The sequence below is a fragment of the Pantoea sp. EKM103V genome (assembly GCF_011800365.1).
Taxonomy (GTDB): domain Bacteria; phylum Pseudomonadota; class Gammaproteobacteria; order Enterobacterales; family Enterobacteriaceae; genus Pantoea; species Pantoea anthophila.
This window is the reverse complement of sequence record NZ_JAALFQ010000001.1, coordinates 383,460-440,119: the sequence shown is the minus strand read 5'-3', so window position 1 is coordinate 440,119 and position 56,660 is coordinate 383,460. Positions and strand designations below refer to the sequence as shown.

The window sequence follows — 56,660 nt, the reverse complement described above, 5'->3', positions numbered from 1 at the left end:
GTGGTCTCAAAACCGTTCGGATAGCCCGCCTCTTTCAGCAGCGCTCTGGCTTTAGCCGGGTCGTAGCTTATCGCCGGATAGCTCTGCGCAAAGTCGATGGAGGGCGGCACAACGCCGGTCGCTGGCGTCGCATATCCGGAGAACGCCACTTTCGCCAGCGCCTGACGGTTGATGGCGTATTCCAGCGCCTCGCGCACTTTCGGGTTATCGAACGGCTTCTGAGTAACGTTGAGGCTGATGTAGCGCTGCATGATGGATGGCGTGGTCACCACATCCAGCTTGCTGTTCTGCTCCAGCAGCTTCGCCTGCTCATAAGGCACCGGGAAAGCGAAGTTCGCCTCACCGGTCTGCAGCATCGCCGCACGGGTGTTGTTATCCACCACCGGACGCCAGGTGATGCTGTCCAGTTTCGGATAGCCCGGCTTCCAGTAGCCATCCCACTTCTTCACCTTCACAAAGTCAGTCTGATTCCAGGTTTCAAACAGAAACGGACCGGTCCCGACCGGATGGAAACCGATCTCTTTGCCATATTTTTTCAGCGCAGTGGGCGAAATCATCGCCGCCGCCGGGTGCGCCAGGATGTTGATAAAGGCGGAGAACGGCTCCTTCAGCGTCACTTTAACCGTGGTCGGATCCACCACTTCGGTGCTGGCGATATGTTTAAACAGGTTGTAGCGCTTGAGGTGATTATCGGGATTGCTGGCGCGATCGAGGTTGACCTTCACAGCTTCGGCATTGAAGTCCGTGCCGTCCTGGAATTTGATGCCGGAACGCAGCTTAATGGTGTAGGTCAGTCCGTCCGGGCTGGCCTGATAGCTTTCCGCCAGCACGTTGGTCAGCTTCATCGCTTTATCAAAGCCGAACAGGCCCTGATAGAAAGATTTGGCGACCGCCTGCGACAGCGTGTCGTTGGCATCATAGGGGTCGAGCGTCGTGAAATTGGACGCGACGGCAATCACCGCATCCTGTGCTGCCCAGGCGGGCAGTGCCATTGCGCTGCTTAACACGCCAGCCGCCAGTAACCCTTTACGCATCGTCATCTGCATCTTGTTCTCCTGTAATCCCTGTCGGGTTGGTCGCCGGGGCGACATCGTCACTGTTCAGGTCGCACTGATAACGTGGCGCGCGACGAAATGGCCCGGAGCCACCTCCATCAGCGGCGCCACTTCAGGCTCATCCCCTAAGGCATGGATCGGGCTGGGGATCTCATCGACCAGTAAGGCTCGTTCACGACGGCGGTGAGCCGGATCGGCTACCGGCACCGCCGCCATAAGTTTGCGGGTATAGGGATGCTGCGGCTGCTCAAAGACCGCCTGACGCGGCCCTATCTCGACAATCTGACCGAGATACATCACCGCCACGCGGTGGCTGATCCGCTCGACCACCGCCATATCGTGAGAAATAAAGAGAAAGGCGATGCCAAACTCGCGCTGCAGGTCGAGCATCAGATTGATAATCTGCGCCTGAACTGACACATCCAGCGCAGAGACTGACTCGTCGGCGATCACCACTTTAGGGTTCAGCGCCAGCGCACGGGCGATGCAGATTCGCTGACGCTGTCCGCCGGAAAATTCATGCGGATAGCGCTGAGCATGCTCCGGCAGCAGACCCACTTTATCCAGCAGCCAGGCGACGCGCTGCTCCGCCTCGCGTCGCGGCATCACCTTATGTACCAACAGCGGCTCCATGATTGAAAAACCCACCGTCAGGCGTGGATCGAGTGAGGCATAAGGGTCCTGAAAGATAAACTGAATGTCGCGTCGCAGATGGGCCAGCGCGGCACCGGAAAGCGTATCTATCCGCTGTCCGTCGAAGGTCAGCGTACCGCCCTGGCTCGCCACCAGCCTGAGCAGTGAACGTCCGGTGGTGGATTTACCGCAGCCTGATTCGCCCACCAGCGCCAGTGTCTCACCGGCATAGAGGTCAAAACTGACTTTTTCGACGGCGTGAACCCGGCTTTTAACCCGATTCAGCAGCCCGCCGCGAATATCGAAGCGGGTCACCAGATCGCGCACCTGTAAAATCGGGGGCTGCCGACGGCGTACCGTATCCTGCGGCACGTCTTGGGCCGCGTCGCTGTGCAGCAGGGGAAATTTCGCGGGCAACGGCTGGCCCTGCATGGCGCCGAGCTTTGGCACGGCGGCCAGTAGCGCCTGGGTGTAGGGCTGTTCCGGTGCGCTGAACAGCCGGTCGACCGGGGCTTTTTCCACCACCTCGCCGCGGTACATCACCTGAACCCGGTCAGCCATTTCAGCCACCACGCCCATATCGTGAGTGATAAAAATCACCCCCATCTGCATCTCTTTCTGCAGCACGCGGATAAGCTGCAGAATCTGCGCCTGAATCGTCACATCGAGCGCCGTGGTTGGCTCATCGGCAATCAGCAGGGCGGGTTTGCAGCAGAGTGCCATTGCAATCATCACCCGCTGGCGCATCCCGCCTGACAGCTGATGTGGAAACCGGGAGAGGACATTTTGCGCATCAGGGATCCGCACCAGGTCCAGCATCCGGCGCGCTTCCGCCAGCGCGGCGGCATGACTCTGTCCCTGATGCAGACGAATCGATTCGGCGATCTGCTCGCCAACGGAGAAGACGGGATTCAGCGAGGTCATCGGCTCCTGAAAGATCATCGCCATATCGGCGCCGCGCACCCGGCGCATCTGCTGCTTTGAGGCACGCATCAGATCCAGCACCTCCCCATTGCGACGGCGCAGCAGCGCTTCGCCACTGACCTGGCCTCCCGCCTGCTCGATGAGCCGCATCAGCGCCAGAGATGTGACCGATTTGCCTGAACCTGACTCGCCCACCAGCGCCAGCGTCTCGCCGCGAAACAGATCGAGTGACAAATGGCGCACCGCGCGGGTCAGGGTCGCCTCATGCTGAAATTCTACGCTGAGATCGCGCACCGCCAGCACCTGCTCAGGGGCCAGGGTCGGATGCGTTTGCCTGTCGCTCATCTCTGCTCCTTAACTTTCGCGGTAGATAGCGACTTCCGCTGGCTCGCCCACCCGGGCGACGCCGCGGTACATTCCCTCGCTGTTAAACGGCAGGGCCACATTGCCCGCACGATCGACAGCAATCAGGCCGCCGCTGCCGCCCAGCTCCAGCACGCTGTCATGAATGACATTGACGCTGGCCTGTTGCAGCGTACGACCGGCATAGCGCATCTGTGCCGCCACGTCATAAGCGGCCAGCGTGCGCATAAATACTTCACCGGTGCCGGTACAGGAGACCGCCACGCTGTCGTTGCTGGCATAGCAGCCCGCACCCGGCAGCGGCGAGTCGCCTACCCGTCCGGCCTGTTTATTGGTCATGCCGCCCGTTGAGGTCGCCGCGGCCAGATTGCCCTCCAGGTCCAGCGCCACCGCGCCCACCGTGCCAAACTTGCGGTCAGGGTCGAGCGGGTCGTCGTGGTGAGCCGCGCCATCATGGTCCAGCACCGCCGAATCGCTATTCAGCGCGCGCTGCAACTGTTCCCACCGTTCCGGCGTCGAGAAGTAGTCGGGGCTCACCAGCGCCAGCCCGTTCGCCACCGCGAACTGTTCAGCCCCTTCACCAATGAACAGCACATGCTCGCTTTTTTCCAGCACGGCTCGCGCCGCCAGAACCGGGTTGCGCACCCGCGTCACGCCGGCGACGGCGCCCGCCTCCAGCGTGCGCCCATCCATGATGCAGGCATCGAGTTCATGCGTGCCCTGATGGGTAAATACCGCGCCCTTACCGGCATTAAACAGCGGACACTCTTCAAGCAGCCGCACCGCCTCCGTTACCGCATCGAGTGCGCTGCCACCCTGCGCCAGGATCTGCTGGCCCTGAGTGACAATCTCCTGCAGCGCCTGACGATATGCCTGTTCTTTTTCAGCGCTCATCGCTGAGCGCGTAATGGCACCCGCGCCGCCGTGAATGGCAATCACTGCTTTAACCATAACGCTCTGCCCTGTTGCATCCGCATGAAAAACACTGATTTAAAATGGTTTTCATCCATTTTTGATGATTTTTGACTATAGAAAGCCTGCTAAGGGTTGTAAAGCGGAAACTGTTCCTGTGGTTATAACCTTTTCTTACCACCCTATATCATTTTGGCCCTTGTCGCGGGCAAGCCCGGGGTGACACCGATGTGACTCAGCGGCCAATTGCAACCATAATAGGCAGCATCTGAATTCACCAGGCTGGACCCTTATGGAAAGTTTTACTGCAGGTTTGATCTCCCTTGAGGAGGCGCAACAAAAAATGCTCGCGCAGCTGACGCCCATCGCCGACGCTGAGAACGTGTCGCTGGCCGCGGCGGCTGGCCGCATCACGGCAAAAGCGGTGACCTCCCCTATCGCCGTACCGCCCTTTGATAACTCCGCGATGGATGGTTACGCCGTCAGGCTGGCAGATATCAGCCGCGGTGAGCCGCTGCCGGTGGCCGGTAAAGCCTTCGCTGGCGCACCCTTCAGTGGTGAGTGGCCGCAGGGCAGCGTGATCCGCATCATGACCGGTGCGCCGGTTCCCGCAGGCTGCGACGCGGTGGTGATGCAGGAGCAGACGGAAACGCGTGAGGGGGCCGTTGTGATCACCGCACCGGTGCGTCCCGGCCAGAATATCCGCCTGACCGGCGACGATATTCAGCCCGGTCATGTCGTGCTGGAAGCGGGCACGCGGCTGGGCGCGGCGGAACTGCCGCTGCTGGCTTCGCTGGGGATCGCGCAGGTCAGCGTAGTGCGAAAAGTGCGGGTGGCGATCTTCTCCACCGGTGATGAACTGCAGCCGGTGGGGGAACCGCTGGCCGAAGGCGCAATTTACGATACTAACCGTTTCGCCGTGTCGCTGATGCTGAATAAGCTCGGCTGTGACGTCATCGACCTGGGGATTATCAAAGACGATCCGGCGGCCCTGCGGGCGGCTTTCGCAGAGGCGGATCGGCAGGCGGATGTGGTGATCAGCACCGGCGGTGTCTCAGTCGGGGAAGCGGACTTTACCAAAACGATGCTGGAAGAGCTGGGGGCAATCAGCTTCTGGAAGCTGGCGATCAAACCCGGCAAACCCTTTGCTTTTGGCCGCCTCAGCCACAGCTGGTTCTGCGGTTTACCGGGTAACCCGGTCTCGGCTGCTGTCACCTTTTATCAGCTGGTTCAGCCACTGCTGGCGAAACTTACCGGCCTGCAGAAATCGGCTCTGCCGCCGCGTCAGAAAGTGCGCTGCGCCTCTGCGCTCAAAAAATCACCGGGCCGGCTCGACTTCCAGCGTGGCATCCTGCGCCAGAACGCGCAGGGTGAGCTGGAGGTGCAGACCACCGGCATGCAGGGTTCCCACGTCTTCAGCTCTTTTGCGCAGGCAAACTGCTTCATAGTGCTGGAGCGGGAGCGCGGCAATGTGGAGCCTGGCGAATGGGTTGAGGTGGAACCCTTCAACGCCCTGCTGGAGGCGTAAATGCTGCCTGAATTAAGCGATGAGGAGATGCTGCGCTACAACCGGCAGATTGTCCTGCGCGGTTTCGATTTTGACGGTCAGGAGCGACTTAAAGCCAGCCATGCGCTGATCGTCGGGCTGGGCGGACTTGGCTGTGCCGCCGCGCCCTGGCTGGCGTCAGCCGGGATCGGCAGCCTGACGCTGCTTGACTTCGACACGGTGTCGCACTCTAACCTGCAACGGCAGATACTGCATCATGACGCCGATATTGGCTGTGCCAAAGTCGAATCGGCGGCACAAAGCCTGGCGGCCATCAATCCTCACTGTCAGCTGCATCCGGTCAACGGCCAGCTGGATGACACGGCGCTGCTGGCGCTGATAGCCCGCCAGCAGGTGGTACTGGACTGCACCGACAATGTTGCGGTGCGGGAGCAGCTCAACCGGCTCTGTCGCCAGCAGGGCGTCCCGCTGGTCTCCGGGGCGGCAATTCGTATGGAAGGCCAGATCAGCGTATTCAACTGGCAGCCCGGCACGCCCTGCTATCGCTGTATCAGCCGCCTGTTTGGCGAACAGACCCTGAGTTGTGTCGAAGCAGGCGTCATGGCCCCGCTGGTTGGGGTGATTGGTGCAATGCAGGCGATGGAAGCGATTAAGGTCCTGACGGCCTTTGGCACACCGGCCACCAGCCGGTTGCTGATGTACGATGCCATGAGTGCAGAATTCCGCAGCATGAAAGTGGCGCAGGATGCGCACTGTGAAGTGTGTGGCGATGGGGCATAGGCTCCCTGAAGGTGGCTTCAGCCGCAGAGTGATTACGTTGCGGCCCATTCCGGGCCAAAAAAAGGGGGTGGCCTGCGCCACCCCCTTCTATCAGACGATTCCCTGACTGCGCAGGTAGTCTTCATAGTTGCCGGTGAAGTCCACCACCTTATCTGCTTTCAGCTCAATCACGCGGGTTGCCAGCGAGCTGACAAATTCACGGTCGTGCGACACAAACACCAGTGTGCCTTCATACATCTCCAGCGCCATATTGAGCGATTCAATCGACTCCATATCCAGGTGGTTAGTCGGCTCATCCATAATCAGGATGTTCGGTTTCTGCATCATCAGCTTGCCGAACAGCATGCGCCCTTTCTCACCACCGGAAAGCACCTTCGCCGGTTTCTTAATATCATCCTGTGAAAACAGCAGGCGACCCAGAATACCGCGAATCGTCTGCTCATCATCACCGGGCTGTTTCCACTGACTCATCCAGTCAAATACGGTCAGATCATTAGCAAAATCTTCGGCGTGATCCTGCGCGTAATAACCAATGCGCGCATTCTCTGACCATTTAACGCTGCCATTATCGGGCTCAAGTTGCCCTACCAGCGTCTTCAGCAGCGTCGATTTACCAATACCGTTGGCGCCGATGATCGCCAGCTTTTCGCCCACTTCCATCAGCAGATTTAAATTTTTAAACAGCGGACCGTTATCAAACCCTTTGGTTAATCCTTCCACTTCCAGGGCATTTCGGAACAGCTTCTTATCCTGCTCAAAACGGATAAACGGGTTCTGACGACTGGACGCTTTCACTTCTTCCAGTTTAATTTTATCCATCTGTTTTGCGCGCGATGTCGCCTGACGCGATTTAGAGGCGTTGGCGCTGAAACGGCTGACGAACGACTGCAGGTCAGCAATCTGCGCTTTTTTCTTGGCGTTGTCAGATAACAGACGTTCACGCGCCTGGGTTGCGGCGGTCATATATTCGTCATAGTTACCGGAATAGACACGCAGCTCGCCATAATCCAAATCCGCCATGTGGGTGCAGACCATATTAAGGAAGTGACGGTCATGCGAAATGATAATCATGGTGCTGTCACGTTCATTCAGCACCTGCTCCAGCCAGCGAATGGTATCGATGTCCAGGTTGTTGGTTGGTTCATCGAGTAACAGAATATCGGGATTGGAAAACAGCGCCTGCGCCAGCAGCACGCGCAATTTAAAGCCCGGCGCAATTTCGCTCATCGGGCCATAATGCTGTTCAACCGGAATACCGACACCGAGTAATAACTCACCGGCACGGGATTCGGCGCTATAGCCATCCATCTCACCGTAAAGCGCCTCAAGGTCACCGACCTTATACCCCTCTTCTTCGCTCATTTCTGGCAAAGAATAAATACGGTCGCGCTCCTGCTTAACTTCCCATAATTCATGGTGACCCATGATCACGGTGTCCAGCACGCTGAATTGTTCAAAGGCGAACTGATCCTGACGCAGCTTACCGATACGCTCGTTGGGATCGTAAGAGACGTTGCCGGCTGAAGGCACCAGATCGCCACCCAAAATCTTCATGAAGGTGGATTTTCCGCTGCCGTTCGCACCGATTAAACCGTAACGATTACCGCCGCCAAATTTAACGGAGATATTCTCGAACAGTGGCTTACTGCCAAACTGCATGGTGATATTGCTGCTAACTAACACGGCATTGACCTTTGTGAAGAGAGTGGATGAAAAAACGGCGGCTATTATGCCAGATGTGACGCAGCGCACGCCAGCGTCGGGGATGGATTGCTGGCCGGGTGATTGATATCCCGACAGAAATAAAAAAGCCGGCAGGCCATCATGGCCCCCGGCTCCCACTTACAAGGATTGTGTCGATCAATCGATCAGGAAGCTGTCCAGGCTTTTACCGGAATCCAGCGCTTTTTTAATCGCTGCCGGGGTACGGCCCTGGCCAGTCCAGGATTTCTGCTCACCGTTTTCATCGGTGTAAGTATATTTAGCCGGACGCGGCGCACGCTTGGTGCGTTTTTTTCCGCTTTCCAGGGCACCTAATAATTCATTAGGATCGATGCCGTCAGCCAGCAGCATTTCGCGATATTTAGAGAGCTTTTCTTCTTTTTCGCGATTCTGCGTCTCTTCTGCTTCTGCTTCTTCGCGGCGCTCAGTCACAACAACAGTTAATTTTTCCAGGATCTCTTCAAGATCGGTCAGTGGCAGTTCACGAGCCTGGGCACGTAATGTGCGAATATTGTTCAGTACCTTAAATGCGTCACTCATCACAATGTCCTTGATTAAGGGGGGTTAATAAAACTGTAGCGGCAAGATTACCTAATTCAAATAAAAAAATAAATTATTTTTACGCCCCAGATAATTCTTAAGTATTAATTATGCCGAAATATGGCTTTTAAAATCGGACCCGCCTGAGGTTTATTAACGATGAATTAACAACAAACCGGGCCTGTGTCCCTGTATTGAAAACGATTTCAGCCGGACGTTACCGCCTGCAGAGGCATATTCGCATCTGCGAAAGCGTGCAGGCTCAGGCCCGCTATTTCTGGTTTGTCGCCAATGCTCTGGCGATAAAAAAAGGCCGGAAAGGCTACCTCTGTCACAATAGTTTACAGTTCATGATTAAAAATTGCCCTTCTCATCGGGCAATAACGTTAAAGAATTATCGCCCTATTCGATTTTATTATGACAGTCGAGACGTTCCCGGCATGTTTTACCGCTGCGTTTTTCAGCAGCGTCAGATTATTCGCAGAGAAGAGCGTTGAACAACAGCGGTCGCGTTCTGCAGACGCTGGCGAATAGTCATGCGCGTTCTGAGTGGCATTAAAAAAGCATCCTGAAATAAACGCAGAAAGGTGATGCAGCTCAAAATCTTAAATTGAACTGATGCCAGCCACATAAATAATAACGCCCTGACCGCTGCGCAGATAATAGCCCTGCTGTCAGGCCTGTTTTATTTTCGGCCATTTTATCCTGACGAATTCCGGCAACGATTGCCGCTGATTCAATGAGTTAGATTATCGGTAAACGGAAGATGGCGGGCTGACCGCGCAGTGGAGAGGGATAAGCAGGCGGTCACGGCAGCAGCGCCGCGACCGCCTGAGAACTAATTGGCCTGGGTGGCCGGACCGAAGACGGAGTAGTGCGGCATCTCAACAGTCTGATATGTTTCCCAGCCGCCGCCCAGTGCTTTATAGAGCGCCACCAGATCGAGTGCGCTCTGCATCCGTGCCTGGGTTGCCTGCTCCTGTGCCTGCGCAAGCTGGCGCTGTGCATCCAGCACCTCCAGGAAGGTGGAGAGCCCCTGACGGTAGCTGTCGCTGGCGAGATCAAAGGCACGCTGAAGAGCACCGGTTGTCTCATCCAGCGCGGTGACGCGCTGCTGATCGGCGCGATAGCTGACCAGCGCATTCTCCACATCCTGCAGCGCCGTCAGCACCGTCTGGCGATAATCCAGTGCGGCACTCGCCTGCTGTGCCCGCGCCAGCTTCACGCTCGACACCAGCTGTCCGCCCTGGAAAATCGGAATCGATAAAGAGGGGCCAAAGCTGTAGAAATGGCTGCTCCAGTTATCCAGGTAGCTGACGTCCGTGTTACGCACGCCCAGCTGGCCGGTCAGCGACAGGCTCGGGAAAAGCTGCGCGACAGAGACGCCAATTTCCGCGGTCTGCGCATGCAGTGTCGCTTCAGCCTGACGAATATCAGGACGACGGCGCGCCAGCGTTGAAGGGATACCCACCTGCACAAACTGAGGCAGCGGCGGCAACGGTTTCGGCGTACTGAGTTCCGCATCCAGCGCGCCCGGCGTTTTGCCAAGCAGCACCGCCAAGCCGTTCATCGCCTGCCGCGCCTGCGACTGATACTGCGGCAGTTGCGCCTGCAGCGTGCTCAGCTGGGCCCGGGCATTCTCCACGTCGGTCAGCGGCGCCAGACCATTACGCTGCTGGCTCTGCGTCAGCTCGGTTGTCTGCTGCGCCACACTGATCTGCTGCTCCAGCGTCTGGATGGTGCTCTGCGCCCCGCGCAGCTGCAGCCAGGCGCGCGCCACTTCCGCTTCCAGTGAGACCAGCGCATCATTGCGCTGCTCAATCGCCGCCTGCTGCTGGGCAGTGGCGGCCTCAACCTGACGGCGCACTTTGCCCCACAGATCCAGCTCCCAGCTCGCATCGAAGCTGCCCTGGTAGAGATTGACCGGCTGGGTCAGGCCGTTGAGCTGACTGGCTACGTTACTGTCGAGCTGATCGGTGGCCCCATTCGCTTTCAGCAAGCCTTCCAGACCGAGCTGCTGACGCGTCACTTTGGCCGAACCGCTCAGGCTGGGTAACAGGCTACCCTGCGCCTGTGTCAGCTGTTCGCGTGCCCCGGCAATACGCAGTACCGTCTGCTGCAGGCTCAGGTTGCCCGCTATCGCCCGCTCAATCAGGCTGTCGAGCTGCGGATCGTTAAAGCTTCGCCACCAGCGGGAATTAATCGCGGCGCTTTGGGGTACGGACGCCTCCTGAGACGCCATGGCGTTAAAGCTGCCCGGAACGGCCGGTTTCGGCGCCTGATAGTCAGGCCCGACGGCGCAACCCGCCAGGGCGAGAGCCAGCAGTAAACTCACGGGTTTCAGGCGATGAGAGTAAAAAACCTTCATGTTAGTGTGCTCCTGCACTGCCTTCGCTCTTAATCGGCGACAGCAGCCAACAAAATGGAATCAAAATCAGGGCGACAATACTCAGGCCTGAGAAGACATCGATATAAGCGAGAATGCGCGCCTGCGCGATCATCTCCTGATAAAGCTGACCGGTTGCCAGCGTAACGGGATCGCCAACCGCCGAAGTAAAGTCGCGTATCGCCTGCGCCCAGTGCTGCAGCGTGATGTTGAATTGCTCGTTCAGCGGCGTCATGTTGTGCACCATGTGCGCCGAGCGAACCTGCTCGCGCTCGGTAATAGCCGCGGTCGAGAGCGAAATCCCGATCGATCCGGCCACGTTGCGGAACATGGTAAACAGCGCCGAGGCGTCCGCATTAAGTCGCTGCGGAATGGTGACAAACGCGATGGTGGTCAGCGGAACAAACAGGAAGCCCAGCCCGATCGACTGCGCGCTGCGCATCATCACCAGCGTGGCAAAATCGACATTCGGTGCCAGGGTGGCGGAGTAGAAAAACGCTACCGCCAGACAGCTGAAGCCAAAGGCAATGATGTAACGCGTCTGAACAATCGGCATCAGCTTCAGCACCAGCGGGATCGTCAGCACGATCAGCACCGCACCGGGCGACAGCACCAGACCTGACCAGGTGGCGGTGTAACCCAGGTCCTGCTGAGCCAGCTGAGGCAGCACGACAGAGCTGCCATAGAGGATCATCGCCATGCCCGCCATCAGTAAGCCAGCCACCCAGAAGTTGCGATCCTTCATCACCAGGATATCGACCACCGGTTTGCGGGCATACATCAGCCAGTAGACGGCCCCGACGATGCCGACCAGCGCCAGAATGGCGAACAGCACGATAAAGTGAGAGGCGAACCAGTCCTCATCTTCCCCGCGATCCAGCATCACCTGCAGGCAACCCAGCCCCAGGGTAATCAGGCTGATACCGATGTAATCGATCTTAAGTTTACCTTTGGCCCATTTGCGCTCCCACGGTGGATCTTCCAGCAGCTGATAGATTGCCAGCACGGTCAGCACCCCGACCGGGATGTTGATAAAGAACACCCAGCGCCAGCTGTAGTTATCCGTAATCCAGCCACCCAGCGTCGGGCCAATCACCGGCGCAACGATGATGGCGATAGAGGAGAGACCAAAGGCTTTGCCGCGATCTTCCGCTTTAAAGTAGTCGAGCAGCACAGACTGCTGAACCGGCTGTAAGCCGCCGCCGAAAAAGCCCTGCAGGACGCGGAACAGAATGATCTGCCACAGTTCGGTGGCAATACCGCACAGGAACGAACAGATGGTAAACATCACGATGCAGATCAGGAAAAACTGTTTACGGCCAAACAGTCGGCTGAAGAATGCAGAGATAGGCAGCACGATGCCGTTCGCCACCAGATAGGAGGTCAGCACCCAGGTTGACTCATCGTAACTGGAGGAGAGCGAACCGGCGATATGCGGCAGCGCCACGTTGACGATGGTGGTGTCGAGGATCTCCATAAACACCGCCAGCGTCACCGTGATCGCCACTAACCACGGATTGCTGGCAGGTTTCCAGCTCTGCGCCGTACTCATTCCACCGTCACCTTGGGTTCAACAGAGAGACCCAGTGGCAATGGATGGTTGGGATCGAGCCCTTTATCAATCACGATTTTAACCGGCACGCGCTGCACGATTTTCACGTAGTTGCCGGTGGCGTTTTCTGACGGGAAGGTCGAAAAGCGTGAACCGGAGCCCATCTGAATGCTGTCGACATGCCCTTCCAGCTTCATATCCGGCCAGGCATCGACGCTGATTTCAACTTTATCGCCCGGATTCATGCGCTCAAGCTGAGACTCTTTAAAGTTGGCGGTGATCCAGATGTCCGGTGAGACCAGCGAGAACAGCGAAGAACCAGCCTGCACCAGAGTACCCAGCTGAACATTGCGCTTGGTGATGAAGCCATCATAGGGCGCACGAACCTGGGTATAGGAGAGGTTAAGGTCAGCCGTGCTGAGCTGCGCTTTTGCCTGCCTAACCTGCTGCTGACGCGCTTCAACATTGGTTTCCTGCTGACGAATCTGCAGGGCAACCTGTGACGCGACTTCAACCTGCGCTTTAGCGCTCTGTAACTGCGCCTGCGCCGAGCGTAACTGCGCCGAGGCGCTGTCGATATTGCGCTGACTGGTGGCACGCGGATCGACGCCGCGCTGGCGACGATAATCGGCCTGGGCGTTCAGCAGGTTGGCTTCCGCTTTCGCCTGGTCCGCCAGCGCCTGATCGCGCTGAGCCGGATACTGAACCCGGGACAGGGCCAGCTGCGCCTGCGCCTGATGAAGCTGCGCGACAGCTAAGCCGAGCTGCGCCTGCGCCTGTTCACGCTGGGCACGGTTGTCGCTGGGGTCGATTTCCACCAGCAGATCGCCCTTCTTCACCCGCTGGTTATCGTTTACCAGCAGCTTCACCACATAACCGGACGCTTTCGGCGCAATGGTCACCGCATCGCCTTCGGTAAAGGCGTCGTCGGTGGTTTCAATATTGCGGGTCGTAAACCAGAACCAGAATCCAACGATCAGCATGATCACTACCACGACCGCCAGAATAATCAGCGGCTTTTTACCGGGGCGTTTGCGTTCTGGCTGCTGGTCGTTGTCCTTGTTTTCATCTGACTGACGGTTTTTATCCGTCGCGTTATCGGCATCCTGCTGGTGTTGATCGTGTTGGTTGTTCTCGCTCATAGTTCCCATCACTGGCTAAGGCCCTGATTCCGGGCATAAAGGTCTAGTTAACCTTATATCGGAACCTGACAAAATCCAGCGCAACTTTACGAAACTTGAGAAATGGCGCACGTCCTGCCACCTGATGAGGGTGGCAGGCGGGGTGGGACTAATTGAGCAGCCGCAGCAGCAGCCAGCCGCTGGCCATCGACCAGGCGAGCAGAGGGAGTGAAAACAGGTGGAAACGCCACCAGACGGCCCGATCTTTTGCCATACGCAGCGCAATCAGGTTGGCCAGGGAACCCGGTAGCAGGCCGAATCCACCGATGTTCACCGCCCAGGCGAGCACATCCGTGGGTGGTACCTTTTGCAGCAGCAGAATCGTTGCCGGCACATTACTGATGACCTGTGACAGCCCGATAGCCAGCAGATAGAGCTGTCCATGACCGAAGTGGGAAACCGCATCAAAGTGCGCCTGCATCACCGGCAGACGGGTCAGCAGGAAGACATCAATGAACATGGCGATAAACACCGCCAGCAGGCTCCAGTCAATGCGCAGCAGCACCGGGCGCGCCATGACCAGGAAAGTGGCGAGAATCAGCAGCAGCACCCAGCCGGTGATTTCCAGCTCCAGGCCAGCGATAAACAGCAGGTAGAGCACCACACTGACAATAAACAGCGGTTTCTGCCACTCAGGCTGTTCAGGATTATCATGCTTATCAATCGACCGCTTTGGAAAGCTGAACCAGGTCAGGACCATCAGGCTCAGCAGCAGCCATGCCGCCAGCGGCAGCATCTGCACAATAAACGCGACAACGCTGAGCTTGCCGTGACTCCATAACAGAATATTCTGCGGGTTGCCGACCGGCGTCAGCAGCGATCCGGCATTCACCGCCAGCGCTTCAAAGATGATTAGACGCGAGATGGGCAGATGAGAGAATTTGCGCAGAGTCAGGGTCAGCGGCACCAGAATAAACAGCGCCACATCATTGGTCAGAAAGGTCGAGAGCAGCGCAGCGGCCAGCACCATAAACAGCGCCAGCGCACGTTCATGCCGGAAACGCGCAATCAGCCGTCCCCCCAGCACATCAAAATAGCCGCTGGTTTCCAGCCCTTTGGTCAGGATCAGCAAACCGGTCAGCGTGATGATGGTGTGCCAGTCTACGGCACCTGGCAGATCGCCCCAGCGGAAATCCGCCAGAAAAGCCAGAACCACACCCAACACGATTAATAAATGCAAAATAGAGTCGTGCAAAAAAGATCGAAGCAGTTGAGGCATGATGAGGGTACGCCTTAGCGTTAACGGGTTTCGGAGAACTTCTTAAACACAGCCAGAGTTTCATCACTGACGTGATGCTCAATCCCTTCTGAATCACGTCGGGCAGTTTCAGGACTGATGCCTAACGCCAGCAGAAAACTTTCAACAATATGATGACGGGCACGACTCTCTTCGGCCAGCTTCTCCCCTTCGCTGGTCAGAAAGACCCCGCGATAAGGGACCTGCTCGACCAGTCCGGCACTGCCCAGTCGTTTCAGCATTTTTGCCACGGTCGGTTGTGACACACCCAGGCGGGCTGCCATATCGACCTGACGTGCTTCGCCAAATTCACCAATTAAATCAGAGATTAGCTCAACGTAGTCATCAATTAACTCCCGACGATGCGCTTCACGCACCTGCCGAAAACCTTCGACATGCTCTTCAATATCTTTCAGTGGTCCTTTTGGCGCAGAAACCACGCTTTTAGCACGACGACTCATTCAGCTTCCTCATTATTATTTCCCGTACGGGCACTGCTGTACGGATTTAGCTGCGCTTATTGTAAACCAGCCGCAAAGAAGCTCAAATTTTTCCTCGTTAGCCTTGGCTAAAGGATATAGCCAGTGCTATATTTGTTGATAATGTAAGCAGCACACAGAGGATCCTTTGCGATCCTGGGTGGATCCGGTGATGGCGTATCTCACCCCAGGCTGCTGACGACCGCGTCGACAATGATTGGGAGGTGATTCTATGAGCACCCTGAAATGTTGCTTAGATTGCAGCAAATGCTTCCAGGCTGAGAAGAGAACAACCACGGAGATGAAATCCTGGCTGTGCCTGCTGACGCGTTCCCCCTTCACGCTGCGTCTGATGTTGATTGAGAAACTGCTGGGCCACAAACCTGCCGATCGTCGCTGTCAGAAGCTTATCTGGCGCGGCTGACCCCTTTTCAGCGCCTCTCAGCCCGGGAGGCGCTCTCCCCTTCTGCTTATTTTCTTTTCTCTTATTTCGCCTGACACTTTGCGCGCTCAGCGGGCATCACGCTGCCGGCTATGAGGGCACAGAGATTGTCAGCTGGGGAAGAGAAAGGCGGGAGCCTGCATGGCAGGGAGAACATCGGCACAATAAAAAACGGCCCCATGAGGGGCCGTTTTTTGGCGGGTCAGCTAAGCTAAACTTAGAAGCTGTAACCTACGCCAGCGATCCAGGTACCCACGTCCACATTGCGGATGCGGCTCTGCTCGTAGCCAACGTCCAGCGCGACGTCCTGAATTGGGTTAAACTGCAGACCAGCACCGTAAGAGAAACCTACGTCGCTTGAATCAGTTTTAGCGCGTGAAGAAGTATCGTTCTGCTGGAATTTACCGTAGCCGATACCTACAACACCGTAGATGCTCGCCCAGTCGTTCAGACGGTAAGCAGGACCACCGGTCACACCGTAGTACTGGCCTTTGTTGTAAACGCCAGCTTCAGTGCGGTCTTTTTCGGTGTAGGTGAATGAACCGATCCAACCCAGTGGGTTAGAACCGTCTTCATAGCGGTATTTCAGGTTGAAGCCGTTAGCTTTGTTAGCCACGCCCTGATAGTCGCTCTGCGCGTAACCACCAGTTACGGTGCTCTGTGCCATTGCTGAACCTGCAGATACTGCCAGTACACAGGCTAATGCTGAAAGACATGCAATTTTTTTCATAACCACCTCAAATGTGAAAATACTTCTCTCCTGACAACGCTGAAAATATAACAAAAAATAGCGAGAAACTCTGCCCGGATTTTGTTGTCTAACAGAAAGTTTGGTGTAACAGGACGTTAATGCGACATCCTATGTCATTCATTTTTCTTATAAAATCCGTCATTTTGCTGCAACAATCATTTTGTGCTGAATCCCCTCTTTAAGTTAAATCCTAAAAAATCCTGACATTTCTTTACCAAAATGGCACTGAATTCGGGCAAAAACTGCGCAACCCGCTCGCATTTAAAACGCAAATTCGTGATTTTTTAGCCGCTCTTTCCTTTACACTGGTCGACTGATTTCGTTGATGACCAGGAAAAGTGAACAGGATGTCTGCCTCTCCCGCTGCTAAAAACCTTACCCCGATTTTATTGCCGGTCGCCGTACTGCTGATTGCGATGCTGTCGCTTCAGGGCGGTGCATCCCTGGCGAAGTCACTGTTTCCTGCCGTTGGGGCGACCGGGATCACCGCCCTGCGCCTGGGATTTGGCACACTGATACTCTGCATAATTTTCAAACCCTGGCGTTTACGCTTCAGCCGCGAGCAGCGTCTTCCCCTTCTGATGTATGGTCTGGCGCTGGGCACAATGAATTTCACGTTCTATCTGGCCATCCGTACGGTGCCGCTGGGTGTGGCGGTGGGTCTGGAGTTTACCGGCCCGCTGGCGCTGGCGCTGTTTGGTTCACGCCGGCCGCTCGATTTTGTCTGGGTGGTGCTGGCCGTGATTGGCCTGTGGTTCCTGCTGCCGTTTGGCACAGGCATGACCGCCATTGACCCCGTGGGGGCCGCGCTGGCTGTCGCTGCCGGAGCCTGCTGGGCGATCTATATCCTGGCCGGACAACGGGCAGGCGCGGAGCATGGCCCTGCTACCGTGGCAATCGGCTCGCTGATCGCCTCGGTTATTTTTGTGCCACTGGGACTGACCTTTGCCGAGAGTGGCATCTGGAACTGGGCGGTTATGCCCATCGCGCTACTGGTCGCCCTGCTCTCCAGCGCTATCCCCTACTCGCTGGAGATGGTCGCACTGACCCGCTTACCGGCGCGCATCTTCGGCACGCTGATGAGTCTCGAGCCGGCGATGGCTGCCTTTTCAGGGATGCTCTTTCTGGGGGAAACGCTGAGTGCACTCCAGTGGCTGGCGCTGCTGGCTATCATCATCGCGTCGGCAGGATCAACGCTGACGATGCGGCCGAAAAAGAGCCAGCTGAACAACGTGGAATTATCCGGCGACACTCAGAAATAAGCGCGTCCTGCCCGCTGTTATAGCGGGCTAAATAACAATCATGCTCAACATGAGAATTATTCTTAACCGATTCATTCCGCTGCACTTTCTATTTTGAAACAGTCACTTACCTGTTATTTACAAAATACTTTAACTTACTGATTCATAATAAAATTTTCTTTATTTTATATTTTAACATAGTAGTAACCTTCCTGAACCCGAGCGGCACCAGACAAAGAGAGACACTATTTCATCCATTGATAAAGTCGTTTCTGCAAAGTTAAAAAGCGCTGCTATACTTATCCGGTACTTGATTAGGACAACCATCAAAGAGAGGACTGAAACGATGAGTACCGCTAAATTGGTTAAAACTAAATCTTCTGATCTGATTTACACCCGCAATGACGTAGCCGAAGACGAAAAGAAAGCCACCATCGAGGTGCTGAATCGTCTGGTCGTCGAGTTTATTGACCTGTCATTGATCACTAAGCAGGCGCACTGGAACATGCGCGGTGCTAACTTTATCGGTGTACATGAGATGCTGGATGGTTTCCGCACCGCGATTACCGATCATCAGGATACGATTGCTGAACGTGTTGTGCAGCTGGGCGGCGTGGCACTGGGCACCGCACAGGTCGTGAACGACAAAACCCCACTGAAAAGCTATCCGCTGAACATCCACAGCGTGCAGGATCATCTGAAGGCACTGGCCGATCGTTACGCCATCGTTGCTAACGATACCCGTAAAGCGATTACCGAAGTGAAAGATGAAGATACTGCTGACATCTTCACCGCGGCCTCTCGCGACCTGGACAAGTTCCTGTGGTTCATCGAAGCCAACATTGAATAAGACTTAATGCAGTGACTGTGCAGTCAATCAGGCGGGGAAACCCGCCTTTTTTACGTCTGTATAACCCCGTTTTATGACCCTGTTAACAGTTCTTCTCTTCTTCGCTTCAAAGCTTCAACAACTGAGGCACACTACCGCTTGCACCAAAATCGCCACCTGCACCACAATAGAGCACCAAAAAGGTGCAAATGCAGAATAACCTGCAAAATCGCTTCAGCTGTGATATTTAACTCACTGATTTCGCGTATCTTGCAAAGTTGGCATAATTTTTTCATATGACAAGCCGAAAACGCAGGTCCTGCCGCCTGAGTGTAAAAAGGAAAAAATGATGAAGTCACTGTTAAAAGTTTCTGTGGCCGCGCTGGCGCTGGCCTTCTCTCTCTCCTCCACCGCAGCAGAAAAGAAGCTGGTCGTCGCGACCGATACCGCCTTTGTTCCGTTTGAATTCAAACAGGGTGACAAATATGTCGGCTTTGATGTGGATCTGTGGGATGCGATTGCCAAAGAACTGAAGCTCGATTACACCCTGAAGCCGATGGATTTCAGCGGCATCATCCCTGCCCTGCAGACACGTAATGTCGATCTGGCGCTGGCGGGTATTACCATTACTGAAGAACGTAAAAAGGCGATCGAGTTTTCTGATGGCTACTACAAAAGCGGTCTGCAGGTGATGGTGCGTAACAACGAAAACAACATCAAAGGCATCAGCGATCTGAATGGCAAAGTGGTCGCCGTCAAAAGCGGCACCGGCTCTGTAGAGTATGCGAAAGCCAACATCAAATCGAAAGATCTGCGTCAGTTCCCGAACATCGACAGCGCCTACATGGAGCTGGGCACCAACCGTGCTGACGCCGTGCTGCACGACACGCCAAACATCCTTTACTTCATTCACACCGCCGGTAAAGGCCGCTTTAAAGCGGTGGGCGATTCAATCGAAGCGCAGCAGTATGGTATTGCCTTCCCGAAAGGCAGCGACGATTTACGTGAGAAAGTCAACGGCGCGCTGAAGACCCTGAAAGAGAACGGCACCTACAATCAGCTTTATAAAAAATGGTTCGGCACTGAACCAAAATAATAATTTGTCCGTGAATTAATTTGAGCAGGGAAACTTTTCCCTGCTTTTTTCCATCGCAACATATCTGGAGTGACACCATGGAGTTTGACTGGAGCGTCATCTGGCCCGCCATGCCAGCGCTGCTCGAAGGCGCTAAACTGACCTTAATTATCTCAATCATCGGCCTGTGTGGCGGTCTGCTTATCGGTCTGGTGGCCGGTTTTGCCCGTGCTTATGGCGGCTGGATCACCAATAACATCGCACTGGTGTTTATCGAAATCATCCGCGGCACGCCTATCGTGGTGCAGGTGATGTTCATCTACTTTGCCCTGCCAATGGCGTTTCCCGACCTGCGAATCGATCCCTTCAGTGCGGCGGTCGTAACCATCATGATTAACTCCGGCGCTTACATTGCCGAGATCACCCGTGGTGCCGTGCTGTCTATCAACAAAGGCTTCCGCGAAGCGGGTCTGGCGCTGGGACTGTCGGGCCGTGAAACGCTGCGCTACGTGATTATGCCGCTGGCGCTGCGCCGTATGCTGCCGCCGCTGGGTAACCAGTGGATTGTCAGCATTAAAGATACGTCGCTGTTTATTGTTATCGGTGTGGCTGAACTGACGCGTCAGGGTCAGGAGATTATTGCCGGTAACTTCCGCGCTCTGGAAATCTGGAGCGCCGTCGCGATCATCTATCTGGTGATTACGCTGGTGCTGAGCTTTGTGCTGCGCCGCATTGAGAAAAGGGTGAAAATCCTGTGATTGAATTTAAAGATGTCTCCAAGCATTTTGGTCAGACCCAGGTGCTGCACAACATTGACCTGAAAATTAACCAGGGCGAAGTGGTGGTCATTATCGGTCCTTCCGGTTCCGGTAAATCGACCCTGCTGCGCTGCATTAACAAGCTGGAAGAGATCACCAGCGGCGAGCTGATTGTGGATGGTCTGCGCGTCAACGATCCGAAAGTCGATGACCGCCTGATTCGTCAGGAAGCGGGCATGGTGTTTCAGCAGTTTCATCTGTTCCCGCAGATGAGCGCGCTGGACAACGTGGCGTTCGGTCCGATCCGGGTGCGCGGTGCCAGCAAAGAGTCGGCACGCCAGCTGGCGCGCGAGCTGCTGGGCAAAGTGGGCCTCGCCGAGCGTGCGCATCACTTCCCGTCTGAGCTTTCCGGCGGTCAGCAGCAGCGTGTCGCGATTGCCCGTGCGCTGGCGGTGAAGCCGAAGATGATGCTGTTTGATGAGCCGACCTCCGCGCTTGACCCGGAGCTGCGTCACGAAGTGCTGAAGGTGATGCAGGACCTGGCGGAAGAAGGCATGACGATGGTGATTGTGACCCACGAAGTCGGCTTCGCTCAGAAGGTGGCCTCGCGTCTGATCTTTATCGACAAAGGCCGGATTGCGGAAGATGGCGATCCCGACAGCCTGATCAGCAATCCCCCGAGTGAGCGTCTGCGCGAATTTCTGCAGCACGTCTCCTGATAAAAACGGGCCGCTTAGCGGCCCGTTTTTATTGTTGGCAAAGTCTGCCCTGCCCAGCTGTGAGACCGACCCTGCGAAGGGAACACGGGCAGATCGGAAAGTCGCTTAAACCATCCCTGGTCGCTCGGCCCGCGCCGTCCATGGCGCGGGACGCTTTACTCCTCTGCCCGTGTTCCCTGCGCTATTAGCTAATGTGTTGCTGCAAGAGCAACCCCGATTGGGTTTGTCAGCAGTCTGAAACGGCCGCATCGCAGCACGTCTTTTTTCTCAGCAGATAGATTCCTGCTACCTGCGTAATGAGATGCCTCAGTTCCCCAGGCGACTCAGCAGCTTGCTGCGCTGGGCAGCAGGCATAAAACTCCACGCCAGGAAGCGGCTCTGCTTCTGACCCTGCGCCATGTTGACCACCCGCACCTCAGCCACGTCGAGCGCCTGCAGCTGTTTTTCCAGCGCGGGCAGATTCTCTTTGCGCGATACCAGTGAGGTAAACCAGCCAATCTGACGACCGAAGGCCACGCTCTCGGCGATCATCCTGCCGATAAAGGCTTTTTCACCACCGGAATACCACAGCTCATTATGCTGACCGCCAAAGTTGAGCGGCGCCTCTTTATCGAGTCCGAGATTGCGTGATTTACGTTGCGATCCCGCCGCGGCCTCCTCCGCCGACGCGTGGAAAGGCGGGTTGCACATGACAGCACTGAAAAATTCGTTTTTGCTGATCACGCCCGCCAGCACCGCGTCGCTGTTTTTCTGACGACGCAGACGGATCTGGCGCGTCAGGCGCGGATTCGCGGCCAGGATGCGGTTGGCCGCTTTGAGTGCAACCTCGTTGATTTCAGTGCCGGTAAAGCGCCAGCCATATTCCGCCGCGCCAATCAGGGGATAGATACAGTTTGCGCCGCAGCCCACATCCAGGATGTCCGCCGCAGGGATTACGCCGTTGTTATCCAGCGCCAGCAAATCCGCAAGGTAGTGCAGATAGTCGGCTCGTCCCGGCACCGGCGGACAGAGTGAGCCGGGGGCCAGCTGCCAGTCGATATCATAAAACAGTTTGATCAGCGCCTGATTCAGCAGCATCACCGCCTCGGGGTCCGCAAAATCCACCGACTGCACACCATACCCGTTGGGCCGGACTTTGGCCGCCAGCGGCGGATGCGCGGCGGTTAACGCGGCAAAATCGTACTCGCCCTGATGGCGATTGCGGGCGTGGAAAGGCGAGGTGCTGGCTGACTTTTTCATACGTTCTCTCAGTTATTCAGGCGCGCGTACAATACGCTGTAGGCGAGCGAAAATAAACCCGCACCATCCGCTTACCGCTTTCCGATTCGACAGGCCATGCTGTCGCGCTAAGATTAATCATTATTCCCCGTTGGAGAGGTTATGAGCCAGAAACGCTATTCTTATCAACCCCGTGCCGGTCACGGTCTGCCGCACGATCCGCTGAATGCCATTATCGGCCCGCGCCCGATCGGCTGGATTAGCTCAGTCAGCGCCAGCGGCCAGCGCAATCTGGCACCCTACAGCTTCTTTAACTGCTTCAGCTATCATCCGCCGATTATTGGTTTTGCCAGCAGCGGCTGGAAAGACAGCGTCCGCAATATTGCTGAGACCAGAGAGTTTGTATGGAACCTGGCGACCCGCCCGCTGGCGGAAGCGATGAATGAAAGCTCAGCGTCGCTGCCTGCCGATCAGGATGAGTTCACCTTCGCCGGTTTAACGCCGCAGGCTGGTTCCCAGGTCAGCGCCAGTCTGGTGGCAGAGAGCCCGGTCAACTTTGAGTGTCGCTTAACACAGCTGATACAGCTGCAGGATGCCGATGACAACCCGCTCGACAGCTGGCTGGTCATGGGCGAAGCGGTGGCGATCCACATCAGTGAAACGCTGCTGGAAGAGGGCATATATCAGACGGCCAAAGCGGAGCCGATTCTGCGCGCCGGGGGACCCAGCGCCTATTACGGCATCAGTGAAGCCCAGCGCTTCGACCTGGTCCGTCCGGACGCCCGCCGGTCATAACCCGCCTATCCCTCAAGCGCATCGCACCGGTGCGCTCTGATCTGTTCTGCCGCGCGGGCGATATCAGGCGCCAGCCAGCGATCCTGCTGCCAGCACGCCACCACCTGCCGTAACTGCTGCCACGCACGCCGCGTTCCTGCGGCCAGCTGGGATTCACCGTGAAACTCCAGCGCCTGCGCCGCCAGCAGATACTCAATCGCGAGGATGTGCCCGACATTGCTGACCAGCTTCAGCAGCTTCAGTGCCGCACCGGTGCCGAGGCTCAGATGATCCTCCTGTAATCCCGACGTGACAAAGTTGTCGAGCACCGCCGGCTGAGCGAGCTGGCGGTTCTCCGCGCAGAGCGACGCCGCCACATATTGCGCAATCATCATGCCGGAGTTGACGCCCGGCTCGGCCACCAGAAACGGCGGCAGACCGCTGACCAGCGGATTCACCAGCCGATCAAGCCGTCGCTCCGCGATGCTGCCCAGCTCCGCCAGCGCAATTGCCAGCAGGTCGCAGGCCATCGCCACCGACTCGCCGTGCGGGTTCGACTGCGACACGACGCGCCAGGCGTCGGGGGTGCCCAGAATCAGCGGATTGTCGGTAGAGGCGTTGAGTTCGGTCTCCACCTGACGGACCGCATGGGTGAACTGGTCGCGACAGGCACCGTGAACCTGCGGCATCGATCGCAGGCTCATCGCATCCTGTGTCCGGATACCGAGGCTCGCTTTCAGCAGCGGGCTGTCACTTAACAACTGGCGCAGACGTTCGCCGCTGCGCTGAATCCCTGGACTGGCTTTCAGCGCCAGCACCTCAGGATCAAACGCCACCAGCTGGCCACGCAGCGCTTCAAAGCTCATCGCGCCCGTGACATCCGCCCAGTCCAGCAGACGCGCCGCATCATCCAGCGCCAGGCAGGCTAAGCCGGTCATGCACGGCGTGCCGTTTACCAGACTCAGCCCCTCTTTCGCGCCAGGCCGGTAGGGCGTCAGCCCTGCCTCCGCCAGCGCCTGCTCTGCCGGGACGACGCTGCCCTGCCACTCCACCTCACCGATGCCGATCAGCGTCAGCCCGATATGCGCCATGTGGGTCAGATAACCGACCGACCCCTGTGACGGCACCTGCGGGGTAATCCCCAGGTTGAGCAGCGCCAGCAGCTGCTGCACCAGCGCCACCGAGACGCCTGATTTACCGTGGCTGTAGTTGGCGATCGCGGCACACAGGATGGCGCGCACCTCGGCTCTGGCCAGTGTCGGGCCGACGCCACAGGCGTGGCTCAGCAGGGTATTGCGCGACAGCTGGCTCAGTTCATCCTCAGAGAGGGTGATGTTGCACAGCGCACCCAGCCCGGTATTGATGCCATAAGCCACCTGCCCCGTCGCCACGATGGTGCCGACGATCTCGCGGCTCTGCGCAATCCGCTGCCAGGCGCTGTCGCTGAGGGTCAGAGGGGCATCGTGCCGGGCGACCTGCACCAGCGACGGCCAGGTCAGCGGGGCATCGCCCCACACCTGCGGAGGATTCAGCGTGCTGCTCATAACACCGGCTCCACCTGATGATGACGGGAGATGAACTGCCTGAAGCGCGCCGAGCCGCCGTCGCCAAACATCGCCTCCGGCGTGCCCTGACAATCAATCGTGCCCTGATGCATAAACACCACCCGGTTAGAGACGTGGCGGGCAAAGCCCATCTCATGCGTCACCACCAGCATGGTGCGCCCCTCCTCCGCCAGGCTGCGCATCACCTTCAGCACCTCACCGACCAGTTCGGGGTCGAGTGCCGAGGTCGGCTCGTCAAACAGCATCACCTCCGGGTCCATCGCCAGCGCGCGGGCAATCGCCACGCGCTGCTGCTGACCGCCGGAAAGCTGAGCGGGATAGAAATCTTTGCGGTTGAGTAAGCCGACCCGGTCCAGCAGCTGTTCCGCCTGGGCGATGCAGGCTTTTTTGTCGCGCTTCAGTACATAGTGCGGCCCTTCAATCACATTCTGCAGCACCGTCAGATGCGACCAGAGGTTAAAACTCTGGAACACCATGCCAAGCCGGGAACGCAGCCGTTCAATCTGGCGGGGATTAGCGGCCAGCTGATGCCCGCGGGCATGGCGCTTCATCTCAATGGTCTCACCACCGACGCTGACCACGCCCGAATCGGGCGTCTCCAGCAGATTAATGCAGCGCAGCAGCGTACTTTTGCCCGAGCCGCTGGCACCGAGAATCGAGATGACATCACCTTTGTGCGCCTGCAGTGAGATGCCTTTCAGCACCTCCATGGCACCAAAAGATTTGTGGATATCGCTGGCCGACAGCGTGACGGGTGACAAATCAGACATATTACTCTCCTCCGGGGATCGGCTTAGCGGACGGTAACGGCTTTTTTTCCGGTTTGTGCACCGGCGTCAGACGCCGCTCCAGCAGGGCATAGAGTTGCACAATGATGAAATTAAGGATCAGGTAGATCGCCGCCGCACAGAGAAAGACCTCCATGGTGCGGTAGGTGCGCTGGATGATCTGCTGCGCCACCCCGGTGACATCCCACACCGTCACCAGACTGGCGAGCGCGGTCGATTTCACCAGCAGAATCGCTTCGGTAGAGTAGGCAGGCAGCGCGTAACGCAGCATGACCGGCGCGATGATGCGCCGCAGCAGCAGCCCGCGTGACATCCCACACGCCAGCCCCGCCTCAACCTGGCCTGGCGGCACCGCCAGCAGCGCCCCGCGCAGGATCTCTGCGGTGTAGGCGGCGGTGCAGAGCGACAGCGCGAGCACCGCACAGGTGAACGGCTCACGCAGAAATGGCCAGAGGAGGCTGTGGCGGATCACGCCAAACTGCCCCAGACCGTAGTAGATTAGGAACAGCTGGATCATCAGCGGCGAACCGCGAAACACCAGAATGTAGCCGCGGGCAAAGCCGCTGAGCAGCCGCCAGCGGCTCATGCGCAGCGCCAGAATCCCTGTCGCCAGCACGCCACCACACAGAAAGGCGCTGATAAACAGACCGAGCGTCACCGGCAGCGCGGCGCTGAGTTTCAGGAAGGTGTCTGTGAGAAACGCAAAATCGATCATCAATCCCCCTAATGCTGTGCAGCGGTGCGACTTTGCCAGGCGCGCCCCAGACGGGATTCAGCGCGCAGGAAGGCACGGTTGGACAGCAGCGTCAGCAGCAGATAGCAGCCTCCGCCCACCAGATAAAAGGCGAAGTAGTCACGGGTCGAACCGGCGGCAATCTGGCTCGCCCGCATCAGCTCGACGATGCCGGTGACCGACACCAGCGCCGAATCTTTCAGGCTCATCTGCCAGACGTTTGATAAACCCGGCAGCGCATAGCGCGCCACCTGCGGCAGCAGGATGCGTTGCCGGATGCGCCAGCGGGGCATGCCAATCGCGACCGCCGCTTCGATCTCCCCTTTCGCCAGCGCCAGCCGTGCGGCGCGATAGACTTCCGCCTGATAAGAGCCGGAGATAAGCCCGATGGCCAGCGCCCCGATCAGAAACGGCGGCGCTTCGATAAATCCGTCGGCACCAAACAGCTGGCCGATCTGCGTGATCAGCCCCGATCCCCCGAAGTAGAACAGGTTGATCACCAGCAGCTCAGGAATGCCGCGAAAGATCACCGAGTATCCCTCCCCCAGCCAGCGAACCGGCCGGTGGGGAGATAACTTCGCGGCGGCAACGCCCGATCCGACCACCGCCCCCACCACCAGCGCGGCAAACGACAGCAGCAGCGTGGTCAGCGCGGCACTCAGAATCAGCCGTCCCCAGCCGTCCGGGCCAAAACTCAGCAGACTTATCATCAGTTACCTCACTCAGGGTGTGACATCCGTTTTGAACCACTTCTCGCTCAGCTTTTTCACTGTGCCATCGGCCAGTGCGGCTTTGATCGCCTCATCCAGCCGGGCTTTCAGATCGTTATCCGCCATGCGCACGCCCAGCGCCTCTCCCTCACCCCAGATCGGGCCGCCCAGCTGCGGGCCGCTGAAGCTGAGATTGCGGTTCTCGGGCCGCGCCAGCATCGACTGCGCGAAGGTCACGTCGTCAAACACCGCATCAATCCGCCCCGCCTGCAGGTCGAGGATGGCGTCGGCCGAGCTGGTGTATTCACGAACATCCGCCACCTCTTTGAAATATTTGTCGATAAAGGGGGTGTAAACCGTGCCGGAGGCGATACCGATCGTTTTGCCCTTCAGCGCCGCTTTCAGACCTGCAATGGCCGGCTCCACGGTTTTTGCGTCGTCGGTCAGCTTGATAATCTGGCTGTCGGCAGGCAGCAGGCTCCCTTTCAGGGTGATGAAGGTGGCAGGCGTCGAGGCGTAAGGCAGGGTGAAGCTGACCACTTTCTTTCGTTCCGGGGTAATCACGATCGCATCCATGATCACGTCATATTTTCCGGCATTAAGCCCGGCGATCATGCCATCCCAGTTCTGCACCACCAGCCTGCACTGAATCGCCATACGCTGGCAGAGATTCGCCATCAGTTCCGGTTCAAAGCCGCCGAGCTTGCCGCCTGGCAGCGTCAGGTTCCAGGGTTCATAACTGCCTTCGGTGGCAATGGTGATCGACTTCCACTCTTTCGCCTGGGCGCTGACGCCACAGAGCAGCAGAGAGGAAACCAGGGTCGTGAGACATAAACGACGAAGAGTCAGTGGGTGCGTCATACGGTTCTCCTGAAAGTAGCGGCCTGGTGATCGCCCTGACGAGATTTAACATAAATTTCACAGGATGATATGTCATGTATATACAAGCTAACGCAGCGCAGTTCATTCCCGGCTTTACTGTTTTGTGAGCCAGACAGAATTTATGGTGTGATGGAGACGCAGCAGTAGTTGTACATACAACCAAGCAAAGGTTATGCCAGCTCTGCAAAAGGGAAAAAGGCGGCCGGGAGCGCCGTGCAGTCAGGCGGCCTGCACCCGCCTGCACCGGTTCAGCGCGGCGATGCACCGGGGTGGCGCATCGCCGTGGTGGGATTATCGGGGTTTGCCCTCCGCCAGCATGGCGTGGATCAGTGCTTTCAGCGTTTTTTGCAACTGCGCGGCGCGCGCCTGCTGCCAGGCGTAAGGCGGGGTTTCATCCATGTAGTTCAGCTGCGCCAGCTCCAGCTGGACAGCCTGAGTCTGCTGCTGCGGCTGACCATAGGCGCGGGTAATGTAACCGCCTTTAAAACGTCCGTTAATCACCCAGCTGTAGTCGTGCTGCGCGGCGCAGACTGCCTCCAGCGCCGCGCTCATCGCCGGGCTGCAGCTGGCGCCGTCATTGGTGCCAAGGTTGATATCGGGCAGGCGGCCTTCAAACAGGCGGCGAATTTCACTGGCGATGGAGTGTGCATCAAACAGCAGCGCATAGCCGTGCTCTGCTTTAAGCCGCGCCAGCTCCTGCTGGATCTGCTGGTGGTAAGGCTGCCAGATCTGGTCAATGTAGCCCTGACGCTGAGCCGCATCGGGCGTTTTGCCTGGCAGGAAAGTCGGGGTGCCGTCGAACAGGGTTTCCGGGAACAGACCGGTGGTGGCGGTGGTGTAGAGTGGCTGATTATCGGGCGGGCGATTCAGATCGACCACGAACCGCGAGTAACGCCCGATTAATACACTGGCCCCGAGGTCGCGCACGAAATCATAGAGCAGCGGGATATGCCAGTCGGTGTCCGGTAATCCGCGCGCGGCGTCGCTCAGTCCGGCGTCTACCTCGGGCGTCAGTTCAGTGCCGGCATGGGGAATACTGACCAGCAGCGGCAGGCTGCCCCGGGTAAATATGAAGGGATTCATTGGGGTTCTCCACGATAGATAACGGTACAGGGCAGCTCACCGCCCAGCCAGTAAACCAGTTCCGCCGGACGGGCCAGCGGCCAGTGAACGAAGTTTGCCACTTTTCCCGCCTCCAGCGAGCCGTGGCTGTCAGCCAGCCCCAGCGCTTTTGCGCCCCACAGGGTCACGCCCGCCAGCGCCTCTTCCGGGGTCATGCCGAACAGGGTGCAGCCCATATTGAGCATCAGACGCAGCGACAGTGCCGGTGAGGTGCCGGGATTGGCATCGCTGGCCAGCGCCATCGGCACCCCGTACTGCCGGAAGAGATCCACCGGGGGACGCCGGGTTTCCCGCAGCAGATAGAAAGCGCCCGGCAGCAGCACCGCCACGGTGCCGTGTGCCGCCATCGCTTTCGCATCCTCCTCGGTGGCGTATTCAAGGTGGTCGGCAGAAAGGGCACCGTAACGGGCCGCCAGGGCCGCTCCCCCCAGCGATGAGAGCTGCTCCGCGTGCAGCTTCACCGGCAGACCGAGCGCCACCGCCCGATCAAACACCCGCGCGACCTGCTGCGGTGAAAAGGCGAGATGTTCACAGAAGGCGTCTACCGCATCCGCCAGTCCCAGCGCCTGCACCTGCGGCAGCAGCCGTTCGCAGATGAGTTCGACCCACCCCTCCGGGTCATGCTTAAACTCCGGCGGAAAGGCGTGGGCGGCCAGGCAGGTGGCACGGACATCGGCGGCCACGCTCTGCCCCAGCTGGCGAATCGCCCGTAGCATCCGCAGTTCGCTCTCCTCATCCAGCCCGTAGCCGGACTTGATCTCCACCGTGGTGACCCCCTCTGCCAGCAGGCGGTCGAGCCGCCAGCGCGCCGACGCCACCAGCGCCTCCTCCGTGGCGGCGCGGGTCGCCCGTACCGTCGAGAGGATGCCGCCGCCCTGTGCGGCAATGTCGGCATAGCTGACGCCATTCAGGCGCTGTTCAAATTCCTGACTGCGGTCACCGCCAAACACCAGATGGGTATGGCAGTCCACCAGTCCCGGCGTCACGATACCGCCCGGCAGATGATGATGCCGCGCGGCGACGAAGGCGGGCATCTCAGCCGCCGGGCCGACCCACACCAGCTTACCCGCCCGCACCGCCATCGCCCCCTCAGGTATCAGGTGGTACTTTCCGTCCCGCATGGTGACCAGATCCGCCCCGGTCCAGACCGTCTCTACCTGCATCTCTTCCGCCATCGCTGCCTCGTGCCTCCACCGTTTACACTGTCTCTTAAAGTATGTATATGTATATACAACTACATCCGACGAGGATCAACCATGGCGACTTTTTTTGCCCCGCGCGCACTGCTGGCGGAGGGCTGGCAGCAGCAGGTACGTATCACGGTCAATCAGGCCGGTTTTATCGACGCTCTTACCCCGGAGAGCCACGCCGATCAGGCGGTGCTGCTCAACGGCGAGGTGATCCCGGCGATCGCTAATCTGCACTCGCACGCCTTTCAGCGCGCCATGGCCGGTCTGGCGGAAGTGGCGGGCGATCCGCAGGACAGCTTCTGGACGTGGCGTGACCGGATGTACCGCATGGTGCAGCGCCTGACGCCGCAGCAGGCGGGCGACATCGCCGCCCTGCTCTACATTGAGATGCTGAAAGGGGGTTACACCCAGGTCGCGGAGTTTCACTATCTGCATCACGATCCCAGCGGCGCGCCCTATACGGATGACGCCATGCTGCAGCAGCTGATCGACGCCGCCGAACTGGCCGGTATCGGCCAGACGCTGCTGCCGGTGCTCTACAGCTACAGCGGCTTTGGCAGCCAGCCTCCGGCTGCCGGGCAGAAACGCTTTATTCAGCAGACCGATCGTTATCTGCAACAGCAGGCGCGACTGGATGCGTGGCAGTGGCAGCGGCCCCTGCTGAACCGCGGCCTCTGTTTTCATTCGCTGCGGGCCGTCAGTGAAAGTCAGATGGAGACGGTGCTGGCGGAGAGCGATCCGACGCTGCCGGTGCATATCCATGTGGCGGAGCAGCAGAAAGAGGTGAATGACTCGCTGGCGTGGAGCGGCGAACGCCCGGTGAGCTGGCTGCTGAACCGTTTTGCCGTGGATGCACGCTGGTGCCTGATCCACGCCACTCATCTGGATGAGAGCGAGCTGACGCGCCTTGCCCGCAGCGGTGCGGTTGCCGGTCTCTGCCCCACCACCGAAGCGAATCTCGGTGACGGCATTTTTCCGGCGGTGGAGTATATCGCGCAGGGGGGACGCTGGGGCATCGGCTCCGACAGCCATGTCTCGCTCAGCGCCCAGGAAGAGCTGCGCTGGCTGGAGTATGCGCAGCGACTGCGCGATCAGCGCCGCAACCGCATTACCCTGCCCGGCCAGCCGTCGGTCGGCGATCTGCTGTGGCAACAGGCGGCGGCAGGCGGTGCACAGGCGTGCGGCATTCAGCAGGGAACGCTGGCGGTGGGGCAGCGCGCCGACTGGCTGGTGCTGCGCGATGAGGCGTGGCTCGGCAGCGTGGAATCTCAGGCGCTGCTGAACCGCTGGCTGTTTGCCGGTCAGCGCGATCAGATTCGGGACGTCTACGTGGCGGGTAAGGCGGTGATCGTCGATGGCGAGCATCCCCATCAGGCGGCGTGTGCCAGACGCTTCCGTCAGGCCATGGCAGCCCTGCAATGATCGCCCGCTTCTCTTACGCTGACCTGGCGGTCAGCCGCTGGCGCAATGGCGGTGGCGAGACCCGCGAAATTGTCAGCTTTCCGCCCGGTGCGGAATCCTTTGGCTGGCGCGCCAGCATTGCCACCCTGGCGCAGGATGGCCCCTTCTCAGCCTTTCCGGGCATTGATCGGATCATCACCCTGCTGCACGGCGACCCGGTCCTGCTTACCGCGCCAGGCGCAGCGCATCGGTTAATGCCGCAGCAGCCCTGGTCATTTGCCGGCGAACTGGCCCTGACCGCGCAGTTGCAGGGCAGCATCAGTGAAGACTTTAACATTATGACGCGGCGGGAGCAGTGGCAGGCCACGGTTGAGGTGGTTACCGCCCCCGTCAGCAGCCTGCACGGGGTTGCCTGGGTGCTGGCAGGCGCGTGGCGGAGCGATGACGGGAAACAGCTGACCGCCCGACAGGGCGCATGGTGGGTCGATGAGGCGTGCAGTTTCATGCCCGACAGCCGGGACGCCCGGCTGCTGTTTACCAGGCTTAGCCGTGTCCCCTGAAGCGGCCCAGCAGTTTGTAACGTGAGCCGGGATAGAGCAGCCGCGCGTAGGTCACGATTTTGTTGTCGCTCCAGGTCTGACGGCGGATCAGCAGGCAGGGTTCGTGCTCATCCAGCGACAGATGTTTGCGCTGACGCACATCGGGCAGCACCGCCTCGACAATGTGCTCGCCCGCCGTCAGCGGCGCAACCCGCATCAGATAGGTATACGGGGTCATCTGCTGATAATCCTGCGCCAGATAATCGGGGGCGACCAGCGGATTGACCAGCCTGTCCTCCAGCTGTACCGGCAGATCGTTTTCGTAGTGCACAATCAGCGAATGAAAGAGCGTCTGCCCGGTGGTCAGTCCCAGCACCGCCGCCTGTTCGGGATCGGCTTTATTCTGACCGATGGCGAGAATTTTACAGCTGTGCTGATGACCGCGCTGGGCGATCTCATCGGCGATATTATGCACCTCCAGCATGGCAGTGTAGCCTTTCATCTCGGCCACAAAGGTGCCGACGCCCTGCATCCGGACCAGAAAGCCTTCGCTGGTCAGTTCACGCAGCGCCCGGTTGATGGTCATGCGGCTGACGCCCAGCTCATTAACCAGTTCACTTTCTGACGGCACACGCTGATTCGCTTTCCACATTCCTTCGCGGATCTGGCTGATGATCGCCTGCTTCACCCGCTGATAAATCGGAGCGGGCTCATCGCTCATCGCCGCCGCCAGTTGTGCCAGTGCCGTATGCTCGACCATTTGCTGTTCCTTTTCCTGATAGTGCCTTCAGTTTACTGTCTCACCGCGTGAATGTATATACATCCAGTCCGGCGCGCTGTGCTCCTCTGGTGCAGCGCCCGCCTCCTGATGGTGCAGCCTCCGCCTTCGTTTCCTCACCCACCCCCAGCAGGCAGGCATTCCATTTTTGTGATCGGCCTGGCACGCCCCTTGCTACTTGTATAGACAAGAATAGACACTTATGCTTCACTCGCATTATCCCGCTGGTTCAGGGCAGGAAAAACCGCTCAGCCGTGCCAGCACACTTGTATAGACAGGAGTAGACTATGTCAGGTTCGTCTCAGGCATTGCGCCTGGTGCCGGGCGAGGTAGACCTCGCCACCTTACGCGCCATCTATCAGGGTCACGTGACGCTGAGCCTCGATGACAGCGCGCGTCAGGCGATTGCAACGGCGCAGCAGACCGTGGAGGCGATCGTCGCCTCCGGCAACGTGGTGTATGGCATTAACACCGGCTTTGGCAAGCTGGCGCAGACGCAGATTCCGGCCAGCCGTCTGGCCGATCTGCAACGCAATCTGGTGCTGTCTCACAGCGTCGGGCTGGGGGATCTGCTGCCCGACAATGTCACCCGTCTGGTGGTCGCCACCAAAATCGTCAGCCTGGCCCGCGGCCACTCCGGCGTGCGGATCGAACTGGTGGAGGCGCTGCTGGCGCTGTTTAATGCCGGTGTCATGCCCTGCATTCCGGAAAAAGGATCGGTCGGGGCCTCTGGCGATCTCGCGCCGCTGGCGCACATGTCTCTGATGCTGCTGGGCGAAGGCCAGGTGCGGGTCAAGGGCGCGCTGATCCCGGCAACAGAGGGACTGGCAAGCGTGGGCCTGTCGCCCTTTGTGCTCGGGCCGAAAGAGGGGCTGGCGCTGCTCAACGGCACCCAGGTTTCGACCGCGCTGGCGCTGCGCGGCCTGTTTGAAGGGGAGAATCTGTTTGCCGCCGGTCTGATGGCCGGTGCGCTGTCGCTGGAGGCGATTAAAGGCTCCCTGAAACCGTTCGACGCCCGTATTCATCAGGCGCGTGGCCAGCAGGGCCAGATTGCGGTCGCGGCCGCCGTCAGCAGCCTGATCGAAGGGAGTGAAATTTTGCAGTCCCACACCCACTGTGGCCGCGTGCAGGACCCCTACTCCATCCGCTGCGTGCCGCAGGTGATGGGTGCCTGCCTGGACAATATCCGCCACGCGGCGCGGATTCTGGAAATCGAAGCGAACGCCGCTTCGGACAATCCGCTGGTGTTCAGTGACAGCGGTGAGGTGATCTCCGGCGGCAACTTCCATGCCGAGCCGGTGGCCTTTGCCGCTGACATCCTGGCGCTGGCGATTGCCGAAGTAGGCGCCATCTCTGAACGGCGGCTGGCGCTGCTGCTGGACAGCGGCTTATCCGGCCTGCCGCCCTTCCTGGTGCGTGACGGCGGCGTGAACTCCGGCTTTATGATCGCCCAGGTCACCGCCGCTGCGCTGGCCTCTGAGAACAAGTCGCTGGCCCATCCGGGCAGCGTCGACAGTCTTCCCACCTCTGCAAACCAGGAAGATCACGTCTCCATGGCGACCTACGCTGCGCGTCGTCTCGGCAGCATGTGCTTTAACAGCGCCGCCGTGGTGGGCATCGAGGCGATGGCTGCCGCGCAGGGTATTGAGTTTAACCGGCCGCTGAAAAGTTCTGCGCTGATTGAGCAGGCGTTAGATGAGATCCGTCAGCAGGTGGCCTTCCTGGAGGAAGATCGCCTGCTGGCACCCGATATCGACGCCATGCGTCAGTGGGCAAGTCGCGCTGACTGGCCTCAGGCATTGACCGCGCTGCTGCCGAGCATGCGCTCCACTTCTTGAATTAAGGAATCTGTAATGAGCGAAACTCTTTCTCAGGCTGTGGCACGTGAGATTCGTGCGCCACATGGCACTACGCTGCACTGCGCTAACTGGCTGATTGAAGCGGCTTACCGCATGATTCAGAACAACCTTGACCCCGATGTGGCCGAGCGGCCGGAGGATCTGGTGGTTTACGGCGGCATCGGGAAGGCGGCACGCAACTGGGAATGCTTCGAGCAGATCCTGCGTTCCCTGCAGCTTCTGCAGCCGGACGAGACCCTGCTGATCCAGAGCGGCAAGCCGGTCGGTGTCTTCCGCACCCACGCCGACGCGCCGCGCGTGCTGCTGGCGAACTCCAACCTGGTGCCGCACTGGGCAAACTGGGATCACTTCCATGAGCTGGATAAAGCGGGCCTGATGATGTACGGCCAGATGACGGCAGGCTCCTGGATCTATATCGGTGCGCAGGGCATCGTGCAGGGCACCTACGAAACCTTTGTCGAAGCGGGACGTCAGCACTACAACAACGACCTGAGCGGACGCTGGATCCTCACCGCCGGACTGGGCGGCATGGGCGGCGCGCAGCCGCTGGCCGGTGTGCTGGCCGGTGCCTGTGTGCTGGCGATTGAGTGCCAGGAGTCGCGCATCGATTTCCGCCTGCGCACCCGCTACGTCGACTACAAAGCCACCACGCTGGATGAGGCGCTGGCGTTGATCAGCGACGCCACCGCCGCAAAAAAAGCGATTTCTGTCGGTCTGCTGGGCAATGCCGCTGAGATTCTGCCGGAGCTGGTGAAACGCGCCAGGGCGGGCGGGCCGAAGCCGGATATCGTGACCGATCAGACCTCGGCGCACGACCCGATCAATGGCTATCTGCCGATTGGCTGGGATCTGGCGCGCTGGGAGCGGGAGCGTGTTTCCCAGCCGAAAGCAGTAGAGAAAGCGGCGCGCGCCTCGATGGCGGTCCACGTCCAGGCGATGCTCGACTTCTGTCATATGGGCATTCCGACCGTGGATTACGGCAACAATATCCGCCAGGTGGCGCTGGATGAAGGTGTCAGCAACGCCTTCGATTTCCCCGGCTTTGTGCCCGCCTATATCCGTCCGCTGTTCTGTGAAGGCAAAGGCCCCTTCCGCTGGGTGGCGCTGTCAGGCGACCCGGAAGATATCTATAAGACCGACGCCCGACTCAAAGAGCTGTTCCCGCATCACAAAACGCTGCATCGCTGGCTCGATATGGCGCAGGAGCGCATCGCCTTCCAGGGACTGCCTGCCCGAATCTGCTGGCTGGGGCTGGGTGAACGGCATCTGGCCGGTCTGGCATTCAACGAAATGGTGCGCAACGGCGAGCTGAAAGCGCCGGTGGTGATTGGCCGCGACCATCTCGACTGTGGTTCGGTCGCCTCACCGAACCGCGAAACCGAGGCGATGAAAGATGGCTCTGATGCGGTCTCTGACTGGCCGCTGCTGAACGCGCTGCTGAACACCGCAGGCGGCGCGACCTGGGTCAGCCTGCATCATGGCGGCGGCGTGGGCATGGGCTTCTCTCAGCACTCGGGTGTGGTGATTGTCTGTGACGGCAGCAAAGAGGCGGATGCGCGTCTGGGTCGGGTGTTATGGAACGATCCGGCGACCGGGGTGATGCGTCATGCCGACGCCGGGTATGAGCTGGCGCAACAGTGCGCCGCAGAGCACGACCTGAACCTGCCCATGCAGAAGTAACACCCTGACCGGGGCAGGCCGCAGCCTGCCCCGGCTTTCAACCTCACGCTTTGCACCCGGCAGCCGGACTCTGACATCACTTCCTTATTACTTATTCCATTTTGATTTAGCCTATAGCCCGATTTAAGCCTGACGGCGATAGACGCCGCGCCAGACGACCTCTAAAGTGAAATCTTCTCATTCTGTATGGAGCGCGACTCTGCATGACCCTTTCCCCTGCCCTGCTTGAAGATGCCCTGCGCTGGCGCCGTGAGTTTCATCGCCACCCCGAATTAGGTTACCAGGAACAGCAAACCAGCCAGTTTATCGCGGAGGAGTTAGCCCGGGCGGGATTGCAGGTGTTTCGTGGCCTGGCGGGCACCGGGGTCATCGGCACGCTGGAGAATGGTCCTGGCCCGGTCATTGGCCTGCGGGCGGACATGGATGCGCTGCCGATCACGGAGAAAGGGGAAGCGGCGTGGCGCTCTGCCACACCGGGCGTGATGCACGCCTGCGGCCACGATGGTCACAGTGCCACGCTGCTGGCCGCTGCCCGCCAGCTGGCCGCGACGCGCCAGTTCAGCGGCACCGTGCATTTCATCTTTCAGCCTGCCGAGGAGAACCTCGGTGGCGCACGCAGAATGGTGGAAGAGGGGCTGTTCCAGCGCTTCCCGATGGACGCCATCTACGCGATGCATAACTGGCCGGGGCTGCCGCTGGGGTCACTGGCGGTGAATCCCGGTGCCATGATGGCGTCGCTGGACTCGTTTGAGATCACCCTGCACGGCAAAAGCTGCCACGCGGCGATGCCGGAAAGCGGAGCCGATCCGATGGTGGTCGCCGCCGAGCTGATTCTGGCGCTGCAGACGATCCCGTCGCGTCGCCTGTCACCGCTCGCCTCGGCGGTGGTGAGCGTGACCCAGATCCACGGTGGCGAGGCGATTAACGTTATCCCGGAGCAGATCGTGCTGCGCGGCACGGTGCGCTGTCTGCAGACCAGCGTGCGCGATAAGGTGCGCGGACTGATTGATGAGTTTGTGGCGACTCTGCCGCGTCCGTTTGGCGTCAGCGGTGAGGTGCACTGGTTGCCGGGCTATCCGGTGACCGCTAACCATGCGCTGCCCGCTGAGCAGGTGCGCGAGGTGGCGCTGGCGACGCTGGGTGCCGGACAGGTTCACTGGCAGGTGAATCCGTCGATGGCATCGGAAGATTTTGCCTGCATGCTGGAAGCCTGCCCTGGCGCTTACTTCTGGCTGGGCGCAGATGGAGAAACCCCCTCTGCGCCGCTGCACAACGCCCGCTATGATTTCAACGACACGCTGCTGCCGATTGGCATCCGTTTCTGGCAGGATCTGGTGGAACAGGCCCTGCCGCAATCCTGAGTCAGTAACCGGCGGCGCGGATCTGCTCCTCCGCCGCCGCCAGTGAATCGCACTGACCGCTGGCACGCAGGCAGCAGGCGATCTGCAGCCGCAGCGACGCGGGCAGCGGGCGCTGCTGATTCAGCACCTCCTCAATCCAGCGCGCCGTCACCTCTGCCGTTTTATCTGCCGGCAGCTCAACGGCCACTTCTGGCTGACGCTCCACCCAGACTTCGGTTTCGGCTCCCGCGCCCTGAATCATGCTGATCGCCGGGCAGCGCTGCGGATTCGCATACACTTCCCCTTCGGTGCCATTAAGCAACAGGGCTGGCGCATCGATGTCGCTGAAGAATTTCGCCACACGCGGCACATACTCCGGATGCGAGACGCTCGACAGACGCAGCGCCGCCCGCTCCGCAAACGGGGTCGCCAGTTTTGCCAGCGTGTGCGCACTGTTACGCACGCCCATTCGCCAGCGCAGAGACAGCTGCTTCGCCATCGGCGGGCAGAGGTGATCGATGGTGATAAAAGCCAGCTCGCCCTGATCCAGTCTGGCCTGCGCCGCCTCTGCTGTAGTAACCGGTGCGATGCCGAGCGCGGCAAACACCGCCTCGCTGGTAATGCGCGTCGCGTCGTCGCTGACGCCATGCACCAGCACCGGAAAGCCGAATTTTACCAGCAGCAGCGCCAGCAGAGGCGTCAGGTTGCCCTGACGACGGGCACCGTTGTAGCTGGGGATCACGATCGGCATGGGCCGGTTTTCCGGCGCACGCAGCTGCATCATCTGCGCCTGCATCGCCTGATAAAAGCCGCGCATCTCCGCTTCGCCTTCGCCTTTGATGCGCAGCGCAATCAGGATACCGCCCAGTTCCAGATCGGGCACCTCACCCGCCAGCATGGCGCTGTAGAGCGCCACGGCACTCTCAAAATCGATATCGCGGGCATGATTTTTACCGCGACCAATCTCTTTAATAATTTTATTCAGTTCCATCACTCGCTTCCGGTTAAGTGCGCGGCTCAGCGCCGCGTGGGACGTCGTTTTCGCACGCTGGTTTTGGGCACCACGGCGGCCGGTAACGCTTCCGGCTCGGGCGCTTCCGGCTGCTCAATCGGGAAGACGGGCAGCGCCGCCAGCAGCCGGCTGCCGTAAGCTTTACTCAGCAACCGGCGGTCATAAATCACGATCTCGCCATAGCATTGATGGCTGCGAATCAGGCGTCCGACCTGCTGAATCAGGGTAAATGAGGCGCTGGGCAGACTCTGCACCTCAAACGGATAGCGCTTCAGGCTTTTCAGCCACTCGCCTTCGGTCAAAATTACCGGACTGTCTACCGGGGGAAAAGCGATTTTGTGAATATGCACCTGACTCAGCAGATCGCCTTTCAGATCCAGGCCTTCAGCGAAGGATTGCAGGCCAATCAGAATACTGGTTTCGCCTTTAGCAACCCGCTGCCGGTGCAGATCGACCAGGCGGCTGCGCGGCTGATCGCCCTGCACCAGCATCGACAGGCGCAGATCGGGCAGCGAGGTGACAAACTGCTGCATCGCCCGGTTGCTGGCAAACAGCACCAGCACCCCTTTGTGCTTTTTCTCTTTCATCTGCTGGCGGAAGAAACCGGCCATCTCGGCGATATGCTCCGCCTCATGCGACATCAGGGGTTCATAGCGCATCTGCGGGATGACCAGCTTGCCCTGCTCGACGTGGTTGAACGGGGAGTCGAGCGCCACAAAGCGGTCGCCCGCTTTTTCGCTCAGTCCCGACATCTCCTGCAGGCGGTTGAAGCTGTTGAGCGAACGCAGCGTGGCGGAGGTGACCACCACATGCGGGATTTTGCGCCACAGCATCTTCTCCAGCTGATCGCTGACGCGGATACCGGCGCAGTGAAACAGCAGATGCGCCTGCCCTTCGCGCAGCTCGCGGGTAATCCATTTTGAAACCGGCGCACCGGAGGCTTTCTCCATTGCCGCCAGCCGCCACAGTTTGCTGATCGATTCGAACCAGCCAAACTGGCGATTGAGCTGAAGCAGATTACGGTGCAGCCGCACCACGTCGACCTTGCCCGTCTGCTCGCTCAGCGCATTGATCAGGCCTTCACTCAGCCCGCGCAGCGCGTCACTGAGTTTAAACAGCCGGGCGCAGAGGTCGAGTAACTCCTGCGGCAGCGCCCCCAGCACAAAGCGATATTCGCCAGGCTGGTTATGGGGCGGCAGCAGTGGATTCAGCGCCTGGGCGGTCACCGTAAGCAGTTCGCGCAGCTCATCGCAGTGCGCTTTCAGCCTTTCCGGGTTTGCCAGCGGCGGCGGCGACTTCGGCCGCATCTTGGTCATGATGCCGTCGACCAGCCGGATAAAGAGATCGAGCTGCAGGCTGCTCCAGCCCGGCGTGATGTCGGCGCTCATCTCCAGCGCATCGCGCGCCACTTCCGGCAGATGATGCCCTTCATCCAGCACCAGCATCAGGTTTTTAGCGGGCGGCAGTACCGACTCATTCTCCATCGCGGCCATCACCAGCGCATGGTTCGCCACCACCACATCCACCTGCTCAATCTCGCGGCGCGCGACAAAAAAGGGGCATTCACGATACCAGCGGCAGTGCGCGCCCAGGCAGCTCGCCTTGTCGGTGGAGAGCCGCTGCCACAGGCTGTCGCTGACGTTCTCCTCGCTGTGATCGCGCAGGCCATCCCACTGATAGCGATCCAGCGACTTCTGCAGGCGGCCACACTGCGTCTGCTCCTCTTTGGTGCTGCTGACGGCGTCGTCGTCCAGATAGAGCAGCAGATCGCCCTGCTGATCGTCATCGGCTGCCAGCGCGGCCAGATTGCGCGGACAGACATAGCGTCTGCGTCCAAAGGCGGCAGTAAAAGTCAGATCGGGAATGATTTTTTTGAGCAGCGGCAGATCCTTAGTGAAAATCTGATCCTGCAGCGCCACGTTGGCGGTGCTGATCACCAGCCGTTTTTCCTGGGCGCGGCTGGCCGCGATGCCGGGAATAAGATAGGAGAGCGTTTTGCCCACGCCGGTCGGCGCTTCCACCGCAAGGTGGCGCGCATCGTCACCAGCCAGACATTTTGCCACTTCAGCGATCATCTGACGCTGCGGCGCACGCGGAATGAAATCAGGCACCTGCTGCGAAAGCGCTTTATACCACTGCGCTATCTGGCTTTTTACTGCGGCTGTCAGGGCCATGAGTTGCGTTACCACACCGAAAAAATGGCCTGTATTTTTACACAGTATCCCGGCGGCGTCAGCTTTCGTGCTGAATTTTTCGTGCGCCGTCGGAAATTTCAGCGGATAGCGTGGAGGCGTTCAGCGCCGGGTCGTCCGGCGCGGAAGCAGGCTACGCCAGTACCTTATACATATAGGTGGTGGCATCCAGCACGCCCGCCGTCGACTCGGCATAAAAGGGGATCGACCCTGCCACCTGCCAGCCCAGCGAACGATAGAGATCGCTGGCAACGTCACCGCTGCGGGTATCCAGCACCAGCAGCGTTTTTTCCTGCCCGCGGGCCAGCTGCTCAGCGCGCTGCATCAGTTCGCGGGCAATCCCCTGACGCCGCGCCTGCGGATGCACCAGCAGCTTGCTAACGTCGGCCCGATGGCGGCCGTTCGGCATCGCGCTGCGACTGAGGATCACCGTCGCCACAATCCGGTTGTGCTGACGCGCCACCAGCAGTTCGCTCTCCCCGCTGGTCAGGCTGGCTACCCGCTGCTGCCAGAAGCGCGTCATCACCGCCACATCGGCGGCATCCACGAATCCGACACTGGCGCCATCGGCCACGCAGGCCTGAAGCACTGCCGTCAGCCCATCGATCTCCTGTTGTGCCTGTTCAGGTGAAAGCCTCTGATAATCGATCATGGTTTTGCCACCGCCAGCAGATAGTGTGCGCCTTCGGTCAGATGCGCCTCGAAAGCCGATTTTCCGGTGAGGTGAAAACGTAAACAGTCACCGGGCTTAAGCGTCCACTGCTGTTCGGCCACCGATACGGTCAGGCCGCCTGCCTGAAGCAGGATATGTTGCTCCAGTCCCTGGATGGGTGGCGCATCATATTCAATGCGTGCACCAGGCCGTAATTTGCCCTCTACCAGTTCGCATCTAAAATGAAGTGCGGGCGGTGAAACATTGCGGCGGATAAAACCGCTGGACGGGTCATGCCAGACCGGTTGCTGATCATAAGGCACCAGCAGACTCGACGACTCCTCAACCTCACTCAGCAGGCGAGACATGGTTAATCCGTAGGCGGCACACAGCCGGTTAAGCAATGCGGCAGTAGGGCTGGTCTCGCTTCGCTCAATGCGCGATAATGACGCGCGACTGATGCCGGTGGCGACAGAAAGTTCATCCAGAGACCAGCCGCGTTGCAGGCGTAATTCTGCCAGCCTTACCGCCAGTCGTTGCTCCGTATTCAGCTCCGGCATGTTATTTTCTCATGTAAGGGAATTATTCTCTGAAATGAGATATAGCTGAAAACAGGCGTATCAGTCAAGTTGTACATTGCGAAATGTATTGTACAACTTAACTGGCTTCGTTATGGTAATCGCACTCAGACCAATCGAAAGAGGCATTTATGACCTTATACAGTATCGGTGACGTCGCCGAGCGCTGTGGCATAAACCCAGTCACCCTGCGCGCCTGGCAGCGTCGTTATGGCTTGCTGAAGCCACAGCGCACCGAAGGCGGGCATCGTCAGTTTGATGAAGAAGATGTACAGCGCATTGAAGAGATCATGCGCTGGATTGAAAGCGGCGTGCCGGTCGGTAAAGTCAAGGCACTGCTGGAAGGGGGCGACGTGGATGCCCATGATGGCTGGACAACCCTGCAGGATGAGCTGATCAGCGTGCTGCGCCACGTCAGACCCGCAAAACTTCGTAACAAAATTGCCGCGATTGGCCGCGAGCATCCGATTGATGCGCTGATCGACCACGTTTTCATGCCGGTGCGCCAGAAGCTGAGTCTGGACCAGAACACCGCCCGCACGATGTGCAGCCTGCTGGATGGCCTGCTGATCGACTATGTCGCGTTCTGCCTGACGGGCAGCCGCAAAAAATCGGGCAAGGATGCGCTGATCATCGGCTGGGGTATCGAGGATCGCACCCGCATCTGGCTGGAGGGCTGGCGTCTGTCGCAGCACGGCTGGCGGATTGATGTACTGGCCGAACCGCTGGACGTGCCGCGTCCTGAACTCTTTCCCGGCATGAACATGTTTGTCTTTACCGGTAAAAAACTGACCCGTCGCCAGCAGGAACAGCTGTCACACTGGCAGGAACAGGGCTATTCCGTGCGGTTGCACGAACCCGCCTGATAACAAAAAACGCACGCCGGGCGCTTTGCCTGCTGCCTCGCGCGCGCTATTATCGCCGCCTCACTGTTAACACGCTCAGGTTTTCTCCATGAACTGCAAAAAAGCCTTTTTCGCCACGCTCTTTTTTATCATGGCCGTCGGCGGCACCAGCGGACTGATGCTGGTCGGATACTCTCTCATCGTTCACTCACGCTAAGCCAGCGTTGCAGGCGCTCAAACAGGCGGTCGCTGACGATAGCCAGCAGCGCCACCAGCAACGCCCCCTGAATCACATACGCCGTATTAAAACCGCTTAAGCCGATAATCACCGGTGACCCCAGACTTTTCGCCCCGACCGTCGAGGCGATGGCGGCGGTGCCGATATTAATGATCACCGAGGTGCGTATTCCGGCGATGATCACCGGTGCAGCCAGCGCCAGCTCGATCTGCCACAGCCGCTGCCAGGGGCTCATACCCAGCCCGGTGGCGATCTCCCGGCTGCTGGCGGGCACGCTGTCGAGTCCGGCCAGCGTGCCCTGTAAAATCGGCAGTAACCCATAGAGCAGCAGCGCAACGACGGCGGGCCAGGTCCCAAAGCCCATCACCGGCACGGCAATCGCCAGCACGGCCACCGGCGGAATCGTCTGCCCCGCCGCCACGATCGTCTCCATCAGCGGCCGGAAGGCGCGACCGGCGCGCCGCGTGACCAGCACGCCGCTGCCGATGCCCAGAACGATCGCCAGCAGGCTGGCCGTGATCACCAGCATCAGATGCGCCAGCGTCAGCTGCCAGAAGCTCTCCTGCTGATAAAGTGGCCGCGCCAGGTCGGGAAACCATGTGTGAAACAGCGGCCCGCTGTAGGGCATCAGGGCCAGCAGCGCGCCGTAGAGCAGCACCAGCCACAGCAGCGGATCTTTCAGCCAGCGCATGCTAATCCCTCGCGCAGTTGCAGCAGATCGCTAAAGTGCAGCACCCCCAGCGGCTGCTGCTGATCGTCGACCACCGGCAGTTTATCGGTGCGCCGGGTGATAAACTGCGACAGGGCGTCACGCAGCGTCAGCGTCGCGGCAATGGGTTCGTCCGTCAGCCACTCGCCGCGCCGGACGGCATCCCCGACGTGCTCCAGCGACAGCAGTCTTACCCCCATTTCCGTGCGACCAAAGAAGTCGCGGACAAAATCATTTTCTGGCCGGGTCAGCAGCTCCACCGGCCTGCCCTGCTGAACAATCCCGCCGTTATCCATCAGTACAATGCGGTCTGCCAGGGTCAGCGCCTCGTCGATGTCATGGGTCACCAGCACGATGGTCCGTCCCGACAGCCGGTGGATACGCAGCATCTCCTGCTGCAGCGCGCCCCGCGTTACCGGATCGAGCGCCCCGAACGGCTCATCCATCAGCAGCACCTCCGGATCGGCGGCCAGGGCTCGCGCCACGCCGACCCGCTGCTGCTGCCCGCCGGAGAGCTGATGCGGATAGCGCTTCAGCAGCTGTGCGTCCAGATTCAGCAGCGCCAGCAACGCCGTGATGCGTTCGTTGATCTGCGCGCGGGGCCAGCCCAGCAGTTCGGGCACCGTGGCGATATTCTTCTGCACCGTCCAGTGCGGAAACAGCCCGATCGACTGGATGGCATAGCCCATGCGGCGCCGCAGCGTGCGGGCATTCAGCTGGCGAATCGACTCACCGGCAAAGCGGATGTCACCGCTGTCGAACTCCACCAGCCGGTTGATCATCTTAAGGGTGGTTGATTTACCGGAGCCGGAGGTGCCGAGCAGCACGCAGAACTCCCCTTCCGCCACCTGTAACGACAGATCTTTTACCGCCGTTTTGCCGTTAAAGGCGCGGGAAACGCCCCTGAACTCAATCATCTTTTCTCTCCAGCAGTGAGATCAGCAGGCGGAACAGCGCATCGATCGCCACCGCCAGCGCGATCACCGGGATCACCCCCAGCAGCACCAGATCGAGCGCGCTGCTTAACAGGCCCTGAAAAATAATCGCACCAAAGCCGCCTGCCCCAATCAGCGCGGCGACCACCGCCATACCCAGCGTCTGTACCACCACTACCCGCAGACCCGCCAGCCAGACCGGCAGCGCCAGCGGCACATCGACCGCGACAAACTGCTGCCAGCCGCTCATCCCCATGCCGCGCGCGCTTTCGCGCACCTCGTGTGGCACCTGCTGCAGCCCCACCACCACGCTGCGTACCAGCGGCAGCAGGGCGTAGAGCACCAGGGCGATCAGCGCCGGGGCCATGCCGATGCCGCTGATGCCCCAGGCCCCGAGCCACGGAAAGTGATTTGCCAGTCCGGCCAGTGGCGCAATCAGCAGGCCAAACAGCGCCACCGACGGCACCGTCTGGATCACATTCAGCACGCCAAAGACGCCGCTCTGCCAGCCTGGCCGCCGGAACAGCAGGACCCCCAGCGGCAGCGCTATCAGTAACGCCGGCAGCACCGTGCCGGCCAGCAGCGTGAGATGGCGTCCCAGTGCGGCATCAAACACCGCATGGCGGTTGGCATACTCTTTCAGCAGGGAGAGGTCGCTGAGCTGACCGCTGAAGAGCAGCAGCAGAGGCAGCAGCCAGACCTGCAGATTGAGCAGCAGCTGAGCCAGCCGGTGACGGGTGATCTGCCGCACCCGATCCGTGATCAGCAGCAGGAGCAGCGCGCCGCTGCACCACAGGCCGCTGGCAAAACTGGTGCGTGCCAGACGACTGCCCTGCTGGCTGAGCAGCGTGGCCTGATGACCACTGAGCCAGAGGATCGCGGCCAGCATCAGCTGCGCGGCCAGCAGCGCCAGCACCAGGTTTACCCGTGTCGGCGGCCGCCATAACAGCAACCAGAGCGCCAGCAGCGGCACAAGCAGCAGCCTGAACCGGCTGATCTGCGATCCCATCAGCGGTTCCCCGGCCACCAGCCGGTTCGGGGCGAAGTTAAGAAACGGCAGCGCCGCCAGCGCCAGGCTCAGCAGCGTCAGCAGCAGCAGGGCCACCGGCTGTTGCAGCGGGCGACGTATCGCTTCCCGCGATAACACCATCGGTTACAGCAACTTCTTCTGCTGCAGCCATTCGGTCGCGACGCTGCTGGCATCCTGGCCATCCACGGCGATTTTCGCGTTGAGCTGTTGCAGCGTCTTCTCGTCCAGCGCGCTGAATACCGGCTTCAGCCATTCCGCAATCTGTGGGTACGCTTTCAGAACCGATTCGCGGATCACCGGTGTCGGGGCGTAAATCGGCTGAACGCCTTTCGGATCGCTGAGCGTCTGCAGACCCAGCGCCGCCACCGGCCCGTCGGTGCCATACGCCATCGCCGCGTTCACCCCGGAAGTCTGCTGTGCCGCCGCGCTGATGGTCACCGCGGTATCGCCGCCAGCCAGCGACAGCAGCTGATCCTGCGTGAGGTTAAATCCGTAGGCTTTTTCAAAGGCGGGCAAGGCGTCGCTGCGTTCAATAAACTCTGCCGACGCCGCCAGCTTGAAGGTCCCGCCTTTTTTCAGCCAGGCGCTGAGGTCGGCCAGAGAGGTAAGCTGATTCTTTTCGGCCAGATCTTTTCGCACAGCGATGGTCCAGGTGTTGTTAGCCGGTGCCGGTGTCAGCCAGACCAGATGGTTTTTCTCCGCATCGAGCTTTTTCACTTTCTCGTAGCCCTGGGCGGCATTCTTCCACGCGCTGTCTTTTTCATCGTTAAAGAAAAACGCGCCGTTGCCGGTATATTCCGGATAGATATCCAGTTCGCCCGCCGTGATCGCGCCACGCACCACCTGAGTGGTGCCGAGCTGGATTTTATTCACGGTTTTCACGCCATGCTTTTCCAGCACCTGAAGAATCACATTTCCCAGCAGCGAGCCTTCCGTATCAATTTTTGAGCCGACCCGCACCGGATCGGCTGCCTGTGCTACCCCGATGCTGAGCAGTAAGGCGCTGACGCCGATCCAACCCCGAATTCTGACCATGACCTTTTCCTTATCGCATTATCGCGTGTTGTTATAGCGTGATGTTTTCGCGAGGCGTCAATGGTGCGCCTGAGCGATCAGACTGCTCTCCTGCTTTCTGAGTCGATGCTGGCAGGGCGCGAAGCGGTAAATTCTCTGCCTTAAAAGCGTAGCCTGGCGCGGCGGTGATGCCGCTGACTTTCTCGCAAACTGATAACGATTTGAGATTATAAAATAATTTTATATAACTCAAATGAATTTACGTCTGGGCGTCTAAACGGCTATTCTCGAAAATCTGTTTTTATAATAAAAGACGCACAACATCATGTCCGACCTGACTTCTTCTGCCCATGTGGCGACTGCCGGGCGTTCGCCCGCCGGGGAAACGCAATGGATTCGCAGCGCCGCTGACGTCTCCCGTTTAGTGAACAGCGGCGACAGCGCCCGTAATAATGCCCGCATCGTGGTGGCGATTGCGCTGGGAGGCGTGTTTCTTGACGCCTACGATCTGGGTGCGCTGGCTTTTGGCATCAAAGATGTGACGCGCGAATTTCATCTTACGCCGACCGGCACCGGCATGATCGCCTCCGCGATTACCTTCGGGGCGATCGTGGGTGCGCTGCTCGGCGGCTACCTCACCGATAAGATTGGCCGCTATCGGGTCTTTATGGCCGATATGTTCTTTTTCGTCGTCGCGGCTATCGCCTGTGCTTTTGCTCCCAATGAGTATGTGCTGGGTGCAGCGCGCTTTGTGATGGGCCTGGGTGTCGGCATCGATCTGCCGGTGGCGATGGCCTTTCTGGCGGAGTTTTCAAAGCTGCGCGGTAAGGGGAATAAAGCCGCCAGCGTGGCGATGTGGTGCCCGACCTGGTACGCGGCGATCAGTATCTCCTATCTGCTGGTGCTGCTGCTCTATGCGGTATTGCCGGAGAGCCATACCGACTGGCTGTGGCGGCTGATCCTGGGGTTTGGAGCCGTGCCGGCGATAGTCATTATCGCTATCCGCAGTCGTTACATGAGTGAGTCGCCGGTCTGGGCGGCCAATCAGGGCGACCTGAAAGGGGCGGCGGCGATCTTACGCAGCGCATGGAATATCAACGCGCAGGTGGCACCCGATGCCGCGCTGACGCCGGTTAAACCGGTGCGCAGGGCGAGCTGGCGCAACTATGGTGCGCTGCTGCAGGGCGTCTATCGCCGCCGCACGCTGCTGGCGACCATTACCTCTATCGCCTCATCCTTTGCTTATAACGCCGTCGCATTTGGCCTGCCGGTGATCATTACCAGCTTTTTTGCCCAGTCGATGCTGACCACAATTCTGGTGTCGCTGGCGCTGAATCTGCTGTTCGCCTTTGTGGGCGGGCTGCTGGCGGTGCGTCTGGTGCCGCGTCTGGGAGCCTGGAAGATGTCGGTGGCGGGTTACAGTTGTCAGTGTGTGGCGCTGCTCGGGCTGGCGCTGATTGGTCGCCCGGAAGGGGGGCAGGAAGCGGCCGTCGCGATCGGGATGCTGGCGCTGTTCCTGTTTGGTCAGGGATTCGGGCCCGGCTCGCACACCATGACCTTTGCGTCACTGAGCTACCCCACGTCGCTGCGGGGTGTGGGCGTCGGCTTCAATCAGACGCTGATGCGCGGCAGTTCGACCGTTTCACTGTTTCTGTTCCCGGTGCTGGTTGCGGCGCTCGGCACCGGCGTGTTCTGGGTGATCTTCCTGGCCCCGCTGGCCGGACTGCTGGCGCTGCTGGCCATCCGCTGGGAACCATCGGGCTATGATGTGGATGCAGAGGATTTTGAGCTGCCGCGATAATCCGCGCTGAGGGCATGGACAGAGCGCAGGAAAACCGCACCCAGTGCGGTTTTTTTTATGCCGTAACGGCCGGGATAGGAAACTGCTCCAGATAGTCCGGGATACGCGGGAAGGTATGCAAAAACCACGGCGTGAACTGCTCTGGCTGCTGCTGCATCTGCTCTTCAATCAACGCCATCGGGCGATAATCGAAGGCGTCCGCTTCCTGCGGATTGAGCTGCGGCAGGCTGTCGCAGACGGCAAAAAAGACGTGACCATATTCATGCTCGGTCAGGCCATTACTCAGCTTCAGGTTGTAGCTCAGCTCAAACACCGGCGTCAGCGTCACCACCATGCCCATCTCTTCGCGCAGGCGGCGTTCAGCGGCGTCACGGGTCGATTCATGAGGATACGGATGCCCGCAGCAGGTATTACTCCACAAGCCACCACAGTGATATTTATCGCTGGCGCGCCGCTGCAGTAACAGCTCCTGCCGGGAATTGAAGACGTAGACCGTCACCGCGCGGTGCAGTAGTCCTTTTTCATGCACTTCCAGCTTTTCCATTTTGCCGGTGGGACGATCGAGGTGGTCAACGAGGATAACTTCAATAGCAGACATGGCGTTTCCTTGAGATTATTCTCAACTATTCTGGCACAAGATTCGCGGTTTGGGCGTAACAGAAAGGAATTTTTACTCTTATCGGGCGGAGGTAAGCGGATGACGCCAGACGAAAATCAGGCCAGCAACGCTGGCCTGAGGAAGAATTACAGCCGGAAGCTCTGCACCACCTGCTCAAGCTGGGTACTCTGCGCCTCCATCGCCTGAGCCGCAGCGGAAACCTGCTCGACCAGCACGGCGTTCTGCTGGGTGGTGCCATCCAGCTGCGTAATCGCCACGTTAACCTGCTCGATCCCCATGCTCTGTTCCCGGCTGGCTGACATGATCTCGCTCATCAGCGTTGTTACGCTGCTGACGCCCTGCATCAGCTCATCCATCGTCTGACCCGCCTGCTCCACCAGCGCGCTGCCGGTATCAATGTTCGCCACGGACTCTTCAATTAACTTTTTAATTTCACGCGCCGAATTGGCTGAGCGCTGCGCCAGGTTGCGCACTTCTGACGCCACCACCGCAAAACCGCGCCCCTGCTCACCGGCACGGGCCGCCTCGACGGCGGCGTTCAGCGCCAGAATATTGGTCTGGAACGCGATGCTGTCGATCACGCTGATGATGTCGACCACTTTACGTGACGAATGGTGGATCTCGCCCATGGTGGTGACGACCTGACGCACCACTTCTGAACCGCGTGCGGCAACCTGCGAGGCATCGCCTGCCAGCTGGTTGGCGTGAGTGGCGTTATCGGCGTTCTGACGCACGGTGCCGGTCAGCTGCTCCATCGACGCCGCCGTTTCCACAATCGAGCTGGCCTGATCTTCAGTGCGCGAAGAGAGATTGGCGTTGCCGCTGGCGATCTCGCGCGACGCGGCGGTGATCGCCAGCGCGCTGTCGCCCACCTGCTGGATTAACCCCTGCAGATAGCTGATGAACTGGTTAAAGCTCTGCGCAACGGCATTGAACTCCGGGCTGTTGCTGGCGGGGAGACGCTGGGTCAGGTCCGCGCCGCCGGTCGACAGCGCTTCGATGTTGCTGTTCAGCACGCTGAGACGCTTCATCATGGCGCGGACAAAGCCCAGCGATACCAGCAGCAGGATCACCGCCAGCGGAATCTGCACCAGGCCCAGACGCGTCAGCATGTTGTGCGACTGCGCTTTCAGCAGGCTGGTCGGCAGGCTGCTGGCGAGAAACCACGGGCTGCCGGGAATGGCCTGCAGAAACAGCGTCTGCTCGCCTTCGCTGCTGTCATAGGTGGTTTCCAGTGGCTGGGTGCCCGCCCCGCTCAGCAGCGCTTTCAGGGGCGCTGCCATCGGCGTCTGCACATCGGCCAGGTTCTCCAGCTTCGGCGCGGCATTCACCAGCGCACCGTTACCGACAACTTTGCCATCCGCTTCGACGATCAGCACGTTGCCCTGAATGGTTTCGCCCATCTGCTTCGCCAGCTGGTTAAAGAATCCCAGCGTCACGTCGATGGTTGCCACGCCCCAGACGGTGCCGTTGCGGTAGATCGCCATGGCACAGTTGGTTCGCGGCTGTGGGCTGGCGGCATCCTGATAGGCTTTTGCCCAGGCGCACTGCCCTTTCGGGGCGGCCAGGCCATCCTTGTACCAGGGTTGCTCCCAGTATTTGTCGGCGGCATCGGAGTTCCAGTAGGTATTGACCTGCAGTTCGTTGCTGGCATTGCGGGCAAAGAAGCTGCTGTTTTTCTCTTTGGCGGGATCGCGACGATTTGGCAACGGCCAGATACCGCCGCCGAAGACATTACTGTCCTGATACTGGTTAACCAGCGTCGGTAACAGGGTGTCGATGGTGGCGCTGTCCATGACGGAGGCCGCTTCGGTAATCGCACGCTGCTGAGCCTGAACGCGGTTCATCTGCTCGACGATACCGGAGGCCAGTGAATCGACCTGATAACGCACCAGACGGCTTTCGCTGTCGACCAGCTGCGGTGCGACAAACTGATTGATGACCCAAACTGTAACGAGTAAAAGCGCAACAAAGAACGCGATCATTGTTGCGGTAAAGCGGGATTGTGTTGTTTTAAACATCTTTGTTCCCCTGAACCTGGTATGGCGCGATTGCCTGATCCGGGTTAACGGCTCGCTTAGGGAGAACTTGAGATGAGCGGGATCACAGAAATGAAAAATGTTTAATTTTTGTGAAAATTTAATCGCGTGGCGGGATGGGGTGATCCCCGACGGCAGCCGGGGAACAGGCAGAGAGGCCTGGCGTGACTGGCCTAGCCCTCTGAATCGACAACCTCCTGACGCGGACGGAAGATGTGGTTACTGCCGCCAGCGGTTAACAATTCCCGTAACTTCTGACCGCCATGCTCATCCGCCTGGGCGAACTGCCGCTCTGCTTCGGTGATCGGCGTGGTCCAGAGCAGTGTGGGACGATCGCCATCGCGCTTGGGCAGTTTAAACTGTGCCGGTTCGCTGGCCAGCTCATTTGCCAGCAGGAAGCTCTCAAAGCCGACCGGCGCGACTTCCGATGCCAGCGTATGCCCCTCCCCCAGCCAGGTAAGGCGCGCCCACGGCAGATGCACAAACTCCGCCAGAGCACTCGCCATCTGCACCGCATTGCCTTCGGTCATGACCTCGCCATCCACCGCCATCCCCAGCTCGATACGGCGATACTGCGGTGCCAGCTCATCAAACAGGTAGTCGACCTGCGGCATCGGCCGGATGCTCATGCCAATCGTCAGGAAGTACCAGACGCCCTGATGCCAGTGCTGGGAGATGGCCATCGGCGGCCAGCTCCCCTGATCGATCGCGTAATATTTCACCGACTCGCCAAAGCGACTCTGATAGCAGGCCATGAGATCCTGCTGAACCTTGTCCCACTCGCTGCCATCGTGCCATTCGCGCCAGAACTGACGCTGCTGCTCTGCACGGGCATAGTAGTCATTGGTCGAGGCCGAACCCAGCGGGGCCGTCAGCCGGTTCTTTTTGATGCAGCCCGCAGAGAAGCTGACCTGCTTATCCTGGTAAAGACTCCAGCCGGGGATGACCGCCAGCAGCTGACCGTAATACCAGAGCGCCGCGCCATCATCGCTCGGCTCCCAGAGAACCTGCAGCCCGGCGGGATTCAGTGCAGGCTCCGCTTCCAGGTTACGGCAATACTCGGCGCTGAGCAGCGGCGCAATGCCCTGCTCCATCGCCTCGCGATCTTCCTGCGCCGGTGCGGGCAGCAGGTTTCGCAGCCAGCAGCCGCGCACCGCATACTGACTGCGGAACAGGTCGGTGGGCCAGATGTAAAAATAGGCGGTGCGCGCATCCTGTTCGACAATAGCGGTGAGGGTGCGCTGCTGATTGTGGACTTCAGCAATCAGGGATTTGTACGTCATAGTGCCTCGACAAAGCCTGGAGGAATCCATTTTCCCCGAGAATAGAGCAGGATCGTGACTGCTGCACGCGGAGACAAGGGTAATAGTCTCAAAGTGGCCTGCGATCACTATTTACATCCGGAATCGCAGGAGACCTTTGAGCAGGCAGTGCTATAGGAGTTGCGGGAAGAAACCGGACTGATTCGCCACTCAGCACCACTGGTGGACAGCAGAAGAGCTCAGAGACACCGCCGACACCATTTTTCCCCATGATTTGCTAAGCGACATCCTCTCCGGCGATCGGGTCTGAGCAGCAGCAGCATCAGAGGCTGCCATGGCGTTAGCGTAAGCCAGCGCGCTTGAGTGGGGAGATGGCCTTATAGAAGCCGTTTGCGCATAAACAGACTTAACGGGTCGGGCATATAGGGTGGGAACGCCTCGCATAGTGCGTACCCGCATCGGCGATAGAGTACGATAGCCGGTTGCTGATGAATCCCGGTTTCAAGCCGCAGTTCGCGTAAACGGTTTTCTGAAGCTATCGTCTCGATGGCGGCGATGATCTGCTCGCCGAGCTTCCTGCCCCGGTATGCCGGCCGGATATAAACCCGCTTGATCTCCGCAAAGCCCGCCTCCTGGAAGAGTAAGGCCCCACACCCTGCCGGCAAGCCCTGCTCATCACGAACGATAATGCACTTCAGCTGCTCATCACCGACGGTTGAGAGATCCAGACAGTGATTGCTTTCTGCCGGATAGAGTTCGCGCTGAAAAGCGTCGAGTTCGCCGACCAGGCGCACCAGGTCGCTATCCCCTTTATCGACTTCTGAAATGCTGAACATCTGTTCTCCCCGTCAAAGGTCGCTTCCGGAACGACTCTGCCCGTTGATTTACTTCAGCTTAACGCCTTTTGTTTCTGGTGCCATCCAGACCACAATCATCGCGGCAACGAAGGCCAGCACGGTGGTGGCCAGCCCGGCGGTGAAGCCGCCAATGCTGGCCACATAGCCGATGAGCAGCGGCGCGATAAAGCCACCCAGACGCCCCCCGTTGTAAGCCAGGCCCATCAGAAAGCCGCGTGACTGAGTGTCGCCAATAATCTCGGCCAGGAAGGGGCCGGAACCGGCGAAAATACCGTTAACGCCGAAACCGGCCATAAAGATGGCCACCATGAGAATCAGCGGCTGCGTCGTCACCAGATATAATCCGACCGCGACCGCACCGATCAGGAGATAGAGCAGAAACATCGGCCGGCGTCCCCATTTATCGGCCATGAGTGAGAACACCAGGAAGCCCGCAATCGCACCGGTCTGCAGGGCCAGCACAAACTTCAGGCTGTGAAGAAAATCGAGATGCTTCACTTCACGAAGGTAAGTGGGCGTCCAGGTGAAGACCCCCCAGAACAGATACTGAATGAAGAAGATAAAGGTAAACGCCAGCAGCAACCCTTTGATGTTCGTGTTGCCGGCGCTGGCCTTTTTAGTCTGCCGCTGTGCGCGTTCCTGCTGGCGCGCCAGCCATACCGGCGATTCGGGCGTAATGTACGCAATAACCATCATGATAAAAATCGGCAAGGCGCCAATCATGAACAGGTAGCGCCATCCCCCGTGTTCCAGCCCACCGGTCATTGCCGTGACCAGTGCCGTCAGGCCAATCGCCAGGATTGCGCCCACCGGTAACCCCATCTGCATCAGCGCGCCGCCGCGCGCACGGCGCTCCGGACGCCAGGTTTCAGCGATGAGGGCCGCGCCTGATGTCCACATCCCGCCCATACCGAGCGCACCGCAGAATCGCAGCAAGGTAAAGACCTGCTGATTGTGGGAAAACGCCAGCAGACCGGAGAAAAGCGAATAGATGGCGATGCAGATCAGGGCCGTTCTTACGCGTCCGATTTTATCGGCCACCAGCCCGAAGAGAATGCCGCCAATAATCTGCCCGCCAGCCGTGGCGCTGATAAACACGCCAAGTTCCGTTTTGCCGAGGCCAAATACCACGCCCAACACGGGTAAGAGCAGAGAGAGCAAAAAAGAGTCGTAGCTTTCAAATGTCCAGCCTAACCCGCCCAGCGCCAGGGTCCTTTTTTCAGCCGATGAATAGGAGAGCACTGAACCGGAGGCGTCCGCATCGAGAGGATGCGCCTCATGCACTTTTGATTTCATATTCATCCATATTCTCCAGGGAGGATAAGCGATAGGTTGATGCCGCGGTGCGCCAGAAGAGATGCGCCTGTTCGGCCGCAGAAGCCTGCTCCGCCAGCCTTTTGCAGGCATTCCAGAACACACCGTAACTGAACATGCCTTTGTCGACCGGGAAGTTGCTGGCAAACATGCAGCGCTGCACGCCAAATGCCTCAACCAGCGTTTCAAACAGCGGTTGCCAGGCCCGGGAGAGCGTCAGGGAGTCAGGTGGTGTGTCGTGTTGTGCAAAGGGATAGCCCATGACCGTCATGCCAAAACCGCTGATTTTGATGCGCACGTTGGGCAGCGCCGCCAGGGCGATAATCCCCTTTTTCCACGCCTGAAAAACGGCATCCTGTTTACCGGCATAGGGCCCCGTTCCAATCGGTCCGCCGCAGTGATCCACAATCACCAACAGATCGGGCTGCGCGCGGGCCAGTCCGGCAATTTCATCCAGCTGAGTGTGATAAACCCAGACATCCAGCGAAAGTCCGTTGCGGGCAAGGCAGGCTGCCCCGCGCCGGAATGCGTCACTGGCCGCCAGACCGGCGGGCGGCGTGACGGGACTGGAGCTGACGCGGGGATCAGGATGCCAGGCCAGCGGATTCCGCATCCCACGCAGTCGTCCTCCCGATCGCGCCAGCATAAGTTCCACCACGGGCAGCAGGTCATCCCCAGCCAGCAGGCTGGCACCGCCAACGATGGCTTCACAACCTGCGGCTTCGCCATAGTGACCGCTTTCAAACATCGCGGCACAACCGCCTGCAAACTCGACCTCTCCGACGGGTCTGAACGCTTCAGGCCCGTGACGGCGCAGCATGGAGCGGCACTGAACATACACCGTCGAGAGAATCCGGTGTCCGGACTGTTCGATATCCTGGCTGAGCTCCGGTGCCAGATAGCGGCCTGACTGGCGATCCCACAAATGATGATGCGCATCCACGACCGGAAGTTCGGGCATCAGCGCCTCTTCATGATGACGCGCGAGCCACGCTTCCCGAACGGGCAGATGCGGTGCATTAACAATCTCCATAACGTCCTCTTAACCTTCTGATTAAAATCAGATCCCGACATTTTTCGCGTGGCGGGCAGGTGAACAGACCCGAACCGCATTGTTTTATCTGATAAAACTAAGTTTTACTGAATAAATCCACTATAGGCTCAGCGGATAAAGTTCAGCCAGCAAAAAAAGAGGCGCTTAATGTAAATACGATGTTAATCACAAATATTTTACTTTCAGGACACACCGCGCTTCAGAGCCAGCTGTAGCTCAGCGGCGGTGCACTGATGACCGGGCACGGGAGCGCGGATGCGGTTCAGGGACGCCCGGTTTCGGGAGACGAGAAGACGAGAAAGAGAGCGATGAAGAAAAGTCGCGGTGTGAAATCAGTAAAAACCGCGACGTTTCAGAACAGGCACAGATGCGTGTTCTACGCCTGACGGATGATAAATTCTGGTTCACAGGAGACAGGAAAATTCACCGATCTGGCGATAAAACAGACTTTATGGATCTCATGGTGAATAGCCGTGGCTGAATCGACATTTGTCCCCTCTGCTACCGTGATCGTCGGTCTCAGCACCGCCGAAATAAAGCGCCCCGCCCCGCCTTTTGATATTTCACCTGTCGCTAAGGGAGAATCTTCATAGCCGAGAACCATAATCCCGGCATCGGAAGCCAGATGCAGATACCAGAGCATATGGCATGCCGAAAGAGAGGATATCAGGAGGTCTTCGGGATTCATTTTACTGGCGTCGCCACCCAGCAGGGGATCACTGGAGCAATGGATGACCTCTTTCCCGCTGATGTCGATATCCCACGTCCTTGCATACGCTTTATAACCCGACGTCCCCGTTCCCAGATTGCCGGTCCAGAAGATGCGCGATGTGTAGTGATGTTC

At 59.1% G+C, this 56,660-nt stretch carries 52 protein-coding genes (2 of these 52 cut by a window edge); 17 read left to right on the top strand and 35 right to left on the bottom strand.

The features are described 5' to 3' along the window. The 3 genes in view from gsiB to HFD97_RS02190 are tightly spaced (at most 54 nt apart) and all read right to left on the bottom strand, a layout consistent with a single transcriptional unit that may run on beyond the window. Positions 1-1,046, bottom strand: partial view of a glutathione ABC transporter substrate-binding protein GsiB gene (gsiB, locus tag HFD97_RS02200; RefSeq protein WP_167431075.1) — the 5' portion only. It extends 490 nt beyond the left edge of the window; 1,046 of the gene's 1,536 nt are visible here — the first part of the coding sequence; its start codon is at positions 1,044-1,046; its stop codon lies off the left edge, out of view. A 54-nt stretch (positions 1,047-1,100) separates the two neighbouring features. Beyond that, positions 1,101-2,957, bottom strand: coding sequence for a glutathione ABC transporter ATP-binding protein GsiA (gene gsiA, locus HFD97_RS02195; RefSeq protein WP_167431076.1), 1,857 nt, complete (start codon positions 2,955-2,957; stop codon positions 1,101-1,103). A 9-nt stretch (positions 2,958-2,966) separates the two neighbouring features. Next, complete coding sequence (locus HFD97_RS02190) at positions 2,967-3,926, bottom strand: isoaspartyl peptidase/L-asparaginase family protein (protein ID WP_167431077.1); 960 nt, start codon at positions 3,924-3,926, stop codon at positions 2,967-2,969. 253 nt (positions 3,927-4,179) lie between these two features. Here HFD97_RS02190 and moeA point away from each other — a divergent pair, with 253 nt between their 5' ends. Both moeA and moeB read left to right on the top strand, forming a co-directional pair. After that, positions 4,180-5,415, top strand: coding sequence for a molybdopterin molybdotransferase MoeA (gene moeA / locus HFD97_RS02185; protein ID WP_058957701.1), 1,236 nt, complete (start codon positions 4,180-4,182; stop codon positions 5,413-5,415). Further along, complete coding sequence (gene moeB, locus HFD97_RS02180) at positions 5,416-6,174, top strand: molybdopterin-synthase adenylyltransferase MoeB (RefSeq protein ID WP_111208980.1); 759 nt, start codon at positions 5,416-5,418, stop codon at positions 6,172-6,174. A gap of 90 nt (positions 6,175-6,264) precedes the next feature. On the opposite strand, the gene HFD97_RS02175 is transcribed toward moeB, so the two are convergent. Continuing rightward, on the bottom strand, positions 6,265-7,857 hold the full coding sequence (locus HFD97_RS02175; protein ID WP_009091206.1) for an ABC-F family ATPase: 1,593 nt from the start codon (positions 7,855-7,857) through the stop codon (positions 6,265-6,267). A gap of 177 nt (positions 7,858-8,034) precedes the next feature. Further along, positions 8,035-8,436 carry an H-NS family nucleoid-associated regulatory protein gene (locus HFD97_RS02170; RefSeq protein ID WP_009091208.1) on the bottom strand — a complete coding sequence of 134 codons (402 nt, stop codon included), beginning with the start codon at positions 8,434-8,436 and terminating at the stop codon, positions 8,035-8,037. Positions 8,437-8,630: 194 nt separating this feature from the next. On the opposite strand from HFD97_RS02170, the gene HFD97_RS02165 reads away from it, so the two are divergent. Then, on the top strand, positions 8,631-8,933 hold the full coding sequence (locus HFD97_RS02165; RefSeq protein WP_167431078.1) for a hypothetical protein: 303 nt from the start codon (positions 8,631-8,633) through the stop codon (positions 8,931-8,933). Between the two features lie 341 nt (positions 8,934-9,274). Here the strand turns inward: HFD97_RS02165 and HFD97_RS02160 are convergent, their stop codons facing one another. The 5 genes from HFD97_RS02160 to mntR form a co-directional block, all read right to left on the bottom strand. Then, the gene (locus HFD97_RS02160; protein ID WP_009091211.1) at positions 9,275-10,804 is read right to left on the bottom strand and encodes an efflux transporter outer membrane subunit; all 1,530 of its coding nucleotides are present in this window, start codon (positions 10,802-10,804) and stop codon (positions 9,275-9,277) included. A 1-nt stretch (position 10,805) separates the two neighbouring features. Next, positions 10,806-12,374, bottom strand: coding sequence for a DHA2 family efflux MFS transporter permease subunit (locus HFD97_RS02155; protein WP_058957704.1), 1,569 nt, complete (start codon positions 12,372-12,374; stop codon positions 10,806-10,808). Continuing rightward, complete coding sequence (locus HFD97_RS02150; protein ID WP_167431079.1) at positions 12,371-13,516, bottom strand: HlyD family secretion protein; 1,146 nt, start codon at positions 13,514-13,516, stop codon at positions 12,371-12,373. Before HFD97_RS02150 ends, HFD97_RS02155 begins: the two co-directional genes overlap by 4 nt. 148 nt (positions 13,517-13,664) lie before the next feature. Then, positions 13,665-14,774 carry an SLC13 family permease gene (locus HFD97_RS02145; protein WP_033736361.1) on the bottom strand — a complete coding sequence of 370 codons (1,110 nt, stop codon included), beginning with the start codon at positions 14,772-14,774 and terminating at the stop codon, positions 13,665-13,667. Positions 14,775-14,794: 20 nt separating this feature from the next. After that, on the bottom strand, positions 14,795-15,253 hold the full coding sequence (gene mntR, locus HFD97_RS02140) for a manganese-binding transcriptional regulator MntR (protein WP_003850512.1): 459 nt from the start codon (positions 15,251-15,253) through the stop codon (positions 14,795-14,797). Between the two features lie 250 nt (positions 15,254-15,503). Between mntR and HFD97_RS02135 the strand changes: the two genes are divergently transcribed. After that, positions 15,504-15,695, top strand: a complete 192-nt coding sequence (locus HFD97_RS02135) for a hypothetical protein (RefSeq protein ID WP_033736362.1) — start codon at positions 15,504-15,506, stop codon at positions 15,693-15,695. 235 nt (positions 15,696-15,930) lie between these two features. Here the strand turns inward: HFD97_RS02135 and ompX are convergent, their stop codons facing one another. Continuing rightward, positions 15,931-16,443, bottom strand: coding sequence for an outer membrane protein OmpX (ompX, locus tag HFD97_RS02130; RefSeq protein ID WP_009091221.1), 513 nt, complete (start codon positions 16,441-16,443; stop codon positions 15,931-15,933). 368 nt (positions 16,444-16,811) lie between these two features. Between ompX and rhtA the strand changes: the two genes are divergently transcribed. The 5 genes from rhtA to glnQ all read left to right on the top strand — a co-directional run bounded on the left by rhtA (position 16,812) and on the right by glnQ (position 21,086). Further along, positions 16,812-17,726, top strand: a complete 915-nt coding sequence (gene rhtA, locus HFD97_RS02125; protein WP_046101495.1) for a threonine/homoserine exporter RhtA — start codon at positions 16,812-16,814, stop codon at positions 17,724-17,726. A gap of 325 nt (positions 17,727-18,051) precedes the next feature. Beyond that, positions 18,052-18,555, top strand: coding sequence for a DNA starvation/stationary phase protection protein Dps (dps, locus tag HFD97_RS02120; RefSeq protein ID WP_009091225.1), 504 nt, complete (start codon positions 18,052-18,054; stop codon positions 18,553-18,555). A 328-nt stretch (positions 18,556-18,883) separates the two neighbouring features. Further along, positions 18,884-19,630 (top strand): glutamine ABC transporter substrate-binding protein GlnH, encoded by a 747-nt coding sequence (gene glnH, locus HFD97_RS02115; protein ID WP_009091226.1) that lies wholly within the window; start codon positions 18,884-18,886, stop codon positions 19,628-19,630. A 77-nt stretch (positions 19,631-19,707) separates the two neighbouring features. Further along, complete coding sequence (gene glnP / locus HFD97_RS02110) at positions 19,708-20,367, top strand: glutamine ABC transporter permease GlnP (protein ID WP_009091229.1); 660 nt, start codon at positions 19,708-19,710, stop codon at positions 20,365-20,367. Further along, complete coding sequence (glnQ, locus tag HFD97_RS02105; protein WP_009091231.1) at positions 20,364-21,086, top strand: glutamine ABC transporter ATP-binding protein GlnQ; 723 nt, start codon at positions 20,364-20,366, stop codon at positions 21,084-21,086. Before glnP ends, glnQ begins: the two co-directional genes overlap by 4 nt. 306 nt (positions 21,087-21,392) lie before the next feature. Here glnQ and rlmF read toward each other — a convergent pair whose 3' ends face one another. Continuing rightward, entirely contained in the window at positions 21,393-22,325 is a 933-nt protein-coding gene (gene rlmF / locus HFD97_RS02100) for a 23S rRNA (adenine(1618)-N(6))-methyltransferase RlmF (RefSeq protein ID WP_167431080.1), read from the bottom strand. Between the two features lie 141 nt (positions 22,326-22,466). Here rlmF and HFD97_RS02095 point away from each other — a divergent pair, with 141 nt between their 5' ends. Next, entirely contained in the window at positions 22,467-23,099 is a 633-nt protein-coding gene (locus HFD97_RS02095; RefSeq protein ID WP_167431081.1) for a flavin reductase family protein, read from the top strand. Positions 23,100-23,104: 5 nt separating this feature from the next. Here HFD97_RS02095 and hutH (HFD97_RS02090) read toward each other — a convergent pair whose 3' ends face one another. The 7 genes from hutH (HFD97_RS02090) to hutI form a co-directional block, all read right to left on the bottom strand. Beyond that, positions 23,105-24,622 carry a histidine ammonia-lyase gene (gene hutH / locus HFD97_RS02090; RefSeq protein WP_185155333.1) on the bottom strand — a complete coding sequence of 506 codons (1,518 nt, stop codon included), beginning with the start codon at positions 24,620-24,622 and terminating at the stop codon, positions 23,105-23,107. Further along, positions 24,619-25,413, bottom strand: coding sequence for an ABC transporter ATP-binding protein (locus HFD97_RS02085; RefSeq protein WP_009091239.1), 795 nt, complete (start codon positions 25,411-25,413; stop codon positions 24,619-24,621). Before HFD97_RS02085 ends, hutH (HFD97_RS02090) begins: the two co-directional genes overlap by 4 nt. A gap of 1 nt (position 25,414) precedes the next feature. Continuing rightward, positions 25,415-26,146, bottom strand: coding sequence for an ABC transporter permease (locus HFD97_RS02080; protein ID WP_046101491.1), 732 nt, complete (start codon positions 26,144-26,146; stop codon positions 25,415-25,417). 8 nt (positions 26,147-26,154) lie between these two features. Next, entirely contained in the window at positions 26,155-26,874 is a 720-nt protein-coding gene (locus HFD97_RS02075) for an ABC transporter permease (RefSeq protein ID WP_167431082.1), read from the bottom strand. A gap of 12 nt (positions 26,875-26,886) precedes the next feature. Next, entirely contained in the window at positions 26,887-27,735 is an 849-nt protein-coding gene (locus tag HFD97_RS02070; protein ID WP_009091244.1) for a transporter substrate-binding domain-containing protein, read from the bottom strand. Positions 27,736-28,047: 312 nt separating this feature from the next. Beyond that, positions 28,048-28,839 carry an N-formylglutamate deformylase gene (gene hutG / locus HFD97_RS02065; RefSeq protein ID WP_167431083.1) on the bottom strand — a complete coding sequence of 264 codons (792 nt, stop codon included), beginning with the start codon at positions 28,837-28,839 and terminating at the stop codon, positions 28,048-28,050. Continuing rightward, positions 28,836-30,053: an imidazolonepropionase gene (gene hutI, locus HFD97_RS02060; protein ID WP_167431084.1), complete on the bottom strand. Its 1,218-nt coding sequence runs from the start codon at positions 30,051-30,053 to the stop codon at positions 28,836-28,838. Before hutI ends, hutG begins: the two co-directional genes overlap by 4 nt. Before the next feature lie 81 nt (positions 30,054-30,134). On the opposite strand from hutI, the gene HFD97_RS02055 reads away from it, so the two are divergent. Further along, positions 30,135-31,490 (top strand): formimidoylglutamate deiminase, encoded by a 1,356-nt coding sequence (locus HFD97_RS02055; RefSeq protein WP_167431085.1) that lies wholly within the window; start codon positions 30,135-30,137, stop codon positions 31,488-31,490. After that, the gene (locus tag HFD97_RS02050) at positions 31,487-32,029 is read left to right on the top strand and encodes a HutD family protein (RefSeq protein ID WP_167431086.1); all 543 of its coding nucleotides are present in this window, start codon (positions 31,487-31,489) and stop codon (positions 32,027-32,029) included. The genes HFD97_RS02055 and HFD97_RS02050 overlap by 4 nt, the downstream gene beginning before the upstream one ends. Here the strand turns inward: HFD97_RS02050 and hutC are convergent. Next, on the bottom strand, positions 32,013-32,768 hold the full coding sequence (gene hutC / locus HFD97_RS02045) for a histidine utilization repressor (RefSeq protein ID WP_167431087.1): 756 nt from the start codon (positions 32,766-32,768) through the stop codon (positions 32,013-32,015). The genes HFD97_RS02050 and hutC overlap by 17 nt on opposite strands. A gap of 305 nt (positions 32,769-33,073) precedes the next feature. Between hutC and hutH (HFD97_RS02040) the strand changes: the two genes are divergently transcribed. The 3 genes from hutH (HFD97_RS02040) (at position 33,074) to HFD97_RS02030 (ending at position 37,686) form a co-directional block, all read left to right on the top strand. After that, positions 33,074-34,624, top strand: coding sequence for a histidine ammonia-lyase (gene hutH, locus HFD97_RS02040; RefSeq protein WP_167431088.1), 1,551 nt, complete (start codon positions 33,074-33,076; stop codon positions 34,622-34,624). A 15-nt stretch (positions 34,625-34,639) separates the two neighbouring features. Next, complete coding sequence (gene hutU / locus HFD97_RS02035) at positions 34,640-36,325, top strand: urocanate hydratase (protein ID WP_167431089.1); 1,686 nt, start codon at positions 34,640-34,642, stop codon at positions 36,323-36,325. 203 nt (positions 36,326-36,528) lie between these two features. Continuing rightward, positions 36,529-37,686, top strand: coding sequence for a M20 aminoacylase family protein (locus HFD97_RS02030; protein WP_167431090.1), 1,158 nt, complete (start codon positions 36,529-36,531; stop codon positions 37,684-37,686). Between the two features lies 1 nt (position 37,687). Here HFD97_RS02030 and ybiB read toward each other — a convergent pair whose 3' ends face one another. From ybiB to HFD97_RS02010, 4 genes are all read right to left on the bottom strand, one after another. Further along, the gene (gene ybiB / locus HFD97_RS02025; protein ID WP_046101482.1) at positions 37,688-38,656 is read right to left on the bottom strand and encodes a DNA-binding protein YbiB; all 969 of its coding nucleotides are present in this window, start codon (positions 38,654-38,656) and stop codon (positions 37,688-37,690) included. Between the two features lie 26 nt (positions 38,657-38,682). Further along, on the bottom strand, positions 38,683-40,851 hold the full coding sequence (gene dinG / locus HFD97_RS02020) for an ATP-dependent DNA helicase DinG (RefSeq protein ID WP_167431091.1): 2,169 nt from the start codon (positions 40,849-40,851) through the stop codon (positions 38,683-38,685). Between the two features lie 151 nt (positions 40,852-41,002). Then, entirely contained in the window at positions 41,003-41,521 is a 519-nt protein-coding gene (locus tag HFD97_RS02015; protein WP_167431092.1) for a GNAT family N-acetyltransferase, read from the bottom strand. Then, a complete protein-coding gene (locus HFD97_RS02010; RefSeq protein ID WP_058957719.1) occupies positions 41,518-42,081 on the bottom strand; it encodes a helix-turn-helix transcriptional regulator in 564 nt (187 codons plus the stop codon). Before HFD97_RS02010 ends, HFD97_RS02015 begins: the two co-directional genes overlap by 4 nt. Positions 42,082-42,230: 149 nt before the next feature. On the opposite strand from HFD97_RS02010, the gene HFD97_RS02005 reads away from it, so the two are divergent. Further along, positions 42,231-42,965 (top strand): MerR family transcriptional regulator, encoded by a 735-nt coding sequence (locus tag HFD97_RS02005; protein WP_009091268.1) that lies wholly within the window; start codon positions 42,231-42,233, stop codon positions 42,963-42,965. 176 nt (positions 42,966-43,141) lie between these two features. Here HFD97_RS02005 and HFD97_RS02000 read toward each other — a convergent pair whose 3' ends face one another. Genes HFD97_RS02000 through HFD97_RS01985 form a run of 4 tightly spaced genes read right to left on the bottom strand, consistent with a single transcriptional unit; the run spans position 43,142 to position 46,891 of the window. Further along, positions 43,142-43,873: an ABC transporter permease gene (locus HFD97_RS02000; RefSeq protein WP_167431093.1), complete on the bottom strand. Its 732-nt coding sequence runs from the start codon at positions 43,871-43,873 to the stop codon at positions 43,142-43,144. Beyond that, the gene (locus tag HFD97_RS01995) at positions 43,861-44,808 is read right to left on the bottom strand and encodes an ABC transporter ATP-binding protein (protein WP_167431094.1); all 948 of its coding nucleotides are present in this window, start codon (positions 44,806-44,808) and stop codon (positions 43,861-43,863) included. Before HFD97_RS01995 ends, HFD97_RS02000 begins: the two co-directional genes overlap by 13 nt. Beyond that, positions 44,801-45,976, bottom strand: coding sequence for an ABC transporter permease (locus HFD97_RS01990; protein ID WP_167431095.1), 1,176 nt, complete (start codon positions 45,974-45,976; stop codon positions 44,801-44,803). Before HFD97_RS01990 ends, HFD97_RS01995 begins: the two co-directional genes overlap by 8 nt. A gap of 3 nt (positions 45,977-45,979) precedes the next feature. Next, the gene (locus HFD97_RS01985; RefSeq protein WP_058957722.1) at positions 45,980-46,891 is read right to left on the bottom strand and encodes an ABC transporter substrate-binding protein; all 912 of its coding nucleotides are present in this window, start codon (positions 46,889-46,891) and stop codon (positions 45,980-45,982) included. Between the two features lie 304 nt (positions 46,892-47,195). Here HFD97_RS01985 and HFD97_RS01980 point away from each other — a divergent pair, with 304 nt between their 5' ends. Next, entirely contained in the window at positions 47,196-48,671 is a 1,476-nt protein-coding gene (locus HFD97_RS01980) for an MFS transporter (RefSeq protein ID WP_167431096.1), read from the top strand. Positions 48,672-48,726: 55 nt separating this feature from the next. Here HFD97_RS01980 and idi read toward each other — a convergent pair whose 3' ends face one another. From idi to HFD97_RS01945, 7 genes are all read right to left on the bottom strand, one after another. Continuing rightward, positions 48,727-49,269 (bottom strand): isopentenyl-diphosphate Delta-isomerase, encoded by a 543-nt coding sequence (idi, locus tag HFD97_RS01975; protein ID WP_167431097.1) that lies wholly within the window; start codon positions 49,267-49,269, stop codon positions 48,727-48,729. Positions 49,270-49,415: 146 nt separating this feature from the next. Then, on the bottom strand, positions 49,416-51,311 hold the full coding sequence (locus HFD97_RS01970; RefSeq protein ID WP_046101475.1) for a methyl-accepting chemotaxis protein: 1,896 nt from the start codon (positions 51,309-51,311) through the stop codon (positions 49,416-49,418). Positions 51,312-51,502: 191 nt separating this feature from the next. Then, the gene (locus HFD97_RS01965; RefSeq protein ID WP_009091285.1) at positions 51,503-52,612 is read right to left on the bottom strand and encodes a suppressor of fused domain protein; all 1,110 of its coding nucleotides are present in this window, start codon (positions 52,610-52,612) and stop codon (positions 51,503-51,505) included. A 356-nt stretch (positions 52,613-52,968) separates the two neighbouring features. After that, complete coding sequence (locus tag HFD97_RS01960) at positions 52,969-53,427, bottom strand: GNAT family N-acetyltransferase (RefSeq protein ID WP_167431098.1); 459 nt, start codon at positions 53,425-53,427, stop codon at positions 52,969-52,971. Between the two features lie 48 nt (positions 53,428-53,475). Continuing rightward, a complete protein-coding gene (locus HFD97_RS01955) occupies positions 53,476-54,750 on the bottom strand; it encodes an MFS transporter (protein WP_167431099.1) in 1,275 nt (424 codons plus the stop codon). Further along, a complete protein-coding gene (locus HFD97_RS01950; RefSeq protein ID WP_154927940.1) occupies positions 54,725-55,795 on the bottom strand; it encodes an amidohydrolase in 1,071 nt (356 codons plus the stop codon). The genes HFD97_RS01955 and HFD97_RS01950 overlap by 26 nt, the downstream gene beginning before the upstream one ends. A gap of 397 nt (positions 55,796-56,192) precedes the next feature. Further along, on the bottom strand, positions 56,193-56,660 hold the 3' portion of the coding sequence (locus HFD97_RS01945) for an OsmC family protein (RefSeq protein WP_167431100.1). Its footprint extends 3 nt past the window's final position; the window shows 468 of its 471 coding nt (coding positions 4-471); the start codon falls outside the window, past its right edge; the stop codon is at positions 56,193-56,195.

Excerpts from the sequence above, each read along its gene's own strand:
- HFD97_RS02135 (WP_033736362.1), top strand. The coding sequence starts at position 15,504 with ATGAGCACCCTGAAATGTTGCTTAGATTGCAGCAAATGCTTCCAGGCT.
- dps (WP_009091225.1), top strand. The coding sequence starts at position 18,052 with ATGAGTACCGCTAAATTGGTTAAAACTAAATCTTCTGATCTGATTTAC.
- HFD97_RS02080 (WP_046101491.1), bottom strand. The coding sequence starts at position 26,146 with ATGATCGATTTTGCGTTTCTCACAGACACCTTCCTGAAACTCAGCGCC.
- HFD97_RS02155 (WP_058957704.1), bottom strand. The coding sequence starts at position 12,374 with ATGAGTACGGCGCAGAGCTGGAAACCTGCCAGCAATCCGTGGTTAGTG.
- HFD97_RS01990 (WP_167431095.1), bottom strand. The coding sequence starts at position 45,976 with ATGGTGTTATCGCGGGAAGCGATACGTCGCCCGCTGCAACAGCCGGTG.
- HFD97_RS02015 (WP_167431092.1), bottom strand. The coding sequence starts at position 41,521 with ATGATCGATTATCAGAGGCTTTCACCTGAACAGGCACAACAGGAGATC.
- hutU (WP_167431089.1), top strand. The coding sequence starts at position 34,640 with ATGAGCGAAACTCTTTCTCAGGCTGTGGCACGTGAGATTCGTGCGCCA.
- HFD97_RS02095 (WP_167431081.1), top strand. The coding sequence starts at position 22,467 with ATGAGCCAGAAACGCTATTCTTATCAACCCCGTGCCGGTCACGGTCTG.
- HFD97_RS01965 (WP_009091285.1), bottom strand. The coding sequence starts at position 52,612 with ATGACGTACAAATCCCTGATTGCTGAAGTCCACAATCAGCAGCGCACC.
- HFD97_RS01985 (WP_058957722.1), bottom strand. The coding sequence starts at position 46,891 with ATGGTCAGAATTCGGGGTTGGATCGGCGTCAGCGCCTTACTGCTCAGC.
- mntR (WP_003850512.1), bottom strand. The coding sequence starts at position 15,253 with ATGAGTCGTCGTGCTAAAAGCGTGGTTTCTGCGCCAAAAGGACCACTG.
- hutC (WP_167431087.1), bottom strand. The coding sequence starts at position 32,768 with ATGGTCGAGCATACGGCACTGGCACAACTGGCGGCGGCGATGAGCGAT.
- HFD97_RS02160 (WP_009091211.1), bottom strand. The coding sequence starts at position 10,804 with ATGAAGGTTTTTTACTCTCATCGCCTGAAACCCGTGAGTTTACTGCTG.
- idi (WP_167431097.1), bottom strand. The coding sequence starts at position 49,269 with ATGTCTGCTATTGAAGTTATCCTCGTTGACCACCTCGATCGTCCCACC.
- hutH (WP_167431088.1), top strand. The coding sequence starts at position 33,074 with ATGTCAGGTTCGTCTCAGGCATTGCGCCTGGTGCCGGGCGAGGTAGAC.
- HFD97_RS02075 (WP_167431082.1), bottom strand. The coding sequence starts at position 26,874 with ATGATAAGTCTGCTGAGTTTTGGCCCGGACGGCTGGGGACGGCTGATT.
- ompX (WP_009091221.1), bottom strand. The coding sequence starts at position 16,443 with ATGAAAAAAATTGCATGTCTTTCAGCATTAGCCTGTGTACTGGCAGTA.
- HFD97_RS02005 (WP_009091268.1), top strand. The coding sequence starts at position 42,231 with ATGACCTTATACAGTATCGGTGACGTCGCCGAGCGCTGTGGCATAAAC.
- HFD97_RS02000 (WP_167431093.1), bottom strand. The coding sequence starts at position 43,873 with ATGCGCTGGCTGAAAGATCCGCTGCTGTGGCTGGTGCTGCTCTACGGC.
- gsiA (WP_167431076.1), bottom strand. The coding sequence starts at position 2,957 with ATGAGCGACAGGCAAACGCATCCGACCCTGGCCCCTGAGCAGGTGCTG.
- HFD97_RS02010 (WP_058957719.1), bottom strand. The coding sequence starts at position 42,081 with ATGCCGGAGCTGAATACGGAGCAACGACTGGCGGTAAGGCTGGCAGAA.
- glnH (WP_009091226.1), top strand. The coding sequence starts at position 18,884 with ATGAAGTCACTGTTAAAAGTTTCTGTGGCCGCGCTGGCGCTGGCCTTC.
- HFD97_RS02055 (WP_167431085.1), top strand. The coding sequence starts at position 30,135 with ATGGCGACTTTTTTTGCCCCGCGCGCACTGCTGGCGGAGGGCTGGCAG.
- HFD97_RS01970 (WP_046101475.1), bottom strand. The coding sequence starts at position 51,311 with ATGTTTAAAACAACACAATCCCGCTTTACCGCAACAATGATCGCGTTC.
- moeA (WP_058957701.1), top strand. The coding sequence starts at position 4,180 with ATGGAAAGTTTTACTGCAGGTTTGATCTCCCTTGAGGAGGCGCAACAA.
- moeB (WP_111208980.1), top strand. The coding sequence starts at position 5,416 with ATGCTGCCTGAATTAAGCGATGAGGAGATGCTGCGCTACAACCGGCAG.
- HFD97_RS01950 (WP_154927940.1), bottom strand. The coding sequence starts at position 55,795 with ATGGAGATTGTTAATGCACCGCATCTGCCCGTTCGGGAAGCGTGGCTC.
- HFD97_RS02170 (WP_009091208.1), bottom strand. The coding sequence starts at position 8,436 with ATGAGTGACGCATTTAAGGTACTGAACAATATTCGCACATTACGTGCC.
- HFD97_RS02070 (WP_009091244.1), bottom strand. The coding sequence starts at position 27,735 with ATGACGCACCCACTGACTCTTCGTCGTTTATGTCTCACGACCCTGGTT.
- rhtA (WP_046101495.1), top strand. The coding sequence starts at position 16,812 with ATGTCTGCCTCTCCCGCTGCTAAAAACCTTACCCCGATTTTATTGCCG.
- HFD97_RS01960 (WP_167431098.1), bottom strand. The coding sequence starts at position 53,427 with ATGTTCAGCATTTCAGAAGTCGATAAAGGGGATAGCGACCTGGTGCGC.
- HFD97_RS01955 (WP_167431099.1), bottom strand. The coding sequence starts at position 54,750 with ATGAATATGAAATCAAAAGTGCATGAGGCGCATCCTCTCGATGCGGAC.
- glnP (WP_009091229.1), top strand. The coding sequence starts at position 19,708 with ATGGAGTTTGACTGGAGCGTCATCTGGCCCGCCATGCCAGCGCTGCTC.
- HFD97_RS02145 (WP_033736361.1), bottom strand. The coding sequence starts at position 14,774 with ATGCCTCAACTGCTTCGATCTTTTTTGCACGACTCTATTTTGCATTTA.
- HFD97_RS02150 (WP_167431079.1), bottom strand. The coding sequence starts at position 13,516 with ATGAGCGAGAACAACCAACACGATCAACACCAGCAGGATGCCGATAAC.
- HFD97_RS02085 (WP_009091239.1), bottom strand. The coding sequence starts at position 25,413 with ATGTCTGATTTGTCACCCGTCACGCTGTCGGCCAGCGATATCCACAAA.
- HFD97_RS02190 (WP_167431077.1), bottom strand. The coding sequence starts at position 3,926 with ATGGTTAAAGCAGTGATTGCCATTCACGGCGGCGCGGGTGCCATTACG.
- hutI (WP_167431084.1), bottom strand. The coding sequence starts at position 30,053 with ATGGCGGAAGAGATGCAGGTAGAGACGGTCTGGACCGGGGCGGATCTG.
- HFD97_RS01980 (WP_167431096.1), top strand. The coding sequence starts at position 47,196 with ATGTCCGACCTGACTTCTTCTGCCCATGTGGCGACTGCCGGGCGTTCG.
- hutG (WP_167431083.1), bottom strand. The coding sequence starts at position 28,839 with ATGAATCCCTTCATATTTACCCGGGGCAGCCTGCCGCTGCTGGTCAGT.
- dinG (WP_167431091.1), bottom strand. The coding sequence starts at position 40,851 with ATGGCCCTGACAGCCGCAGTAAAAAGCCAGATAGCGCAGTGGTATAAA.
- HFD97_RS01995 (WP_167431094.1), bottom strand. The coding sequence starts at position 44,808 with ATGATTGAGTTCAGGGGCGTTTCCCGCGCCTTTAACGGCAAAACGGCG.
- hutH (WP_185155333.1), bottom strand. The coding sequence starts at position 24,622 with ATGAGCAGCACGCTGAATCCTCCGCAGGTGTGGGGCGATGCCCCGCTG.
- ybiB (WP_046101482.1), bottom strand. The coding sequence starts at position 38,656 with ATGGAACTGAATAAAATTATTAAAGAGATTGGTCGCGGTAAAAATCAT.
- HFD97_RS02050 (WP_167431086.1), top strand. The coding sequence starts at position 31,487 with ATGATCGCCCGCTTCTCTTACGCTGACCTGGCGGTCAGCCGCTGGCGC.
- HFD97_RS02030 (WP_167431090.1), top strand. The coding sequence starts at position 36,529 with ATGACCCTTTCCCCTGCCCTGCTTGAAGATGCCCTGCGCTGGCGCCGT.
- rlmF (WP_167431080.1), bottom strand. The coding sequence starts at position 22,325 with ATGAAAAAGTCAGCCAGCACCTCGCCTTTCCACGCCCGCAATCGCCAT.